Source organism: Granulicatella sp. 572.rep1_STHE (assembly GCF_001073445.1).
In the GTDB taxonomy this organism is placed as follows: Bacteria; Bacillota; Bacilli; order Lactobacillales; family Aerococcaceae; genus Granulicatella; species Granulicatella adiacens.
This window is the reverse complement of sequence record NZ_JVBO01000013.1, coordinates 57672-98906: the sequence shown is the minus strand read 5'-3', so window position 1 is coordinate 98906 and position 41235 is coordinate 57672. Positions and strand designations below refer to the sequence as shown.

Sequence of the window (41235 nt, the reverse complement as noted above, 5' to 3'; positions counted from 1 at the left end):
TGTAGGGGTTAACATGCCTGCCTGTCACGCAGGAGATCGCGGGTTCGATTCCCGTCGGGACCGCTCTTTATAAAAATGCGGGTGTAGTTTAGTGGTAAAACTACAGCCTTCCAAGCTGTTGTCGCGAGTTCGATTCTCGTCACCCGCTTTATTCTCTTATATTGGCCCGTTGGTCAAGCGGTTAAGACACCGCCCTTTCACGGCGGTAACACGGGTTCGAGTCCCGTACGGGTCATCGCTTAAGCCTACTGAAAAGTAGGCTTATTGTTTTGATAAATTACGAATTAGAATAGAAAAAATCGCCTTATTCACTTAAATAAGGCGATTTTTTTGTAAAATAATGGAGCCGAGGGGAGTCGAACCCCTGTCCAAGTATATCGACACAATCAAATCTACATTCATAGTTTATCTATTTAAGTTTCGCTACTGATTAGCTGATAAACAAGCATCATCTTAAGCTAGCCTGATAATCTCTTATTCACTTAGACAGGCGGAAAAGTGAATCGTATCCCACTGATTATAGGACCTGGACCCGAGCACATGGGCGATGCCGGACAGATCTTAGCTAGCAGTTATTAAGCTGCGAAAGCTAAAGTGTTTGTTTGTTGTTTGTCAGTTATATTTAACTGTAACGTTTTTACGTAGACGTAACCTACGGAATGCATTGAAAGCTCAACCTATACCTGTCGAATCCGTAACGACCCCGTATAAAAGTAAAAACCTAGGGAATTCCCTAGGTTCCTATTGTAACAAAGTTTTAAATGACATGCAATCCTTTAATAATCACGCATTTTTATTGGAATGAAACTAAATTCATCGTCTTTTGCTTCTTTACGGAGAGCAAAGTGATTCGTTTGGTTTAATGCCTTTAAGTTAAATTTCCCTTCAGAATATTCAACAATGTTCAATGAAGCATTTCCAATAAGTTCTGATAATTGAAAGTCTGGGATTAATTCATGAAGCATATTTCGAATAGTCATGCCGTGGCTGACAATCAGTACATTATGATTCGTATCTCTGTGTTGATTCACTACTTTTAGAAGTCCTTTTTCAACACGTAACCAAAACTCCATAAAGTTTTCCCCAAGGTGATCAGGATCCAGCTCTTTTAGACCATTAAGTTCTTCTTGGATATTTCTTCCACCTAAGTCGTCAAAGTTTCTTTGAAGTTTTTTATACAACTCGCTCCATAAGTCGTTCGCCGATTTTCCTTCTAAGCTTCCAAAGAAAACTTCGCGAAATTCTGGCATCATTTCAATAGTGAGGTTATCACGGTTGGGATGGTTTTTAAGAAATAGTTGGGCAGTTTCAACGGTTCTACGCAAGTCACTAGTATAGACGGCGTCAAAATGAACATCTCGCATTCCTAAACCAGAACGAATAGCATCAAGGCGACCTTCTTTTGTTAGAGGAGTATCAGACCATCCTTGCATTAAATTGTAGCGGTTAAAGACGGTTTCTCCATGTCGCATAAAATATAAAGTTACCCCTTTTTTCGTCATAAAAAGACCTCCGTTCTTGTTCTTTATTCTATTGTAAACTGATTTTTAGAAAATTGCTAATTTAAAATGAAGAATTACCAAGAAAAAATCCGATTCCCACACAACAGAGACCTCCAATTAGACTTACAATCATATAAAGAATCGCAAGGGGAGTATTACCATTTTGGATTAACTGAAGGGATTCTAAACTGAATGTTGAAAAAGTAGTAAATCCACCACAGACTCCAGTAATTAAAAGCCACTGATCTCCTTCGAACCAATGTCCCTGTTGGAATTTAGCACTTAAATATCCGATGGCAAGCGAACCTAATAAATTAATTAGTAGTGTTTTTAATGGAAATTCATGTTGGAAAGGAAGTTGAGATAGTAAATAACGTAGAATTGCCCCAATCGCTCCACCAATTCCGACAAAAAGTAATGACATAGTATCCTTCTTTCTAATTTGAATATATTCATTATACCTGTTTTTTGCAAAAAATAAAAAGCTGGAGTAAATCCAGCTTTTACTTTATTTAAAGAATAGACTTCCAAGAACAATAATTCCGAGTGCAATTCGGTACCAACCAAACGCTTGGAAATCGTGTTGTTTGATGTATTTTAATAAGAATTTAATTACGAATAGTGAAACAACAAATGAAACAACTGATCCAACTACTAAAATAATAAATTCAGCAAATGAATAGTGGAATCCAAATTTTAATAGTTTTAATCCACTAGCACCAAACATAATTGGAATCCCCATGAAGAATGAAAATTCAGTAGCGATTGAACGACTTGTTCCAACAAGTAAACCACCAAGGATGGTTGATCCAGAACGGCTAGTACCTGGTACAAGAGCTAAACATTGGAAAAGTCCAATTTTAATAGCCGTCAAAATGTCTAACTCTTTAAAGCTTTTAATTTTCGGCTCGATATTTTTGTGTTGTCTTTCGATGTAAATGAAAGCAACCCCGTATACAATTAAAGCAAGTGCGATAATGATTGGTTTATTAAAATATTCATCCATAAAGTCATTTAAAATGAATCCTAGAATAACGGCTGGGATACATCCGATAATCACTTTCTTCCAAAGATCAATGGTTTCAATGAATTCTTTACGTTTCTTATTTTTTGCAAATGGATTTAATTTATTGAAATAAACAAGGACAACCGCCAATATGGCACCAAGTTGAATGACAACATTAAACATCTCTAGGAATTTAGCAGAAACGTCTAATTGAATAATCTCGTTCACTAAAATTAAATGACCTGTACTACTAATTGGTAGCCATTCAGTAACGCCTTCGATAATTCCTAAAATAATAGTTTTAATAATCTCTATAAGATTAAGCATTTTTCCACTCCTTTATAAAGTCTGCTAACAACGATTATACTGCTTTCTGGCAAGGATTACCACAATAAAGAAGAAAGTCTCTTCAAAAAAAGAAGAGACTTAAAAGTGGGTTTTATTGAGGTACGACACAAACCACTTCTGGGGCGTAGAAATCTTTTTGAAGAAGTGTGAGTTCACCAGTTTCTAAGTCGCGTTTAAATAGCGTTAAGTTGTCTGATTCTTGGTGTCCAACAACGACATAAGCTTCATCATTACTTAAGTGGAAATCACGAGGAACTGACCCACAACTATTAATAGTTTGTACGAGTGTGAGTAATCCGCTTGATGCATCTACTGAGAAAGTGTATAACGCGTCAAAGCCTCGGTTTGAGGCATAAACAAAACGTCCGTCGCGGGTGATATGAATAGCGCCTCCCCAAGCTTGTTGGTCTTCAGTCGTTAATGCTATCTTGTCTAAGTTTCTAAAAGTTCCATTTTCGTTACTGTAAGAGAGTACTTCTACAGTTGCGTCTAGTTCGCAAATCAGATAAGCAATAGGCAGCGTTGGATGAAATGCAAGGTGACGAGGACCGCTACCAGCTTTTGTCTTATACTGTGCGACTTCTTCTAAGCCTTCTGCTGTACGTTTATATGTAAATACAGTATCGATTCCTAAGTCACATACCACAATCCATTTTTCATCTGGAGTGTAATCTGTATAGTGAACATGTGGAGCTGTTTGATTTTCATGAATGCTAGATCCTGAATGCACTTTTTTATCGACAAAAGAAATCGAATGATTTTTATTATCATAATGGTATAGTTCTACAAAACCTCCGTGATAGTTTGCAGTTAGTAAATCATGCGAACGCTCATTATATCGAATATAGCAAGGAACGGCTTGTTGATCGTAGAATGATGATAAACGTTTGACTGGAGAGGTGAGGGTAAGGTTTGCAGTGACTCCTGCTTCCTTGTCCTCTTTACCAACTGCAAAGAGTAGATGGTTCTCTTTTGAATAAGATAAGTAGGTCGGGTTTTCAAGTGTTGCTTCTATAGTCAGATTTTCTAATTGTTCAGTCTCTTTATTCAAAATTACAGAGTAAACACCTTTACTTTCTCTTTTGGTATAAGTTCCTAAATAAAATTTTTCTTTCATGAGATTTCCTCCATGTCACAAGATAAAATAATTATACAATTTTTTCTAAAATCTAATCAAATGTTAATCATAGACGGAGAAAATATGATACACTAGAGGAAAATGTGATAAGGAGGAATCTTATGGATAATAAACCAGAAAACCAAGGAAAGACATGGTTTTGGAGATGGTTTTTAGATAATCAGCTAGTGAGCGGTCTTTTAATCTTATCCTTACTTCTCATTAACTTAATTTTATTTTCTCAAACGTCTTATTTATTTAATCCATTAAAAGACTTTATTTCGGCAATTGGAGTTCCTGTTGCTTGTGGAGCAGTAATTTATTATTTAGTAAAGCCGATTTATGATTATTTGCTGAATAAAAAGGTTCCAAAAGGAATCGCTATATTATTAGTAATGGTTGGAGTAATTGTTATTTTTATTATGATTATTACAAGCCTTGTTCCAATTATTCAAAAGCAATTATTAGATTTAGTATCACAACTGCCATACTATTATCAAATTATTAGTGAGCAAGTTGAGAACTTCATGCAGACAGGCTTGTTTGAAACGATACAAGAACAATTCAATAAAATTAATACTGATTTTATTCAATCAATTACAGAACGATTGAATGGAATTTTGAATTTTACTTTTAGTGGTATAGGTAGTGTTGTAGGAATTATTGGGGATATCGTAATTACCGTAATGACAATGCCGGTTATTCTTTATTACCTTCTCAAAGATGGAAATAAAGTGATTCCATTTGTGACTAGAATGTTTCCAACACGATCTCAACACAAGATTAGTGTGATGTTAAATGAAATGAATCAACAAGTGAGTTCTTATATCCGTGGACAAATTACAGTTGCTATCTGTGTTGGATTTACTTATATCATTGGATATACGCTTATTGGATTACCTTACGGAGTTACTATAGGGATGATAGCAGGTCTTCTAACAATTATTCCTTATTTAGGATCTTTAATTGGGTTGACGCCAGCTTTAATTATTGGTTTTGTTACCAATCCTACTCTAGCACTCCACGTATTTTTGGTTTTTGTTATTGAACAATTAATTGAAAGTCGTGTCTTACAACCTTTAATTTTAGGATCATCATTGAAAATGCATCCTGTAACAATTTTGATTATTTTACTGGCTGCTGGAAAGATGTTTGGACTTGTTGGGTTATTAATAGCTGTCCCAGTCTATGCAGTGGTTAAAGTATTCATTACGCATTTCTTTGCGTGGTATAAGGAATACTCTGGTCTGTACTACAATGATAAAGTTGAAGAAGTACAGATTGAAGAATAAACTTCCGAATCTCTCTTACAAAACGTATTGTTAAGTAAGGGAGGTTTTTTTATGCTTTATATTTTCATTGCACTAATAGGTGCTTCTATTGGAAGTTTTATCAATGTTGTTAGTGTTCGACTAAACAATGGAGAAAATTTTATATCTACAAGATCTCATTGTCCAAGTTGTGGACATATTCTTCACTTTTGGGATTTAATTCCGATTTTCTCTTATCTTTATCTTAGAGGATGTTGTCACTACTGCCATCATAAATTTGGGGGACGATATTATTTTATTGAAGTATTCGTCTCTTTATTATTTATTTTGGTAGCTCTATTAAAAGGTCCGCTAGATATCTTAGGATTCTTTTTTTGTTCTTTTTTAGTATTAATCGCATTGATGGATATTGATTCCTATGAAGTTGATTTAAGAGTACTTTTATTGCTATTACTTTTTGAAATAATACTTAGTTCTCAGACATGGGAAGAACGATTGTTTTCAATGATAATTGGATTTTTGTTTTATGGGATTATTAAGAGTTTAGGGCACTTCATTTGGAAAGAAGAAGCTTTTGGAATGGGAGATGTTTATTTTTTAACAACATTAGGAATCATTTTTTCTCCAACCCAGATTATTTTTGTAGGATTGCTTTCTTTTGTATGTGGAGGAGTATTTTGTTGTTTTTTGCATTTTTTCTTTAGACTAAAAGAGCGCAGTAATAAAATTCCATTTACACCTTTTATAAGTATGAGTGCCATTATAACTTATTTATTTTCAATTCAATGGATTGGCTAGTTAAACGTTATTCTCTTTTGAGTTTTAGTTTGATTTTAAGTATAAAAACTATACTAAGACTATTCTATCTGACAAATATAAAAACAAAAGAGTGTATCCGAATTGTGAACAAATGTTTTTGATATGTGGATATCTTTTGACAGAAAGCTATAAACTTGTGTAAGATAGACGCCATATAAGAAAGAGAATAGAGGAAATATATGGACAACATTGTAGAGAGACTGAGTAAGCTCAGTTTAATTAATCGAATCGTAATTGGAATGGGAATTGGCATTTTTTTAGGAATTTTTGTTCCTTCTTTAACAGTCGTTGGAATGTTAGGAACTGTCTTTGTAAATGCATTAAAAGCAATTGCGCCTTTGCTAGTATTTTTTATCGTAATGAGTGCTTTAGCTCAACATAAAGAAGGTCATGAAACAAAAATGAAGTCAATCGTTCTTCTCTATTTATTTGGAACTTTTGGAGCTGCTTTAGTTGGAGTAATTGCAAGCTTTGCATTTCCTATAACAATGACTCTTGCAGAAAGTACGACAGAAGTCACTGCACCGCAAGGAATCGCTGCAGTATTGGAAACTTTAGTTCTTAAATTAGTAGATAACCCGGTAAATGCATTAGTTTCTGCAAATTATATTGGAATATTATCTTGGGCAGTTCTATTTGGGATGGCATTTAGAAGAGCGGACGAACCTATGAAGAATCTTTTAAAGCAAGTATCAGATGCAACTAGTCATGTAGTGAAGTTAGTAATTAGTTTTGCACCTATTGGAATAATGGGGTTAGTATATACAACTGTCTCAGAAAATGGAGTAGGGGTATTTGCGAATTATGGTAGTTTAATATTAGTACTGATTGGAAGCATGTTTTTTGTAGCTTTTGTTATGAATCCAATCATCGTATTCTTTATGATCAAAGAAAATCCATTTCCGCTTGTTTTACGCTGTTTAAAAGAAAGCGGAGTAACTGCTTTCTTTGTTCGTAGCTCTGCAGCAAATATTCCAGTAAATATGCAACTCTGTAAAGATTTAGGATTGGACGAAGATAGTTATTCTGTATCAATCCCACTAGGAGCAACGATTAATATGGCGGGGGCTGCAATTACAATCACAGTATTAACTTTAGCAGCAGTAAATACTTTAGGAATTCAAGTTGATTTTCTAACAGCATTAGTACTTAGTGTGTTATCAACAATTGCTGCTTGTGGGGCATCTGGTGTCACAGGTGGATCATTATTATTAATCCCTGTAGCATGTAGTTTATTTGGAATTTCTAATGATATCGCAATGCAAGTTGTAGGTGTCGGTTTTATTATCGGAGTTCTACAAGATTCTTGCGAGACTGCATTGAATTCTTCTACAGATGTATTATTTACAGCTGCAGCAGAATTTAGACAATGGAAAAAAGAAGGACGCAACATTCAACTGAATCCTCAGTTAGCAGAATTAGAGTAGTATATTGAAAAACCTCTATTCAACAAATTTGTTGAATAGAGGTTTTTGTTATGCATTTTTTGCATGTCTTCTTTGAGCAGCCGTTTGAATAATTCGATCTGCAAGGTGTTGATTTCTAACGAGAATTGGTCCGTGGAAATAAGAGCAAAACACGTTTTTGTAGTGACAACCTTCCGCATGATCTTCTTCATTATTTCCAAAACCTTTTACTACTTTTCCAAGAGGTTTCATATTTTTACCTAAGTAAGTTCTACCAATATGATTCTCGTATCCTAAATACGTTTCTCCAAATTCTTCGTTAAAGATTTCAACATCACCAATTAAACGATTTGGAAATTGACCGTTAGTGCAAACGTCGATAGCACTAATCCCATTGAGACGTTCGCCACTAGCATTTACGTAATAACGGCCTAATAATTGGAAACCACCGCAAATAGCTACGACAACTCCATCATCTTCAATATACTCGATTAAAGTATCTTTTTTGTTTTGAAGATCTTTTGCAACAACAGTTTGTTCATAATCTTGACCACCGCCAAACATTACGATATCAAATTCTTCTGGATTGAAGTCTTCTTCTAAGCTAATAAGAGTAGTTTCGACTTCGTATCCTAATTTTTTTGCACGGTGTTGTAACATGAGTAAGTTTCCATTATCACCGTATGTGTTCATTAGGTTTCCGTATAAATGACAGATTCTTAATTTCATCCGTTCATCCCTTCCTTAAGGTATCCTTCTTTAGCAAAGTCTTTACGTAAGTCGAGTAGAGCAGTATAAGTTGCTAGTACATTGACTTTCTTCGTTGGCGCTTTGCGAATCCAATCGATTAATTCTGCATTTGTTTTAAAGACTTTGATATTTTCAAAACCGGCAACTTCCATACGTACACCGAGGTCTTCCACACGGATACCACTAATGGCTGTATCGACTGCATTCAAAGCATGTAAGCCTTCGAAATCGCCATCCCAAATCCAACTGACATCTTGACCATCTGCAGGGTTATCATTTAAGAGAACACCTAAACTGAATGGTTCTTTTTCATAACTTAATAACTGAACGATTTGGTTAAATCCAACTGGGTTTTTAATTAAGTTCAACATCACTTCTTTATCTTCAACGGCAAAGGTTTCTTGACGACCGAATACGCGCTGCGCTTTAGAGAAGCCTTCTTGGATTTCTTCCGTAGAAAGGCCAAAGAATTTTGCAGCAGAGTATGCAGCTAAGGCATTATAAATATTATATAGTCCAGCAATTGGAATTGAGAAAGTTGTACCGTCAATATCAAATGAAGAACCTGTTAAAGACAATTCATTTAAAGCAGTGACTGCATAATTCAATTCAGGACGTTTGAAGTCGCATTTTGGACAATAGTATTTACCAAGGTTGCTATAAGTAATACTCTTATAATGCAAGATAGATTGGCAGTGAGGACAAAGAACACCATCTGTATTGTAGTGAGCCATCATTTCACTATCTTCAGTATGATTAAATCCAAAATATAGACGTGGATTAGGTAATTCGTCACTATTAAATATTGGCGCATCTCCATTTGCAAGAATGGTTGCAGATGGAGCAAAAGCCGCTCCGTCTAACATAAATTGATAAGTTGTATATATCTCACCAAATCGATCCATTTGGTCGCGAAAAATATTCGTAAACACAAATAGTTTAGGTTCGATATAAGGAGTGATATGCTTAATCGTAGCTTCATCCACCTCTAGAACAGCAATGTTCTTTTCACCCTTTTTAGGAGAATGATTTAAAAAAGTAGATACAATCCCTTGAGTTAGATTTGCTCCAGTTGGGTTTGTTAAAATATTAGGATATTTTTGTTTTAAAAGTTGAACGATAAGGGAAGTTGTTAATGTCTTTCCGTTTGTTCCGCTGACGATAATCACATCGTAGTTCTCCGCTAGAGATTTTAAAATTGTAGGATCAATAGCGTGAGCCACTTTTCCTGGCATGCTACTGCCACCTTTTGTAAAAGTTTTAAGAGCCCATCTAGTGAATTTTCCTGCTCCTAAAGCAACTTGTGTTCTTATATTCAATTTTGACGATCCTTTCCTATAGATTCTTCACTATTGTAGCATACTTTAATCAAAAGTGGTTTAAAAAAACTTTTTAAATACCATGCAAATTTATTAAGGGTAATGTGCTTATAAGAAACGGTTTTTCTTTGCACAAACGTAGCAGTTTATCGTAAGATATTAAAGGTATAGTTTATCAATTGGAGGAATAGAAAGTGGCACAATTATTTTTTAAATATGGTGCAATGAATAGTGGTAAATCCATTGAAATTTTAAAGGTTGCTCATAATTATGAGGAACAGAATAAGCCTGTTTTATTATTTACGAGTGCAATAGATGATCGTGATCAAGTTGGCTATGTATCTAGCCGTATCGGTGTTCGTCGTGAAGCAATTCCAATTTTTGAAGAGACACCTATTTACGAAATTGTCGAAGGGCAAGCTGTAAAACCTTATTGTATTTTGATTGATGAATCTCAATTCTTATCAAAACATCACATTCTTGAACTCGCTCGAATTGTTGACGAATTAAATATTCCAGTAATGGCATTTGGACTTAAGAATGATTTTCAAAACGAATTATTTGAAGGTTCTAAATACTTATTACTTTATGCTGATAAAATCGAAGAAATAAAAACGATTTGTTGGTATTGTCATAAAAAAGCAAGTATGAATATGCGTGTAGTGGATGGTGTACCAGTGTATACGGGAGAACAAATCCAAATTGGGGGTAATGATGCTTATTATCCAGTTTGTCGTTATCACTATAACCATCCTGGTGAAGAACGCTTATAAGAGAAGAAAAAGGAGAAAAGTATGTTCGATCAATTAGATAGTTTTATTATTCGGTACGATGAACTTTCAGAACTATTAAGTGACCCGGAAGTTATCGGCGATACAAAACGCTTCATGGAACTAACAAAAGAAGAAGCGAATTTACGCCCAAAAGTAGAAACCTTTAAACGTTATCAACAAGTGGTTGAAGAAATTAGCGACACAGAGGAAATGCTTGGTGAAAGCTTAGATGCCGAAATGGCAGAAATGGCGAAAGAAGAATTAAGCTCCCTCAAAAAGGAAAAAGTAGAATTAGAAGATAAAATCAAATTCTTACTATTACCAGAGGACCCAAATGATGGTAAAAACATCATCATGGAAATCCGCGGAGCTGCTGGTGGAGACGAAGCTGCGTTATTCGCTGGTGACTTACTAACGATGTATCAAAAATATGCAGAGTCACAAGGCTGGCGTGTAGAAGTGATGGATGCCAACGTTACAGGTATCGGTGGATATAAAGAAGTTATTTTAATGATTACAGGGGATAATGTATTCTCTAAATTAAAATATGAATCTGGTGCGCACCGTGTACAACGTGTTCCATCAACTGAATCTCAAGGACGTGTGCATACTTCAACAGCTACTGTCGTTGTAATGCCTGAAGCAGAAGAAGTAGAAATTGAATTAGAAGATAAAGATATTCGTGTGGATATTTACCATGCATCAGGTGCCGGCGGACAGCACGTTAACAAAACAGCATCTGCCGTACGTTTAACTCACTTGCCAACAGGAATTGTTGTTGCAATGCAAGATGAACGTTCGCAACTGAAGAACCGTGAGAAAGCAATGAAAGTATTACGTGCGCGTGTATACGACAAGATTTCTCAAGAAGCCCAATCTGAATATGATGCAAACCGTAAGTCTGCAGTTGGTACTGGGGACCGTTCAGAACGTATTCGTACGTACAACTTCCCACAAAACCGTGTTACAGACCACCGTATTGGTTTAACACTTCAAAAGTTAGACCAAGTTTTAGCTGGAAAAATTGATGAAATTGTCGATGCTTTAATTCTTTATGATCACACAGAAAAATTGGAGCAATTAAATAATGGAAACAACTAATCCAACGAACCAAGAAGTCCTCATAAGGGCTTCTTGTTTTTTAGAAGAGAAACAACCGAATATAGGGCTTAAAGAATGCCAGAACCTAGTTAGAGAATTAATGCTATTCAAGAATCATTGGACCCTGTCGCAATTTTTATTGAATTTACGACAAGTTGCCAGTGTGACTTTCGAGGACTTGGAACCTGAGTTGTTGCGCTTAAGCAAGTTTGAACCCTTGCAGCAAATTACAGGAGTTGCTGAGTTTCTAGGGAAAGAATTCATGGTCACAAAGGACACTTTAATTCCTCGTCCGGAAACAGAAGAACTTGTCTTAAAAGTTCAATCATTTTTAGAACAGTGCCCTGTTGGGAAAGTTCTAGAAATCGGTGTCGGAACAGGATGCATTATTTTGAGTCTGGAAAGACTGGTTGGAAGACATCGTTATATGGGGTGCGATATTTCTGAAGAAGCACTCATCGTTGCTCAAAAGAATCGAGAAAAGTTCAATCTTCAAACCGAATTGATTTACAGCGACGTGTATAGCAATGTACCTCAGGAGAAGTTTGAGTGTATTATTAGTAATCCACCGTATATCGCTTATTCAGAAGAAGCATTAATGGATGAATCAGTGCGACGGTATGAACCGTCTCAAGCGTTATTTGCAGAGAATGAGGGGCTTGCGATTTACGAAAAGATTGCTAACCGATTAGAAGAATTTTTAACAGATAGTGGGCAAGCCTTTTTTGAAATTGGATTTAACCAAGGAGCAAGCGTACGACGAATTTTTAGTGAAGCTTGTCCAAATCGAAAAGTAACGATTCATAAAGATATTGCAGGTATGGACCGAATGATTATTGTGAGTGGAAAGGAGGCGCAGTAATGGAAACACAAATTTTTACAAAAGAAAACTTAGATATTGCAGCTAAAGCTTTACAACAGGGAGAAATTGTTTCTTTTCCAACGGAAACGGTATATGGATTAGGAGCAATCGCAACAAGTCAAGAAGCTGTTTTAAAGGTGTTTAAAGCCAAAGGACGTCCAAGTGATAATCCGCTGATTGTTCATATTAGTGATATCCAGCAGATGACTTCTACTGTAGAAGAAATCCCTGAAATTGCGCTAACCTTAGCGAAGGCTTTTTGGCCTGGACCACTGACGATGATTCTAAAGGCAAAACCAGGAATTTATGCACCGGCTTTATCCGCTGGACTGCCAACGGTGTCATTTCGTATGCCAAATCATCCATTAACACTAGAATTAATCACAAAAGTGGGTATTCCTCTCGTGGGACCAAGTGCGAACCTATCGACGAAGCCAAGTCCAACAAAAGTAGAACATGTATTTGAAGATATGAATGGTCGTATTCGTGGAATTTTGGATGGAGGCTCATCTACTGTAGGTGTAGAGTCAACGGTGATTGATTTGACGAATGAAGAGGGGCCAGTAATTTTAAGACCGGGTGTGATAACAAAAGAGCAGATTGAATCGGTTATTGGGCCTATTCAGTCTTCTGTCACCACAAAAACTGGAGAGCGTGAAGTACCGAAATCTCCAGGGATGAAATATCGTCATTACGCCCCCAAAACACCAGTGTTGGTTGTAGAAGGGACAGTAGAGTCCTTCACAAAAGCTATCCAAGAAGCTCAAAATAATAGGAAGACAGTCGGTATCATGGCTCAAAACGCAATTGTAGATGCGTTTGAAAGGAGAGTGAAAGGTATTTACAAGATGGGTACGAACGTGGATGCTATGAATCGCTCGTTATTTGATGCGCTTCGAACATTAGATCATTTGGAGTTAGATATAATTTTAGCTCAGAGCGCGCCAGAAGAGGGCGTTGGAATCGCGTATATGAACCGTTTGAAAAAAGCGGCATCCACCGTCCTTTAGGAAAACTCATAGCTTTTCTACAAAAAGTGATAATGTGATAGAATAGGAATGTAAGAATAGAAAGGGGTAGTTGAATGAGTCAATTTACAGAAGATAAAATCATCTTTGAGACGATTGAAAAAGAACTTCATCGTCAGCAACAGGGGATTGAATTGATTGCATCAGAAAACTTCGTATCAGAAGGAGTTTTACGTGCACAAGGAAGTATTCTAACGAATAAGTATGCAGAAGGATATCCAGGACGTCGTTACTATGGCGGATGTGAGTACGTCGATGTCATCGAACAACTAGCGATTGATCGCGTAAAAGAATTGTTTGGAGCTGAATATGCCAATGTTCAACCTCATTCAGGTTCTCAAGCAAATATGGCTGCGTATCGTGCTTTAGTAAAGAAAGGCGATAAGATTTTAGGGATGGACTTAAACCATGGTGGTCACTTGACTCACGGAATGGGAGTAAACTTCTCTGGACAAGATTATCATTTCGTTTCTTATGGAGTAAATCCAGAAACAGAAACAATCGATTACGATGAATTAGAACGTATTGCTAAAGAAGAAAAACCAAAATTAATCGTGGCTGGAGCTTCAGCGTACCCACGAGAAATTGACTTCAAACGCATTGGCGAAATTGCTAAGGAAGTTGGAGCTTATTTTATGGTGGATATGGCACATATTGCTGGTTTAGTCGCTAAAGGAGCCCATCAAAGTCCAGTACCTTATGCTGACGTAGTAACATCAACAACACATAAAACATTGCGTGGACCACGTGGTGGCTTAATTTTAGCAAAAGAAGAATTTGGCAAGAAACTAAATAGCGCCATCTTCCCTGGAATCCAAGGTGGACCGTTAGAACACGTGATTGCTGGTAAAGCAGTTGCTTTCCATGAAGCTCTTCAACCAGCATTTGGTGAGTATATCGAGCAAGTCGTGAATAATGCTAAAGCAATGGCCCAAGTGTTTGAAGGAACAGTGATTCGTGCGATTTCAGGTGGTACTGATAACCATCTATTACTCCTCGATATTAAAGAAACTGGATTAAACGGTAAAGAAGCGCAAGAATTACTTGACACTGTTGGAATTACAGTGAATAAAAACGCCATTCCATTTGATACATTACCACCTGTTAAAACAAGTGGGATTCGTGTCGGAACGGCAGCTATTACTACTCGTGGCTTTGATGAAGTTGCTGCGAAGAAAGTAGCAGAGTTAATCCTTACAACATTAACAAATCCTGAAAATAAAGAAGTGTTAAATAGTGTCCGTCAAGAAGTGAAACAATTGACTGAAACTTTCAAACTATATGCATAAACAACTTGATGTAAAAGTTTGTTACTATTTATGAAAATAATTAAAAGTTTTCAAACTGATACTAGAAATTTACTAGTTTTTTAGGTAAAATAACAGAAGTGACACTAATGTATTGGAAGGAGAATGACAAATGGGAAAATTTCACGTACTTGATCATCCGTTAATTCAACATAAATTAACAATGATTCGTCAAAAAGATTGTGGAACAAAAGTATTCCGCGAAGTTGTAAACGAAATTTCAATGCTAATGGCTTATGAGGTTTCTAGAGATTTACCTCTTGAAGATGTAGAAATCGAAACTCCTCTTGTTAAAACAACATTAAAAACATTAGCTGGTAAAAAAGTAGCAATTATTCCAATCCTTCGTGCTGGTTTAGGGATGGTAGATGGAATTTTAGAATTGATTCCAGCTGCTAAAATTGGTCACGTTGGTATGTACCGCGATCATGATACATTGCAACCTGTAGAATATTTCGTGAAATTGCCTTCAGATATTTCTGAAAGACAGTTGTTTGTCGTAGATCCAATGCTAGCTACAGGGGGAAGTGCTGTTGCAGCAATTGATGCATTACTTAAACGTGGTGCACAGCCTAACTCTATTAAGTTTTGTTGCTTAGTAGCTGCCCCAGAAGGAGTAGAAACCTTACGTAGCGCACATCCTGAAATCGACATTTATGCAGCAGCATTAGATGAACGATTAAATGAGCATGGATACATTCTTCCAGGATTAGGGGATGCTGGAGATCGTTTATTCGGAACCAAATAATTAATTAATGTAGTCAACGCTTTTGCGATAGACTATTGCCAACGAATCTGACAATAATCACCGTACTGAGCGAATGCCTCAATGTAAGGAGATGTTGTCAGATTTTTTATTTGGTGAAAAGGAGGGAAAATAAGATTCATGGAAGCAACACCAAAAGTGATTGAGATTTTTGGAGTGTCGTTTTCAGTTCCGATTTTGATTTCGTGTGGGGTTAGTGTTTTACTCATTGCGCTATTTACAATATTATCGGCCAGGAAAGTGTCCATGAAGCCAGGAAAGCTACAAAATGCTTTAGAGGCTTTAATGGAATTTACAAAAGGCATTGTTAATAACGCAGTAGATGAGAAAACGGGACAAACATATTATTTATATATTTTTTCACTGTTTTCTTTTGTGTTAGTCGCCAATATGGTGGGCCTCATTTTCTATATCCATTATGAGGATCATAGTTATTTTGCAAGCCCTACTGCCAGCCCAATCGTATGTTTGGCATTGGCGTTGATGACTACATTAATCGCACATTATTCTGGCGTACAGAAGATGGGACTCAAAGGATATATTCAACATTCTTATTTAAGTCCAATGTCGTTTATGCTCCCAATTAAGTTAATTGAAGAGTTTACGAATACAATTACACTGGCTTTTCGTCTTTACGGAAATATATATGCTGGTGAAGTGTTATTAGGCTTAATCGTGATGTTCTCATCAGCAGCCGGATTAATAACGTATATTCTTGCCATTCCGTTAGGTGTAATTTGGCAAGGTTTTTCAGTTGTGATTGGAGCTATTCAAGCGTACGTATTCTGTACGTTAACGATGGTATATATCTCACATAAAGTAATGAAACATTAATTTTTAAGAAATGAGGAATTTAAAATGACAGAATTAGCAGCAGCAATTGCAGTAGTAGGAGCAGCTTTAGCAGCAGCCTACGGGAACCAAGCAGTAATCGTAAAAACAATCGAATCAATGACTCGTCAACCAGAATTAAGCAACGAATTACGTTCAACAATGTTTATCGGGGTTGCCTTAATCGAAGCGATGCCAATCTTCGCAGTATTAATCGCTCTTATCCTTGTTTTCGTCAAATAGATTCAAATGAAGGGATTATTGTCGAAAAGGAGGGGTGAGCGATGTTTGAAGTAATGTTGTCAGGTAATACCAGTACCGTTTTAGGTGATACTTTGGTCGTGCTAGTTTCTATGACATTATTACTTTTCCTAGTAAAATATTTTGCTTGGGATAAAGTAAATGCAATGTTAGAGTCTCGTAGAGATAAAATCTCTAAAGATTTAGATGAAGCTGCAGAAAAGAAAAAAGCAGCGGAAGAAATTCAAGCGAATGCGAATGAAATTATTCATAAAGCAGAACTGAAGGGGAGCGATATTTTAAATAACGCTCGTGAAGCAGCATCAAAAACGCAAGATGAAATGATTAAAGAAGGTAAAGAGGTAGTCTCTCGTATGAAAGCAGAAGGGCAACGAGAAGTAGATTCGATGAAGCAACGTGCCATTGCTCAAGTACAAGATGAGATTGTGGACTTGTCTATTCAACTTGCAAGTCAAATTCTTGAAAAAGAAGTGACAAAAGAAAGACATCAAGAAGTGATTGAGTCCTTTATTAAGGGGTTGGAAGGATAATGGTAAAATATCATAAAGATATCGTTAAAGAAGCCAGCCATTTTTATGCAAAGGCAAAATATGAAGGTCACTTAGATCAAGTAACAAATGAAATTCAAGCAATTTTAGATGGAATTCAAAATACATCTACTTTTAGACAGCTGATGCATTTGGAACATGTTTCGTATGATAAAAAATTGGCAGTTCTAGAATCAACATTTGGTCACTTATCTAGCGAAACGCAGGAGTACTTAGCGACTTTTCCGTCAGAAGATGGTTCTATGAATATCGTAGAAGCACTAGAAGCGTTTCTTGAACTTTATAACGCAAATAAATTAGAAATTGTTTCTGCAATTCCTTTAACGGATGAGCAAATTGAACGTATTGCTATTGCTTTTCAAAATAAAACAGAAAAAGAATACGATTCTTGGGTAAATACAGTTGATCCTTCTGTTATAGGCGGTGTTCAATTAAAAACCAAAGAATTTCTTTTAGATGGAACAATTTCGAATAAATTAAAACAATTCAAAGAAAAAGTTAGCCAAACTGGATTGAAGAGGTGAGATGGCATAAATGGAAATGAGTAATATTACAGCGAGAATTCGTGACCAAATCTCTTCTTTTGAAACGAAAGAACAAATCGAAGAAATCGGAGAGGTTTCTTTCATTGGTGACGGAATTGCTCGTGTCATCGGCCTTACAAACGTAATGGCTGGAGAATTAGTAGAATTTGAAAATGGCGCTTATGGTATGGCACAAAACTTGGAAAAACAAGATGTGGGTGTCATCATTTTTGGTTCTTATGAGAACATTCATGAAGGAGAGCCTGTAAAACGTACAGGCCGTATTTTGGATGTTCCTGTTGGAGATGCGCTTATTGGGCGTGTTGTGGATGCGTTAGGTCGTCCAATTGACGGACTTGGTGCTATCGAAACAACAAAAAAACGTCCAGTAGAAAATGAAGCACCTGGCGTTATGCAACGTCAAAGTGTAAAACAATCATTACCTACAGGGTTAAAAGTAGTCGATGCCTTAGTGCCAATCGGTAAAGGGCAACGTGAGTTAATCATTGGTGACCGTAAAACTGGTAAAACGAGTATTGCAGTGGATACGATTTTGAACCAAAAAGGTAAAAATACATTATGTATTTATGTTGCAATTGGACAAAAAGAATCTACTGTTAAAGCCCTCGTCGAAACATTAAAACGTTATGGAGCCATGGAATATACAACCGTTGTATCTGCCAGCGCTTCTCAACCAGCGCCAATGCTTTATATTGCACCATATGCAGGTACTGCAATGGGTGAAGAGTGGATGTATCAAGGTCGCGACGTGTTAATTGTGTATGATGATTTATCTAAACAAGCGGCCGCTTACCGTGAAATTTCCCTATTACTTCGTCGTCCACCAGGTCGTGAAGCTTATCCAGGGGATGTATTCTACTTACACTCACGTTTATTAGAGCGTGCAGCGAAATTAAGTGATGAATTAGGAGCAGGGTCATTAACAGCCTTACCAATCATCGAAACACAAGCCGGAGATATTTCTGCATATATCCCAACAAACGTAATCTCTATTACAGATGGACAAATCTTCTTAGAAAGTGACTTGTTCTACTCTGGGGTACGTCCTGGTTTATCTGCCGGATTATCTGTATCGCGTGTTGGGGGTTCTGCCCAAATTAAAGCGATGAAGAAAGTTTCTGGTACATTACGTATTGACTTAGCAAGTTACCGTGAGTTAGAAGCCTTTACGCAATTTGGTTCTGACTTAGACGCGGCAACTCAACAAAAATTAAATCGTGGTAAACGTACAGTTGAAGTCTTGAAACAAGATGTACACCAACCATTACCAATCGAATATCAAGTTTCGATTTTATTTGCTTTAACACATGGTTTATTAGATGCGATTCCAATCGATCGTATTAAATCATTTGAAAAAGCGTTATATCAACATTTAGAAAGCGAACATAGAGATTTATTGAATGAAATCCGCGATCAATATGTGATTTCGGATGAAGAGAAATTCTACAAAGTGATTGAGAGTTTCAAACAAATTCATTTATTTGAACGTGTTCAATAAGCGTAGAAAGGAGAGGTGACCTGAATGACGGCTTCCTTAAATGATTTAAAGAAGAGAATTGTTTCAACAAAGAAAACAAGTCAAATCACTAGCGCCATGCAGATGGTCTCTGCAGCAAAATTAGCCAAATCAGAGCAAGCAGTGCGTCACTATCAAGACTACGCTCAAAAAATCCGTGAAGTTGTAACTCACTTACTATACGCAAATCACAATAGAGAAGAGATTGTCGATGAAACGTCAGAGGATGGAGAAGTAGTTACTTCTTTTATCGACTATCACGATTTATTAATTGAACGTCCAGTTAAAAAGACTGGATATTTAGTGATTTCATCTGATCAAGGACTTGCTGGGAGTTACAACTCTTCCATTTTCCAATCAACAAGAGAAATGTTAGAGTTAGACCACCAATCAAAGGATGAATATGTCATCTTAACCATTGGGGATGCTGCAAGTCGCTTCTTCAAAAAAATGGGAGTGGATGTACGTCTTGAAATTAATGATGTATCAGATATTCCAACCTTTGAAGAAGTAAGAAAGATTGTGTCAAGTGCGGTCCAAATGTTCCGTGACGGTGAATTTGATGAATTTTACGTTTGCTATAATCACCATGTAAATGCACTTTTATCAAACTATCGTGTTGAAAAAATGTTACCAATTATCGACTTGGATGAAGATGAAGCAAAAGAGTACGAATTGGATTATATTTTCGAACCAAATAAGGAAATAATTATGGACATCTTGCTTCCACAATATGCGGAATCGCTTATTTACGGAGCCATTATCGATGCTAAATCTGCAGAGCATGCCTCTCGTATGACTGCGATGAGAAGTGCTACCGATAATGCCAAAGATTTAATCAGTAACTTAACGCAAGATTTGAACCAGAGACGACAAGCGCAAATTACACAAGAAATTACAGAAATTGTCGGTGGAGCAGCCGCTCTGGAAGAACATTAGGATTTTAGAAGGAGGAAAATGGATTGAGAACTGGAAAGATTTTACAAGTAGTAGGGCCAGTTGTAGACGTGGTATTTCCTTTAGAAGAAGGCGTTCCAGATATTCATAATGCATTACAAGTTGTGAAAACAACAAGTGACGGAAGTGAAAAGACTGTTACATTGGAAACTGCTGTAGAATTAGGGGATGGTGCAGTTCGTACGATTGCCATGGAATCTACAGATGGTTTGCAACGTGGCATGAAAGTAGTGGACTTAGGACGCACAATTAGCGTTCCTGTGGGACCTGAAACATTAGGTCGTGTATTCAACGTTTTAGGAGATACAATCGACTTGAAAGAACCATTCCCAGAAGACTTTACAAGACATGAAATCCATAAACCAGCACCAAAATTTGAAGAATTAAACAGTCAATATGAAATTCTACAAACAGGGATTAAAGTTATTGACCTTTTAGCACCTTATCTTAAAGGTGGTAAAATCGGTTTATTCGGTGGTGCCGGTGTAGGGAAAACCGTATTAATTCAAGAATTAATTCATAACATCGCTGAAGAACTTGGTGGTATTTCAGTATTTACAGGGGTAGGGGAACGTACTCGTGAAGGGAATGACCTTTACCATGAAATGCAAGAATCAGGCGTATCTGCTAAAACAGCGATGGTGTTTGGACAAATGAACGAACCACCAGGAGCTCGTATGCGTGTAGCACTAACAGGGTTAACGATTGCGGAATACTTCCGTGATATGGAAAAACAAGATGTGCTTTTATTCATCGATAACATTTATCGTTTCACACAAGCAGGTTCAGAAGTGTCAGCGTTACTTGGTCGTATGCCTTCTGCCGTAGGGTATCAACCAACATTAGCGACAGAAATGGGTCAATTACAAGAACGTATCAGTTCAACTAAAGACGGATCTATTACATCTATTCAAGCGATTTATGTGCCAGCTGATGACTATACAGACCCGGCTCCAGCAACAACATTCGCTCACTTAGATGCAACAACAAACTTGGAACGTCGTTTAACTGAACAAGGGATTTACCCAGCGGTGGATCCACTTGCTTCAACTTCAAGTGCCCTAACTCCAGAAATTGTTGGGGAAGAACACTATGAAGTAGCGATGAAAGTACAACAAATGCTACAACGTTATCGTGAATTACAAGACATCATTGCCATCTTAGGGATTGATGAATTATCAGATAGCGAAAAAGTTATTGTAAACCGTGCAAGAAGAATTCAATTCTTCTTATCACAAAACTTCCACGTTGCTGAAGCCTTCACTGGACAACCTGGTTCATACGTTCCAATTAAAGATACGGTTCGCGGATTTAAAGGAATTATCGATGGTTTATATGATGATATTCCAGAAGATATGTTCCGTAACGTAGGACCAATCGAAGACGTGATTAAAAAAGCTAAAGCAGCAGGATTTGTTGGAGGAAATTAAAGATGGCTGAACATGAATTACTGGTCGTTGTCACAACACCAGAAGGAAAAGTGTATAACCATCGTTCCTATTCTGTGAGTGCCGATGCAGTCGATGGCGGAATCACCATACTACCGCATCATGCTCCAATCATGCTTCCTTTAAAAATCGGGGCACTTCGAGTGAAACGATTCTTAGAGGATTCGCCAACTGATTATATTGCAATCGGTGGTGGAGTTATGGAAGTGCGGGATAATGTCGTAACGATTATTGCCAACGTGGCTGAACGTGCAAGAGACATTGATGTGACACGTGCCGAACATGCAAAAGATAAAGCTGAAAAAGTTTTAAGCGATACAAGTCGTTCAAAAAGCGATATGGATCGTGCAAAAATTGCTTTAAGTAAAGCAATCAATCGTATTGGTGTTTATAAGCATAGAAGAAAGTAAAAGAGAGGATGCGTGCATCCTCTCTTTTATTGTTCAGACAAAAAAACTAGCAGATATTTCTGCTAGTTTTTAATTTTATAAAATTTCTTTGATGTAGGATTCGATTTCTTCTTGGGGAAGAACACCGGCTGACTTCTTAACGATCTTTCCATTTTTATCCGTGAAGATTAGGGTCGGAATTTCTGTAATTTCGTGATATTTTTGGAAGCTTGAATCAACATCTGAGTAATAATTGAGCGAAAGAGAATGTTCTTTCAAGTATTTTTTCCCATTCTCAATCGGTTCTTTTTGACTAATCATCGCAACGCCAACGAATTCTACTTTATCTCCATATTTCTCTTTTAAAGTATTTAAGATAGGAAGTTCTTGTTGACAGTCTGGACACCAACTTGCCCAAGCATAATAGACTGTTGGTTTTCCAGTGAAGTCTTTTTCTGTTAATTTCTTTCCGCTTTCGTCTTGAAATACGACGTTTGCGTTAGCAGTATTACTGTTATCTGGTAAAAAATAGAAGATAGCTAGTCCTGCAACCATTAATGCTGCAAGTGCTAATAAAAGTTTTTTCATAAAATCCTCTTTCTAATCCTTATTCGTGTATGTCAAACACGTATTTATGTCCTTGAGTAAGGCTATGGTAGAATCCTTTCCCTTCGTATAAGTGGAATACTTGTACGCCAGCAATGTCTTCTTCGTTAGGGTAAACATCTTTAACGAATGGATTATCTTTTAGTACTTCTTCAAGACGTTCACGCCCGATTTCTTTCACAACACCTTCAATACGAATTACTTGGATTAAGTAGTCTTCGCTCTTCATAGCAGTAATAGCAACTTTCGGATTTTGTTTTAATTGTTTGTAGAAGTTTGTTTTTGGACTTGTCATAAAGAACACACCTTTTTCGTTTGCAACACCGATATGAATATGGCGTGCATGAGGTTGGTTGTTCTCGTCTGCAGTCGCAACAACAGCTACATTCATTTCTTCTAAAATACGTAAAATTTCATTAACTTCCATAGTGCTTTCTCCTTACCGTTTTCTTTTTATTCTATCATATATTTGATTATGAAAGAAGACTTGCGATTTCGTCTCGAATTTGTTCAGGCGTTGTAGTAGGAGCAAATCGTTTTAAAATCGTTCCATCTTTAGCTACGAGGAATTTTGTAAAGTTCCATTTGACCTTTTCGCCTAAAAGTCCAGCTGTCTCTTTTTTCAATAAAGCAAAGAGAGGATGAGTATGGGGGCCATTTACTTTTACCTTGCCAAACATCGGGAATGTAGTATTGTACGTTAATTGGCAATGGGTGGCAGCTTGTTCGGCAGTTAAAGGTTCTTGCCCTGCAAATTGATTACAAGGGAACCCAAGAACAGAGAAGCCTTTCTCTTTAAAGTCCAAATAAAGCTTTTCTAGTCCTTCAAATTGAGGAGCAAGTCCACATCCACTAGCGGTATTGACAATTAGCAATAATTGACCTTTAAATTCTTCAAGAGTAGTTGATGCACCGTCAATAGTTGGAACTTCGATTTCATAAATTGACATTCGTCTTCCTTCTTTCTTATATAAGTCCGTAGTGTTTTAAACCATTTACAATCCCATTATTGGTATTATCTGTTGTAATAAATTCAGCAATTTCTTTTAAAATAGGGAGGGCATTGCCCATGGCTACAGGATGAGATACTGCTTGGAGCATCTCGATATCGTTTGGCCCATCTCCGAATGCATAAGTTTTGGCGTCTTCTTGGTTTAAGTGTTCTAAAAAGCGTTTGATGCCTTCTGCTTTAGAATTTCCTTTTGAAATCACGTCGACTGAGTACGGTGTATTTCGAAGGAAATCAAGATTTGGGAAAGCTACTTTATATTTTTCTTCGGCTGGTGGAAGAGAAATAAAGAGCATCATGTTAATTGGATTTTCTTTATAGAAATCTGGATTTAGTGCAGGCGGGTTAGAGTGGATAAATCCATAAGCATCTTTAGCACCTGGAGAGGATGCTACTAAATAGAACTGTTTATCATTGTATGCAGTAAGGCCATATCCATCTTCTTTTACCATTTGATGAAATTTTTCAACTGTTTCAGTTGGAATCTCTGAAGAATAAACACGCTCTCCTTGATAAATAACGACTTGACCATTCATAAATATTCCTGAGTGGATGTTTGCACTCTCCATAATATCGCGAGTTTCAGCAGGAGAGCGTCCTGTTGCGATAAAGGGTTCATACCCATTTTCTTTCAATGCTTGAATAGCTTTTTTCGTTGATTCGTCTACTTTTGACTCCCCATTTAGTAGCGTCCCATCCAAATCAAAAAATACAAAACCTTTCATTCCGTCACTCCATTCATTTTTGTCTTTTTCTATTATACCATGTTTTCAAAGTTTTGAATTGTAGTTCGAATTGTAGGCTTTTTGCGTGAAAGAGTAGAAATATCGTGATTTTTGTGTTAAAATTGAAAAGAATTTTAGTTAAGGAGGGAATCCTTTGTACAATTTGATTTTATCACTGATGGTAGTGGTATGCGTATTATTAATTATTGTTGTAGCTATGCAACCTTCTAAGACAAATGCGGCAAGTTCTTTAACAGGTGGAGCAGAGCAATTATTTGGAAAACAAAAAGCACGTGGCTTTGAGGCGTTCTTAATTCGTGTTACTGTTGTTTTAGGAACAATCTTCATGTTATTGGCATTTGCTTTAGCATACATTTCATCAAAATAATGATTTTTAAGTACAATTGTTCGGACATCCAACCAATTGTACTTTTTTTATTTTATAGATTCAGAGGAGTTTAATATGGAAGCATTATGGTTAAGAAAAGAAGGTAATACAAGAGCGGTGATTTTATTTCATGCTTATACTGGGACACCGGCAGATGTGAGAATGCTTGCACAGTTTCTACATCGTCATGATTATGCAGTCTATGTTCCCGTATTTTCTGGCCATGGGACTCCTGATGTCGATGATATTCTTAATAATTCACCTAAGAAATGGTATGAAGATGCTAAAAAAGCAATCGAGTTTGTTAAAAATTCAGGATTCAAGACGATTGCGGCTTTTGGTCTATCTATGGGAGGAATTATGGCTACAAAGGCCGCAACGGAGCAACTGGTAGATTATGCTGGGACTTTTTGCTCGCCGATTTCTGTAAGAAATCCGCAACTTCCTGGGCTGTTAAAAAGTTTTATGATGTATGCTCAAGCTTCTTATTTAAAACTAAATCGTCCTTTTGATAGTATCGAGATGAAGTTGAAAGCCCAAAAGCAATTAGATGAACTACAAATTTTTTCAAGTGAAGTAGCATCTAATTTAGATAAAGTAACTGGAAGTTTTTATATTGCACAAGGGGAACAAGATACACTTGTAAATCCTGAAGCCTCTTTAGAATTAAAAGAAGCTTTGGTGAATGCTCAAGTGGAATTGCATTGGTATGAAGAAGCAGGGCACGTGATTACGGTTAGTCCTGTTAGAAAGGAATTCCAAGAGACTGTTCTCTCTTTTCTAAATCAACAAGAATGGAGGTAAAGAAATGAGACAATCATTAGAAGAAATCTTAATGGCTTTCTTTATGGAACATGAATCCGAAAGTTTTTTTGTTCAAGAAATTAGTGAGCATTTCGGATTTACTGCTTCAAAGGACTTTAAGATTTTAGTGAAACAATTAGCTGACCTCGAAGATTCTGGAAAAATTGTATTAACACGACAAGGTAAATTTGGATTCAATCAAAAAAATCGTACGTTAGAAGGAGTATTCCGATTAAACGATAAAGGATTTGGTTTTGTCACAGTTGAAGAAGGCAAACCAGATATTTTTATTCCAAGAACGGATGTCCATGGCGCTATGGACGGAGATACGGTTGCGATTCGTATCGTTCAAGAAGAAAATCCTTATAACGACAAAGCAGCAAGCGGAACAATCGTGAAAATCATAGAACGCGCTGTGAAGCAAGTGGTGGGGATTTATACACGTTATCCATCGAAGATTATGATGCAAACAGGCTATTGTGGCGAAATTGCATTAAAAGATTCTAAATTAAAGAAAACGAAATGTTATGTGACTAGAAAGGGATTAAACCCTGTTGACGGAACCGTCGTGATTGCCGAAGTTGACAGTTATGAAACAGAGCGTCACGAACTCGTCTTGAAGGCGCATATCGTCAAAGAAATCGGCTATAAAGACGCTGTCGGCATGGATATTTTAATGATTTTACATCAATTAAAAATTCCAACAGTATTCCCAGACTCTGTTATAGAGGAAGCCAACCGCGTGAGTGAAACGATCTCACCGGAAGAAATCGAAGGGCGTGTGGATTTACGCCAAGAATTAACCGTGACAATTGACGGAGCAGATGCCAAAGACTTAGATGATGCGGTAGCTCTAGTCAAACGCGAAGATGGAACCTTTGTCTTAACGGTATCCATCGCCGACGTTTCTTATTATGTAACGGAAAATTCTGAAATGGATAAGGAAGCATTCGAACGCGGAACAAGTGTGTATTTAACAGACCGTGTGGTTCCAATGTTACCGCAACGATTATCAAACGGAATCTGCTCGCTACATCCATATGAAGAGCGATTAACGTTAACAGCACGCATGGAAATTGACCGTAGCGGAACAATTTATCAGCACGAGATTTTCCCAAGTGTGATTCAATCGAACGAGCGACTAACTTATGATGAAGTGAATGTATTATTCAATACGAATGAAGCTTCCGAAAAAATCACTCCAGAGATTGAAGAAATGCTCTGGAATATGAAAGAATTACATACGATTCTTGAGCGTAGACGTATGGAACGTGGAGCGATTGACTTTGATACACAAGAAGCAAAAATTCTTGTGGACGAAAAAGGCGCCCCAACTGAAATTGTACTACGTGAACGTGGCGTAGCAGAGCGACTCATTGAGTCCTTTATGCTTGCGGCTAATGAAACCGTGGCTCGTCATTATGAACAATTGAAGGTGCCGTTCATCTATCGTATTCACGAAAATCCAGATAGCGAAAAACTCCAACGCTTCTTAGAGTTTATTACCGCATTTGGTATTACGATTAAAGGGAAGAACGATTCGATTACACCGAAGAAGTTGCAAAAAGCCTTGAATGAAGTACGCGGTGAGCCGTATGAAGCGGTGGTATCAACGATGATGCTCCGTTCAATGAAGCAAGCTAAATACGATATCACGCCAACGGGACACTATGGACTTGCGGCTGAGGATTATACGCACTTCACTTCGCCCATCCGTCGTTATCCAGACTTAATCGTTCATCGTATGATTCGTCATTACGGAAAACATCCAGGTCATTTATCGAAGAAAGAAGAAATGCTTCTAGAAGATAAGTTGCAACAAATTGCAGACCAATCGTCTCGTATGGAGCGACTTGCAGTACAGGCGGAACGTGATGTGAATGCATTGAAGAAAGCCGAATATATGCAAGATAAGGTTGGAGAGGAATTCGATGGTATCGTAAGCTCGGTGACAAAATTCGGAATGTTTGTGGAGTTAGCGAATACCGTAGAAGGATTAATTCATATTTCTCACTTGAAACAAGACTACTTTAACTTTATTGAAAGCCATATGATTTTACTTGGTGAACGTACGGGTGTAAGTTACCGTATTGGGGATCGTGTTCGCGTGAAATGTGTGAAAGTAGATGTGGAAGCTAGAGAAGTCGATTTCCTACTCGTAGAAGATGTAAAATTGGCTAAAACTGAACGACCAAGAAAAGGCGAACGCTTTGATGATAAGTCTTCTAAGAAAGGCAAAAAATCAAAAGGACGTCAACGTTTTAAAAAAGCCATTAAAACGAAAAAGAAAAGACGTTAGGAGGTTCGTGAATGCCTAAAGGAACGAACGATAAAGTGCTCGCACAAAATCGAAAAGCAAGTCATGACTATACAATTCTTGAAACGATTGAAGCTGGGATGGTCTTAACCGGAACAGAAATCAAATCGGTTCGTCAAGCGCGTATCAATTTAAAAGATGGATATGTGAGCTTGAAGCAAGGAGAAGCTTTTCTTGTAGGGGTTCATATTAGTCCGTTTGAACAAGGGACGCTTTTCAATCATGACCCATTAAGAACGAGAAAATTATTGCTTCATAAAAAGCAAATTAATTATTTGCTCGAACAAGTAAAGCAAGCCGGAAACACAGTAGTGCCACTGAAGGTTTACATTAAAAATGGCGTTGCGAAGTTATTAATCGGAGTTGCGAAAGGGAAGAAAAATTACGATAAACGTGATGCCTTAAAGCAAAAGGATATGAAACGCGAAATCGACCGTGCGATGAAAGAAAGATATTAAATGAGAAAAAGCTGGACAAACGTCCAGCTTTTTTAGTTTTAAGAAAATCTAAAATTAATAGATCTGTTTATTTTGTAGATTTATTTCATATTGGTTTCATATTGGGAATGCAAAATGAAATCACGGATAAGGAAAGGAAGTGAGCAAATGGATTGGAAGAAACGCGCTGGAGCATACTTAATCAGAAAGAAAATTCGGACAGGAATTTTGTTTTTCATTATGGTACTAATTTCTTCAGCAGTATTAGCAGTTCTTTCGATGCAAGAAAGTACTGGGAAGGTTGAAGAGAAACTCCTTAGTCTTTCAAATTCAGGCTTTCAAGTTGAATCAATCTTAAATGATGGGGGGATACAAAAGAAGCAATTAACTCAAATTGAGAAAACAGATGGAGTTAAAGAGGTTCAATATGAATATGATGCGGTAGGGCAATTGCAAGATGCTAAAGCTGTTCAAAGAGAACAATCTGTTCAACTAGATCAAGGAAATCTCGGTGAGCTAGTGGGTGTTCGAGGCGTTAGTGATAGCAATAATGAAATGAATTTTGCCAGTGGAGCATTAAATATTCAAAGTGGGAGAGCACTAACAAAAGAAGATCGAAATAAAGTTCTTATTCATGAAGAGTTAGCGAAAGAGAACAACTGGACGGTTGGCTCTAAAATCAAAATGAAACTGTTTAAGAATGGAGAAGAAGGTGGAGGCTCTTATGATGAAATCACTGTTGAAGTCGTTGGGATTTTTAACGGAAAATTATCAGAGCAATCTACAGGGCTCACAAGTGATTTAACTGAAAATCGTATGTATATGGATTATAAAACGAGTCAGTTATTAGCAGGCAATAAGGAGTCGAACGAAGTTGTTCATAGAGCTATCTATACTGTAAAGAATCCTTCTCAATTAGACTCTGTGATTAAAGAAGTAAAAAAACTTTCGCTAAATTGGGAAACTTTACAATTATCCAAAAATGAACAAGTCTTTGAACAAGTATCAGGTCCAATTTCAAATTTTAAATCATTAATGATGTTATTAACGGGATCTGTGTTCGCATTAGCAGTCATTATATTATTCTTAATTTTATTATTCACCTTACGTGAAAGAATCCATGAATTTGGAATATTATTATCTCTTGGTATTTCAAGAGGAAAAATTATTAGTCAAATTTTACTGGAGCTGTTTACGATTGCTTCAGGAAGCTATTTAATCGCATTATTCTTTGGTGAGTTTGTGGCAAATCAATTTTACTCAGGATTGATTTCATCGGATGATATACCTGCTCAGGTCAAGTCATTATTTGAATCCAGTTTACCGCAACTTACGCTAATGGAAGGTGTTAAAACATTAGTCATCGTCATTGTCATTATTGTATTAGCAGTACTATTTAGTACAGCTGTAATCTTAATGAAGAAACCAAAGAAAATATTAAGTCAAATGAATTAAAGGAGTGGTCTTATGTCAGTGTTATCATTAGAAAATATTTACTATCGTTATGAGAATGCACAAAAATATGTATTAAAAGATTTAAATGCACAGTTTGAGGAAGGGAAATTTATTGCTGTTGTAGGTAAATCGGGTGCTGGGAAATCAACATTCTTATCTTTATTAGCAGGATTGGATAGTCCAACAAAGGGAAAAGTGCTATTTAAAGGAGAAGATATTGCAAAAGGTTCCTACAGCGATCATCGTAGAGATCATATTTGCTTAGTTTTCCAAAACTACAATTTGATTGATTACTTAACACCGCTTGAAAATGTCAAACTTGTGAACGAAAAAGCGGATAAAGAAATTCTTCTAAAATTAGGCTTAGGAGAAGAACTGATTCATAGAAATGTATTGAAACTATCAGGTGGGCAACAACAACGTGTAGCTATTGCTAGAGCTTTAGTATCCAAAGCACCAATCATTTTAGCAGATGAACCAACAGGGAACTTAGACGAAGGAACAGCTGCTGAAATTATTGATATTTTAAAAATGGCTGCTCACGAAAGCGGAAAGTGTGTAGTTGTAGTGACTCATAGTCCACAAGTAGCCGACGCTTGTGACGAAGTTCTTACGCTGGAAGAAGGACAATTAAAAAAATCAAAAGGAAAGAAGGGGTGAGATAAATGAGAATTATTCAAAATGCTTGGGCATACGTGACTAGAAAGAAATTTAAATCGTTCATAATTTTCTTTATCTTATTCAGTATGGCAACTGTTGCTTTAAGTAGTTTATCTGTAAAACATGCGACAGACACAGCTGCAAAAGAAACCTTTAAATCGATTAATTCGTCTTTCTCAATGCAAATTGATCGTCGTCACAATCAAGGGACTGCTCGTGGTGGGGGGAACTTGAAGGGAAAAGATATTAAAGCCATTGAAGGGATTGAAGGAGTTCAAAAAGCCATTAAACGAATGGAAGTTGTAGCGGACTTAGTTGATCAAGAATTAATCCCAGCTCAAGGTGTTAAATTGGATGCCAACCGTGTGAAACGTTTTGGAAAAGCTGCGATGGTAACGGGAATTAATGATTCAAGTATGGATGAACGTTTTGCGGCTCAAACATTCACATTAACATCTGGAAGACACATTACAGATTCAGATACGAATGTAGCAATGGTTCATGAAGACTTTGCTAAGAAAAACAATTTAAAAGTTGGAGACAAGATTAAATTAAAATCCAATATTTATGATGCGGATAATGAAAAGAAAGCAAACAACGAAACTGAAGTAACGATTGTCGGAACATTTAGTGGGAAAAATAAAGGAAGAGTAACTGCTCCTCAAGAATTATACGAAAATACAATCTTAACAGACTTAAAAACAAGTCGATTAATGTATGGGTTTGGTGAAGAAGATGGCACTTATTTAGATGCAACTTTCCTAGTTTCAGGAGAATATGACATCGATAAGGTAATGGAACAAGCTAAAAAATTAGGGATTAACTGGAAAGCTTATACATTAGTGAAAAGTAGCCAAAACTATCCAACTTTACAAAAATCAATTAACCTTGTGTATGGTCTAACGAATAAATTATTCATCGGAAGTCTAATTTTCTCTGCGATTATTTTAGTGTTAATCTTGTTCTTGTGGACAAACAGCCGTCGTAAGGAAATCGGAATTCGATTAGCATTAGGGATGACAAAGAAAACGATTATTACACAAATGCTATGTGAAGTAGGAATGGTAAGTATTGCAAGCTTTGGGGCTGCCTTTTTAGCAGGGGGACCTGTCAGTGAATGGGTTGGAAAATTAATTTTAGGACAAGTGAATAGTAGTTTAGGAACTCAACTTGCCAACGAGGCAAAATCAGCTAACTTAGGTGGAGGTGCTGCAGTAGATGGATTTAATAAGACGCTAACGGAATTATCAGTAACAGTTTCAAATATGGACAAAGGAATCGTTATTGGACTTGGATTAGTGGTAATCGTTATCGCTGTATTCCTTGCAAGTGCATTGATTTTACAAAAATCACCGAAGAGCTTGTTACAGGATACGGAATAAAGGTAGTTTACAATAGTAAAGATTGTTATAATAGAAAGAGAGGTGATGTTTTTGAATTTATTAATTGTTGAAGATGAAGAGGCTATTCGAGAAGGTGTTCGAGAGTTTTTAAGTGAACAAGGATTTACAGTCTTTGAAGCTTGTGATGGTGTCGAAGCTCTCGAAGTATTTAACCGAGAATCCGTTGATTTAATTTTATTAGATATTATGATGCCCCGAAAGAATGGGTTTGAAGTATTAGAAGAAGTTCGACAGAAAAGTAATGTCCCAATATTGATGTTAACAGCCTTACAAGATGAGGAGACTCAAGTAAAAAGCTTTGAATTACTTGTGGATGGATATATTCAAAAACCATTTTCTCTAATGGTCCTTTATAAGAGGATTGAGGCTTTGCTAAAAAGACATTATGGAGAAGTAGAAACCTGGAGTTATCAGGATACAAGTGTTAATTTTACGCGATTTGAAGCGTATGTAAATAATCAATTAGTAGAAGTGACCGCTAAAGAGCTGTCGATTCTAAAACTGCTTGTGAAGCATGAGGGACAAGCTTTGAGCCGTTCACAAATTTTAGATCATGTTTGGTCTAACCATGAAGACCCACCATTTGATCGAGTCGTGGATGTTTATATCAAACAGCTACGTAAAAAGCTAAAATTAGATTGTATTGTTACTATTAAAAATGTTGGATATAAATTGGAGTTAAAATGAGAAGATTAAAACTATTTCCAAAAATTTTCATTTATACTTTTAGTATATTAATATCACTCGTTGCGGTTGCTCATTTATTCTTATATTTTGCTTTCCCGCATTTTTACATGCAAGAACGGCAACAAGAACTGAGTAGAAAAGCGGATGTTCTTGTAGAGAGTCTTTCTCAAGTGGATGAAAAGGGAGCTGCTTCGGCACTACAAGTGTATGCCAATAATGAAGGAATTACGGCGTATTTGAAGCATGAAAGTACTGGAGAAAGTCTAACATTAGGAGCAAAATTACCAATAGATGAGAATAGCAATCAACATTCTGTCATTATCGAAGACCGTGAAGTCACGACTAAGGATGGGAAAAAATTATTTATTCAAGTGGTTTCAACGACTGAAATGGTCAAACAAGCCACGCGAGTCACTTTCCATTATTTACCATTGTCTTTAGCCATCTCGATATTTACGGCAGTAATTTTCTCTTATATTTACGCAAGAAAACTATCAAGACCTCTGATGAGAATGTCTCGAGTCACAGAGAAAATGATGAATTTAGAAAGAGATGCAGCCTTTTTAGAACCAAGTTCAGATGAGATTGGACAGATGGAAGTGCAAATTAATGATTTGTATCAACATTTATTGTCGGTAATTGATGAACTAGAAGAAAAGAATCAAAAAATGATTCGCTTAGAAAAAACAAAAGTGGATTTTCTTCGTAGTGCCTCGCATGAGTTGAAAACACCACTTGCTAGTTTAAGAATTATGCTAGAAAACATGAGCCTTAATGTAGGAAAATACAAAGATCGAGATAAATATCTAGTAGCATCCCTTGGCAAAGTGGACCAGTTATCTGTATTAGTTCAAGAAATATTGGAGCTTTCAAAATTACAAGAAAGCACAATGGAAAAGCAATCGATTCAACTAGAAAAAATGATTCCTATTTGGAACAAAGAATTTAAAATTTTAGCACAAGAAAGAAATTTAATTATTGAAACGGATTTAGAATCTTCAACAATAGAAATGAACCAAATGGCCTTCCAAAAGGTTTGGAATAATTTGATGATTAATGCGATTCGTTACTCGAATGAAGGAGGTGTTATCAAAGTTTCTGCTAAAAATCGCATCTTAAAAATTGAGAATCCTTGTCAACCTCTGACGGAGGAAGAAATAGAGATGGCATATTCATTACTACCATCGACAAGTAATAAGGGAAGTGGTAACGGGGTAGGATTATACATTGTCCATCAATTATTAAAACAAGAAGAAATTAAACACCGCTTTTATGCAACAAATACAGGTATGTGTTTTGAAATAGAAATAGAATAAAAGCTGTATGGAAGGAGTGTTGTTTATTGAATTGATGAAAAAGCTGGATTATCTCTTTTAGGGGATAATCCAGCTTTTTTGTAATGGAACAGTAATGTTAAAAATAAGTAAATTAGAAAATAATTTCACAAAAACGCTTACATTTAAAGCGTTTTCGTGTATAATAAAGATATCAATAAAAAGATAGGAAGGTTGATATTATGGCAACAATTGATCGTTTCGCTACAGACACTATACGCAAGAGCAATCCGCATCTTTCGCAATTGAAGGCAACTATTGAACCAGCTTTTTATTCGAACAATGCGACTGAAATTCCGACTCTGGCAGAGGCGTATGAATTAGCGTCACATGCACCCAATACAACTGTATTAGATGCATTCGTAGCAAATGCGAAGGATTTAGGATTACCCGAGGATGCGCATATTCTTACGGTAGTGGATGGGAGTGTCGTTGGACGTACGGCAAAAGCTCGTCGAATTTTAGGGAATAATCCGTCAGAAGATGCAAAGATTATTCCAATTATTCGCGACGAAATTTATAACAGCGCTTTCAAACCTTTTATTAAAGGAACGGCTATTGTAGGTCTTGATGAAGACTTTATGGTAAAAGCGCACATCACGATGCCTAAAGAACATATTAATAACTTATATTCTTGGTTATTGAACTTCCAAATTTTCAATGACCAATATAAGAGACGTTACGATGCATCGAAACAATATGATGAAAATGACATTTTTATTTTCTTTGATCCTACATGGAGACATCCTGATTACCCAGATGGATTAGCGTTCTTTGATACGAAACATAATTGTGCTGCAATTTTAGGAATGAGTTATTTTGGGGAAATCAAAAAGGGAACATTGACACTTGCTTGGGCAACTGCCGCCCGTAACAACTACGTTTCTTGTCACGGAGGATTGAAGATTTTCCGTAAAGAAGGCGAATCTTACGTTGCAAGCTTCTTTGGCTTATCTGGATCAGGGAAGTCTACATTAACACACGCAAAACATGATAATAAATATGATATTGAAGTATTACACGACGATGCATTTGTAATTTCGGTAGAAGATGGTTCATCTGTAGCTTTGGAACCTTCTTACTTCGACAAAACAAATGACTATCCAGCAGGTCACAGAGAACAAGATTACTTCGTAACGGTTCAAAACTGCGGTGTGACTCTGGATGAAAACGGCCGTAAAGTATTAGTAACAGAAGATATTCGGAATGGTAACGGGCGAACAATTAAATCTCGTTATTCAACCCCGAACCGCGTCGATAAGATTCAAGAACCAATTCAATCTATTTTCTGGATTATGAAAGATGATGCACTTCCACCATTAGTGAAAATCACAGACCCACGTTTAGCATCTATTTTAGGATGTACTTTAATGACAAAACGTTCTACAGCTGAAAATACAGGGGCTGGAGCAAACTTAGATGCGCTCGTTATCGAACCATACGCAAACCCATTCCGTGTCTATCCATTAGTAGAAGACTACGAAAAATTCAAAGCTTTATTTGATAAAGGAGTAGATTGCTACATTATCAATACAGGGGATTTCTTAGGTAAGAAAGTGACCAAAGAAGTGTCTCTTGGTGTGATTGAAACAGTAGTCGATGGCAAAGCAAAATTTGAATTGTTTGGCGGCCTTCCAGGAATGGAATACTTACCAGTGGAAGGTTATGAGGTTCCTGAATTGAATGGTGAGTATGCTGAATTAATTCGTGATCGTATGCAATTCCGATTGGATTACTTGAAAGCATTTAATGATGCAAATCCAGAACATCAAATTCCAACAGATGCTCTTGAAAGCATCAAGACAATCGAACGCTTTATCGACGTATTATAGTGGAAGGAGTGTTCGGTGATGACTCGAAAAATAGGAATTACAGATACAATCTTACGGGATGCTCATCAATCGTTGATGGCAACCCGTATGCGAATTGAAGATATGCTCCCTGTTTTAGATCAATTAGACGAAGCAGGATTTGCCTCTTTAGAATGTTGGGGTGGAGCAACGTTTGACGCCTGTATTCGTTTCTTAGACGAAGACCCATGGGACAGACTTCGCACCTTGAAAAAACATTTAAAGAAAACACCGCTTCAAATGCTGTTACGCGGACAAAATATTTTGGGATATCGTCACTATGCCGATGATGTTGTAGAAAAATTTGTCGAAAAATCAGCAGAAAATGGGATTGATATTTTCAGAATCTTCGATGCGTTAAATGACGTTCGTAACTTAGAAGCAGCGCTGAATGCAGTGAAAAAGACGGGTAAAGAAGCGCAAATGACAATCTGCTATACGATTAGTGATGCGCATACGATTGACTATTACAAAGAGCTAGCAGCAAAAATGCAAGAAATGGGTGCCGATTCTATCTGTGTAAAAGACATGGCTGGAATCTTGACCCCAGCTAGAGGAATTGAGCTAGTTCGTGCATTAAAAGAAGTGATAACTGTTCCTATCGTCGTCCACACTCACTGCACAAGCGGAATCGCACAACTCACTTATCAAGCAGTGATTGAAGCTGGTGCAGACCGCATTGATACAGCTCTTTCACCACTCAGTGAAGGAACTAGTCAACCGCCTACGGAATCGTTAGTGATTGCACTTCGCGAATTAGGTTATGATATTACTGTCGATTTGGAAAAATTAGAACCAATCGCTGACCACTTCAGAGTGATTAAAGACAAATATATTAAAGATGGAACACTTAATCCAAAAATGTTAACACCGGACCCACGTGCGCTGTTATATCAAGTGCCTGGCGGAATGTTATCAAATATGTATTCTCAATTAACTCAAGCAGGTGCAACGGATAAATATGAAGAGGTATTAAAAGAAGTGCCTAAAGTAAGAGCAGACCTTGGATATCCACCACTCGTAACTCCAATGAGCCAGATGGTGGGAACACAAGCAACGATGAATGTTCTTACAGGCCAACGCTACAAAGTGGTTTCAAACGAAGTAAAAGCCTACTTGCTTGGTTCTTATGGTCAATCACCAGTACCAATTCAAGGAAGCTTCAGAAGATCAATCATTGGTGATCAAGAAGTTATCACGGATCGACCAGCCAATCATTTGCCACCTGAATTCGAAACACTCAAAGCAGAACTTGGAGATTTAGCAAGAAGTGACGAAGACGTCTTAACTTACGCACTTTTCCCTAAAGTCGGCAAAGAATTCTTGCTTAAGAAAAATGGACAATGGCAAAAACCATCTGAAATCGTGAAGATTTTTGCGACTGTAAAGTGAGGAGAGAGTTATGCAACTAAGTTTATTAGAAATCTTATGGATCACAATCGTTTCAATGGGAATTGTGTTTGTGATGTTGACAATTCTAATGTTCCTCATGCAAGGAAGCTCTAAAGTTATCCAAATCCTGGAAGCAAAGAGTCATACAACAGTTGGAGTTGTGGGGAAACCAGTTGAGGTGAAACCTGAGGCTCCAACAAATGATGGAACACTATTTGAAACGAATAAACTTGCTCGCGTTGCCGCACTGGTCGCTTTAACACAAGCGAGTGCGGATGTACCAGACAAGCACTTTGAAATTGTATCGATTGAAAAGAAGGTGGACTAAATGAAAAAATATGAAGTAGAAGTAAATGGCGAAACATTTATCGTCTCACTAAAAGAAATTTCAAATGAAGAAGCAACGCAGAAATTAGCAGCAGCTCCAGCACCTAATGCGCCAGTGGAAGAAAAGAAACCTACACAGGCTCCTGCTCCAACAGGGGACGGTGAAGTGGTTCCAGCTCCAATGGCAGGGATTGTATTATCGGTCAATAAAAATATCGGTGATGCAGTGAAAAAAGGAGATGTACTCGTGATTTTAGAAGCCATGAAGATGGAAAATGAAATCCTTGCTCCTTGTGACGGTGTTGTGAAAGCAATTCATGTATCAAGTAATGAATCTGTCGAATCGAACCAACCACTCTTAACGATTTAGGAGGCGATGGTTTATGGAAGTCATTCAACAGTTGATTGAAACAAGTGGGCTCTATAATTTAACAATTCAAAATATCATTATGTTAATTATCGCCTGTGTGTTTCTATATCTAGGAATTAAACGAGGGTATGAACCGTACTTAATGGTTCCGATTGCGTTCGGGATGCTCCTTGTAAACTTACCGTTAGCAGGATTAATGGATGCTCCTACTGAAAATGGACCTGGTGGACTCTTGTATTACTTATATCAAGGAACGAACCTTGGGATTTATCCACCGTTGATTTTCCTTTGCTTAGGGGCCTCAACAGACTTTGGACCTCTACTAGCAAATCCGAAAACTATCTTGCTTGGTGGGGCAGCTCAATTCGGTATTTTCGTCGCATTCTTCCTTTCAGTAATGTGGGGAATGACACCGCAAGAAGCTGCTTCAGTAGGGATTATCGGGGGGGCGGATGGACCAACCGCCTTGTTCTTAACAACAAGACTTGCACCGCACTTATTACCAGCAATCGCCCTAGCAGCGTACTCATATATGGCGCTTGTGCCAATCATTCAACCGCCAATTATTCGTGCGCTCACAACAAAGAAAGAACGTCTAGTGAAGATGACAGAAAACCGTAAAGTCAGTGAAACGGAAAAAATTCTTTTCCCAATTATCGTTACAATTTTTGTTAGCTTATTAGTACCAAGTGCAACACCTTTAGTAGGATGCTTAATGCTCGGTAACTTAATTAAAGAAATTAAGGTAGTTCCAAACATTACAAAAGTTCTACAAAATGCGATGATGTACGGTGTTACTATTATTTTAGGATTAACCGTTGGAGCAAAAGCAACAGGGGAATTATTCTTATCCGTATCGACTCTTAAAATTACTTTATTAGGGTTAATCGCGTTTGCTGGAGGAACGGCAGCAGGGGTTCTAATGGGTAAATTGATGTACAAATTATCAGGCGGTAAGATTAATCCAATGATTGGTGCTGCAGGGGTATCTGCTGTACCAATGGCCGCCCGTGTTGTACAAAAAGAAGGGCAAAGAGAAGACCCAAGTAATTACTTATTAATGCACGCAATGGGACCAAACGTAGCCGGAGTTATCGGCAGTGCGATTGCGGCAGGGGTATTACTCGCATTCTTCTCATAATAGAAGCACTCCTTTCAAACAAAAAACAGAAGAAGAGAAATCTTCTTCTGTTTTTTTGCGTAGTTTGGAATGAGGTGGTGAAGATGGAAGAGACAGTTGGGCGAATCCAGGCAGTGTTTCAATCGATGCTAGAAGAGCGTAAAGTTTCTCCTAATCCAGTGCTAGATGTGGGGATTACTATCAAAAATAGGCAGAAGCAGTGCCAATTTTGTGGGAATACCGATTCGTTGGAATTTGCGAAAGGACCTTGCATCAATTGTACAAAAGGTGAATGTTGGTATTGCTTGAAGTGCATCGCAATGGGAAAGGTAAAGGAGTGTAGTGTCATAATTGCGACACCTGAAGAAGAGCAGCCTTTTCTAAAAAGAGAAGAAGCCTTAGCGCACTATAAACATACATTGAGCACAAAACAGGAACAGCTATCTTTGGAATGCTTGAATGTTGTAAAGCAAACTGGTTTTCGTGAGCACCTACTTTGGGCAGTGACAGGTTCAGGGAAAACGGAGATGATTTTTTCGAGCATCGAATGGATGTTACAACAAGGAAAGAGAGTCGCTATTGCCGCACCAAGAATTGATGTATGTGTGGAGTTGGCGCCTCGTTTGAAGGAAGCTTTCCCAGCAGTTGAACAAAACGTCTTGCACTCGCAGTCGGATGAAGGGTATAAGAGAGTGGCGCTTACGATTGCGACGACGCACCAGATGCTCAGGTTCTACCGCGCATTTGATTTAGTGGTGATTGATGAGACGGACTCATTCCCATACCGTGATAACGAATTATTGATTCGCGCGGTTCATCGTGCGGTCAAAGAGGATGGGTGCTTGCTGTATTTAACGGCAACACCTTCCCAGACGCTAGAAAAAAGAATCAAACGGAAAGAACTGTCGGTATCTTTGTTACCAGAGCGATATCACAAGAAACCACTAGTAGTACCAACGATGAGTTTTATCGGAGATTTAGACAAAAGAATGAAAAAGAAGAAAGTGCCAAAATCTGTTCAGCGGTTTATAGAGGAACATGTTAAAGCAGGTAAACGGTTTTTGTTATTTGTACCACGAATTACACTTCTTGATCCGATTGAAATAGTTCTCAGACGACAGTTTCCAAATGCAAAATTCGAGACGGTTAGTTCTAAAGAACCGTATCGGCAAGAGAGAATTGCGCAGATGAGAGCAGGAGAGCTCGATTTTCTTGTGACAACAACCATTTTAGAGCGAGGAGTGACTTTTTCAGGAGTCGATGTTTGTGTCGTCAATGCCCACGAAGAGGAATTCTCAAGAGAGGTATTGGTGCAGATCGCAGGACGCGTTGGACGGACCGCAGAATGCCCGACAGGAGAAGTTGTGTATTTTCATAATGGGAAAACAAAGGCGATGGTTCAGGCGGTCTGGGAAATCAAAGACTTAAATCAACAAGCGCTTCTTGGGAGGGAAGGTAAATGAAATGTTTATGGTGCGGAGAAGAAGTTGATCGGTATCAGCCAATACTCTCGTTTTTACTGGGTGCAAACAGGAAGTGTATTTGTGTCCATTGTGAACACCCTTTTATAGAATTAAGAAAACATCCGACTTGCCTAGAGTGCGGACGACTGATGACGAAAGTGGAAGTTTGTCCGGATTGTCAAAAATGGAATCAAGTAAAAGAAGCAGTTCTTTTAAAGAACACTGCCTTATATGCTTATGACGAGGCGGGGCGAAAGTTTATGGAGTTGTTCAAATTTGTAGGAGATACAAGAGTGACGGTGTTGGTTATAAAAGAGTTAAGGCAAGAGTTGCTTAAGTATCAAAAGAATGGTTTCGTTCTTTGTCCACTACCTTCGTCCAAAGCAAGTCTAATGAAGAGAGAGTTCGAGACGATTCCGTATTTACTGGAACAGTGTCATGTATCTACCGTTTCGCTTTTAGAACATATAGGCAGTGGAAAGAAGCAATCGGAGAAAACAAGGCAAGAACGCTTGCAGTTGAAGCAACCCTTCAAAATAAAAGAGAGTGTGGTGATTCCAAAGAAAGTTTTACTAGTGGATGATGTTTATACAACAGGTGCAACAATCCATCTTGCCGCAAGAACGTTGAGGGAAATGGGTGTTGAAGAAGTGGAATCTCTGACATTATTCAGATAAAAAAGGTATCATAAATGTTTTTGTATCATTAATGATACAAAAGCATTCATTAAACTAGCCCAAGCAGTAATCAGCTTGGGCTAGTTGATTTAGATAATTTTAGAATCTTGTAGTGACATATTGGTCAAGAGCGAGAAGAGCATTTGCTACATCTTCAGCGGTATAGTCAACAGCCATTTGGTGGATGGTTTCACCTTCTTGTGTTGCAAGAGATCCAATCTTGAGTAAGTCTTCATATGGCACAGAATCCAATTTCACTTCTTTTAGCGTTGTTGGTAAGCCGAGTGCTTTGTAGAAAGTGATGTATTTATCGAGTTCTTCTTTTGGACGATTTTCTAATA

At 37.4% G+C, this 41235-nt stretch carries 44 protein-coding genes, 2 tRNA genes and 1 other RNA gene (1 of these 47 cut by a window edge); 35 read left to right on the top strand and 12 right to left on the bottom strand.

All coding sequences use genetic code 11. The features are described 5' to 3' along the window. Positions 1 to 77 precede the first annotated feature (77 nt). Both ADH99_RS02755 and ADH99_RS02750 read left to right on the top strand, forming a co-directional pair. A tRNA-Gly gene (locus tag ADH99_RS02755) sits at positions 78 to 148 on the top strand. Positions 149 to 163: 15 nt separating this feature from the next. After that, positions 164 to 235 (top strand) — tRNA-Glu (locus ADH99_RS02750). Between the two features lie 103 nt (positions 236 to 338). Here ADH99_RS02750 and ssrA read toward each other — a convergent pair. The 5 genes from ssrA to ADH99_RS02730 all read right to left on the bottom strand — a co-directional run bounded on the left by ssrA (position 339) and on the right by ADH99_RS02730 (position 3973). Further along, positions 339 to 705, bottom strand: a transfer-messenger RNA (tmRNA) gene (gene ssrA, locus ADH99_RS10160). Positions 706 to 776: 71 nt separating this feature from the next. Next, positions 777 to 1502 carry a histidine phosphatase family protein gene (locus tag ADH99_RS02745; RefSeq protein ID WP_005604852.1) on the bottom strand — a complete coding sequence of 242 codons (726 nt, stop codon included), beginning with the start codon at positions 1500 to 1502 and terminating at the stop codon, positions 777 to 779. Positions 1503 to 1563: 61 nt separating this feature from the next. Beyond that, positions 1564 to 1926, bottom strand: a complete 363-nt coding sequence (gene crcB, locus ADH99_RS02740) for a fluoride efflux transporter CrcB (RefSeq protein WP_049555868.1) — start codon at positions 1924 to 1926, stop codon at positions 1564 to 1566. Between the two features lie 84 nt (positions 1927 to 2010). Continuing rightward, a complete protein-coding gene (locus ADH99_RS02735; RefSeq protein ID WP_005604856.1) occupies positions 2011 to 2835 on the bottom strand; it encodes an undecaprenyl-diphosphate phosphatase in 825 nt (274 codons plus the stop codon). Between the two features lie 112 nt (positions 2836 to 2947). Beyond that, entirely contained in the window at positions 2948 to 3973 is a 1026-nt protein-coding gene (locus tag ADH99_RS02730; RefSeq protein ID WP_049555867.1) for a lactonase family protein, read from the bottom strand. Between the two features lie 122 nt (positions 3974 to 4095). Between ADH99_RS02730 and ADH99_RS02725 the strand changes: the two genes are divergently transcribed. The 3 genes from ADH99_RS02725 (at position 4096) to sstT (ending at position 7490) form a co-directional block, all read left to right on the top strand. Continuing rightward, the gene (locus ADH99_RS02725) at positions 4096 to 5265 is read left to right on the top strand and encodes an AI-2E family transporter (protein WP_049555866.1); all 1170 of its coding nucleotides are present in this window, start codon (positions 4096 to 4098) and stop codon (positions 5263 to 5265) included. A gap of 51 nt (positions 5266 to 5316) precedes the next feature. Then, on the top strand, positions 5317 to 6042 hold the full coding sequence (locus tag ADH99_RS02720) for a prepilin peptidase (protein ID WP_049555865.1): 726 nt from the start codon (positions 5317 to 5319) through the stop codon (positions 6040 to 6042). 200 nt (positions 6043 to 6242) lie between these two features. Further along, the gene (gene sstT / locus ADH99_RS02715; RefSeq protein ID WP_049555864.1) at positions 6243 to 7490 is read left to right on the top strand and encodes a serine/threonine transporter SstT; all 1248 of its coding nucleotides are present in this window, start codon (positions 6243 to 6245) and stop codon (positions 7488 to 7490) included. A gap of 48 nt (positions 7491 to 7538) precedes the next feature. Here the strand turns inward: sstT and ADH99_RS02710 are convergent, their stop codons facing one another. Then, positions 7539 to 8198, bottom strand: a complete 660-nt coding sequence (locus ADH99_RS02710; RefSeq protein ID WP_005604865.1) for a type 1 glutamine amidotransferase — start codon at positions 8196 to 8198, stop codon at positions 7539 to 7541. Next, positions 8195 to 9538: a Mur ligase family protein gene (locus ADH99_RS02705; protein WP_005604867.1), complete on the bottom strand. Its 1344-nt coding sequence runs from the start codon at positions 9536 to 9538 to the stop codon at positions 8195 to 8197. The genes ADH99_RS02710 and ADH99_RS02705 overlap by 4 nt, the downstream gene beginning before the upstream one ends. Positions 9539 to 9732: 194 nt before the next feature. Between ADH99_RS02705 and ADH99_RS02700 the strand changes: the two genes are divergently transcribed. The 14 genes from ADH99_RS02700 to ADH99_RS02635 all read left to right on the top strand — a co-directional run bounded on the left by ADH99_RS02700 (position 9733) and on the right by ADH99_RS02635 (position 21891). After that, entirely contained in the window at positions 9733 to 10311 is a 579-nt protein-coding gene (locus ADH99_RS02700; protein ID WP_005604870.1) for a thymidine kinase, read from the top strand. 21 nt (positions 10312 to 10332) lie between these two features. Next, on the top strand, positions 10333 to 11412 hold the full coding sequence (gene prfA, locus ADH99_RS02695; RefSeq protein WP_005604871.1) for a peptide chain release factor 1: 1080 nt from the start codon (positions 10333 to 10335) through the stop codon (positions 11410 to 11412). Beyond that, positions 11399 to 12274, top strand: a complete 876-nt coding sequence (gene prmC, locus ADH99_RS02690; protein WP_049555863.1) for a peptide chain release factor N(5)-glutamine methyltransferase — start codon at positions 11399 to 11401, stop codon at positions 12272 to 12274. Before prfA ends, prmC begins: the two co-directional genes overlap by 14 nt. Further along, on the top strand, positions 12274 to 13284 hold the full coding sequence (locus ADH99_RS02685; RefSeq protein ID WP_049555862.1) for an L-threonylcarbamoyladenylate synthase: 1011 nt from the start codon (positions 12274 to 12276) through the stop codon (positions 13282 to 13284). The genes prmC and ADH99_RS02685 overlap by 1 nt, the downstream gene beginning before the upstream one ends. A gap of 74 nt (positions 13285 to 13358) precedes the next feature. After that, positions 13359 to 14591 carry a serine hydroxymethyltransferase gene (gene glyA / locus ADH99_RS02680; protein ID WP_049555861.1) on the top strand — a complete coding sequence of 411 codons (1233 nt, stop codon included), beginning with the start codon at positions 13359 to 13361 and terminating at the stop codon, positions 14589 to 14591. Positions 14592 to 14721: 130 nt separating this feature from the next. Then, complete coding sequence (gene upp / locus ADH99_RS02675) at positions 14722 to 15357, top strand: uracil phosphoribosyltransferase (RefSeq protein ID WP_049555860.1); 636 nt, start codon at positions 14722 to 14724, stop codon at positions 15355 to 15357. Positions 15358 to 15495: 138 nt separating this feature from the next. Beyond that, positions 15496 to 16209 (top strand): F0F1 ATP synthase subunit A, encoded by a 714-nt coding sequence (gene atpB / locus ADH99_RS02670; protein WP_049555859.1) that lies wholly within the window; start codon positions 15496 to 15498, stop codon positions 16207 to 16209. 24 nt (positions 16210 to 16233) lie between these two features. Beyond that, entirely contained in the window at positions 16234 to 16449 is a 216-nt protein-coding gene (atpE, locus tag ADH99_RS02665; protein WP_005604878.1) for a F0F1 ATP synthase subunit C, read from the top strand. Between the two features lie 41 nt (positions 16450 to 16490). After that, positions 16491 to 16997 carry a F0F1 ATP synthase subunit B gene (gene atpF, locus ADH99_RS02660; RefSeq protein ID WP_005604879.1) on the top strand — a complete coding sequence of 169 codons (507 nt, stop codon included), beginning with the start codon at positions 16491 to 16493 and terminating at the stop codon, positions 16995 to 16997. Continuing rightward, positions 16997 to 17539 (top strand): ATP synthase F1 subunit delta, encoded by a 543-nt coding sequence (gene atpH, locus ADH99_RS02655; RefSeq protein WP_005604880.1) that lies wholly within the window; start codon positions 16997 to 16999, stop codon positions 17537 to 17539. Before atpF ends, atpH begins: the two co-directional genes overlap by 1 nt. Positions 17540 to 17549: 10 nt before the next feature. Further along, entirely contained in the window at positions 17550 to 19058 is a 1509-nt protein-coding gene (gene atpA / locus ADH99_RS02650; RefSeq protein ID WP_049555858.1) for a F0F1 ATP synthase subunit alpha, read from the top strand. A 24-nt stretch (positions 19059 to 19082) separates the two neighbouring features. Then, complete coding sequence (locus ADH99_RS02645; RefSeq protein WP_005604882.1) at positions 19083 to 20015, top strand: F0F1 ATP synthase subunit gamma; 933 nt, start codon at positions 19083 to 19085, stop codon at positions 20013 to 20015. Between the two features lie 23 nt (positions 20016 to 20038). Next, positions 20039 to 21463, top strand: a complete 1425-nt coding sequence (gene atpD / locus ADH99_RS02640; RefSeq protein ID WP_005604883.1) for a F0F1 ATP synthase subunit beta — start codon at positions 20039 to 20041, stop codon at positions 21461 to 21463. 2 nt (positions 21464 to 21465) lie between these two features. Continuing rightward, positions 21466 to 21891: a F0F1 ATP synthase subunit epsilon gene (locus ADH99_RS02635; protein WP_005604885.1), complete on the top strand. Its 426-nt coding sequence runs from the start codon at positions 21466 to 21468 to the stop codon at positions 21889 to 21891. Between the two features lie 75 nt (positions 21892 to 21966). On the opposite strand, the gene ADH99_RS02630 is transcribed toward ADH99_RS02635, so the two are convergent. The 4 genes from ADH99_RS02630 to ADH99_RS02615 are packed head-to-tail and all read right to left on the bottom strand — an operon-like array spanning position 21967 to position 24210. After that, on the bottom strand, positions 21967 to 22458 hold the full coding sequence (locus tag ADH99_RS02630) for a TlpA family protein disulfide reductase (protein ID WP_005604886.1): 492 nt from the start codon (positions 22456 to 22458) through the stop codon (positions 21967 to 21969). Positions 22459 to 22477: 19 nt separating this feature from the next. Further along, on the bottom strand, positions 22478 to 22903 hold the full coding sequence (locus ADH99_RS02625) for a pyridoxamine 5'-phosphate oxidase family protein (protein WP_049555857.1): 426 nt from the start codon (positions 22901 to 22903) through the stop codon (positions 22478 to 22480). Between the two features lie 46 nt (positions 22904 to 22949). Continuing rightward, complete coding sequence (locus ADH99_RS02620; protein WP_049555856.1) at positions 22950 to 23426, bottom strand: glutathione peroxidase; 477 nt, start codon at positions 23424 to 23426, stop codon at positions 22950 to 22952. Positions 23427 to 23442: 16 nt separating this feature from the next. After that, positions 23443 to 24210: a Cof-type HAD-IIB family hydrolase gene (locus ADH99_RS02615; RefSeq protein WP_049555855.1), complete on the bottom strand. Its 768-nt coding sequence runs from the start codon at positions 24208 to 24210 to the stop codon at positions 23443 to 23445. A gap of 154 nt (positions 24211 to 24364) precedes the next feature. On the opposite strand from ADH99_RS02615, the gene secG reads away from it, so the two are divergent. From secG to ADH99_RS02535, 16 genes are all read left to right on the top strand, one after another. Continuing rightward, positions 24365 to 24598, top strand: a complete 234-nt coding sequence (gene secG, locus ADH99_RS02610; protein ID WP_039848716.1) for a preprotein translocase subunit SecG — start codon at positions 24365 to 24367, stop codon at positions 24596 to 24598. A 75-nt stretch (positions 24599 to 24673) separates the two neighbouring features. Then, on the top strand, positions 24674 to 25402 hold the full coding sequence (locus ADH99_RS02605) for an alpha/beta hydrolase (protein WP_049555854.1): 729 nt from the start codon (positions 24674 to 24676) through the stop codon (positions 25400 to 25402). A gap of 4 nt (positions 25403 to 25406) precedes the next feature. Beyond that, complete coding sequence (gene rnr, locus ADH99_RS02600; RefSeq protein ID WP_049555853.1) at positions 25407 to 27701, top strand: ribonuclease R; 2295 nt, start codon at positions 25407 to 25409, stop codon at positions 27699 to 27701. An 11-nt stretch (positions 27702 to 27712) separates the two neighbouring features. Next, positions 27713 to 28177 carry an SsrA-binding protein SmpB gene (smpB, locus tag ADH99_RS02595; RefSeq protein ID WP_005604901.1) on the top strand — a complete coding sequence of 155 codons (465 nt, stop codon included), beginning with the start codon at positions 27713 to 27715 and terminating at the stop codon, positions 28175 to 28177. 147 nt (positions 28178 to 28324) lie between these two features. Beyond that, the gene (locus ADH99_RS02590; RefSeq protein ID WP_049555852.1) at positions 28325 to 29611 is read left to right on the top strand and encodes an ABC transporter permease; all 1287 of its coding nucleotides are present in this window, start codon (positions 28325 to 28327) and stop codon (positions 29609 to 29611) included. Between the two features lie 12 nt (positions 29612 to 29623). Continuing rightward, positions 29624 to 30271, top strand: a complete 648-nt coding sequence (locus ADH99_RS02585; protein ID WP_005604905.1) for an ABC transporter ATP-binding protein — start codon at positions 29624 to 29626, stop codon at positions 30269 to 30271. A 5-nt stretch (positions 30272 to 30276) separates the two neighbouring features. Beyond that, positions 30277 to 31653, top strand: a complete 1377-nt coding sequence (locus ADH99_RS02580) for an ABC transporter permease (protein ID WP_049555851.1) — start codon at positions 30277 to 30279, stop codon at positions 31651 to 31653. Between the two features lie 51 nt (positions 31654 to 31704). Further along, positions 31705 to 32361, top strand: a complete 657-nt coding sequence (locus ADH99_RS02575; protein WP_039848833.1) for a response regulator transcription factor — start codon at positions 31705 to 31707, stop codon at positions 32359 to 32361. Then, on the top strand, positions 32358 to 33677 hold the full coding sequence (locus ADH99_RS02570) for a sensor histidine kinase (RefSeq protein ID WP_049555850.1): 1320 nt from the start codon (positions 32358 to 32360) through the stop codon (positions 33675 to 33677). The genes ADH99_RS02575 and ADH99_RS02570 overlap by 4 nt, the downstream gene beginning before the upstream one ends. A 200-nt stretch (positions 33678 to 33877) precedes the next feature. Continuing rightward, positions 33878 to 35527, top strand: a complete 1650-nt coding sequence (locus ADH99_RS02565) for a phosphoenolpyruvate carboxykinase (ATP) (RefSeq protein WP_049555849.1) — start codon at positions 33878 to 33880, stop codon at positions 35525 to 35527. 18 nt (positions 35528 to 35545) lie between these two features. Next, positions 35546 to 36937, top strand: a complete 1392-nt coding sequence (locus ADH99_RS02560; RefSeq protein WP_049555848.1) for an oxaloacetate decarboxylase subunit alpha — start codon at positions 35546 to 35548, stop codon at positions 36935 to 36937. A gap of 10 nt (positions 36938 to 36947) precedes the next feature. Then, positions 36948 to 37265, top strand: coding sequence for an OadG family protein (locus ADH99_RS02555; RefSeq protein WP_005604916.1), 318 nt, complete (start codon positions 36948 to 36950; stop codon positions 37263 to 37265). Next, positions 37266 to 37634 (top strand): biotin/lipoyl-containing protein, encoded by a 369-nt coding sequence (locus tag ADH99_RS02550; RefSeq protein WP_049555847.1) that lies wholly within the window; start codon positions 37266 to 37268, stop codon positions 37632 to 37634. It begins immediately after the preceding gene. Between the two features lie 13 nt (positions 37635 to 37647). Continuing rightward, positions 37648 to 38775 (top strand): sodium ion-translocating decarboxylase subunit beta, encoded by a 1128-nt coding sequence (locus tag ADH99_RS02545; RefSeq protein ID WP_005604919.1) that lies wholly within the window; start codon positions 37648 to 37650, stop codon positions 38773 to 38775. Between the two features lie 83 nt (positions 38776 to 38858). Beyond that, on the top strand, positions 38859 to 40217 hold the full coding sequence (locus tag ADH99_RS02540) for a DEAD/DEAH box helicase (protein ID WP_049555846.1): 1359 nt from the start codon (positions 38859 to 38861) through the stop codon (positions 40215 to 40217). A gap of 149 nt (positions 40218 to 40366) precedes the next feature. Further along, the gene (locus tag ADH99_RS02535; protein WP_160313160.1) at positions 40367 to 40894 is read left to right on the top strand and encodes a ComF family protein; all 528 of its coding nucleotides are present in this window, start codon (positions 40367 to 40369) and stop codon (positions 40892 to 40894) included. Between the two features lie 99 nt (positions 40895 to 40993). Here the strand turns inward: ADH99_RS02535 and ADH99_RS02530 are convergent, their stop codons facing one another. Further along, positions 40994 to 41235: the end of a glycerol dehydrogenase gene (locus ADH99_RS02530; protein WP_049555844.1), read on the bottom strand. The gene runs 853 nt beyond the window's last position; the window shows 242 of its 1095 coding nt (coding positions 854-1095); the start codon falls outside the window, past its right edge; its stop codon occupies positions 40994 to 40996.

Bases quoted from the DNA above. Each gene is read 5' to 3' on its own strand.
- ADH99_RS02590 (WP_049555852.1), top strand. From the start codon at position 28,325: ATGGATTGGAAGAAACGCGCTGGAGCATACTTAATCAGAAAGAAAATT.
- ADH99_RS02620 (WP_049555856.1), bottom strand. From the start codon at position 23,426: ATGTCAATTTATGAAATCGAAGTTCCAACTATTGACGGTGCATCAACT.
- ADH99_RS02710 (WP_005604865.1), bottom strand. From the start codon at position 8,198: ATGAAATTAAGAATCTGTCATTTATACGGAAACCTAATGAACACATAC.
- prfA (WP_005604871.1), top strand. From the start codon at position 10,333: ATGTTCGATCAATTAGATAGTTTTATTATTCGGTACGATGAACTTTCA.
- ADH99_RS02585 (WP_005604905.1), top strand. From the start codon at position 29,624: ATGTCAGTGTTATCATTAGAAAATATTTACTATCGTTATGAGAATGCA.
- ADH99_RS02550 (WP_049555847.1), top strand. From the start codon at position 37,266: ATGAAAAAATATGAAGTAGAAGTAAATGGCGAAACATTTATCGTCTCA.
- prmC (WP_049555863.1), top strand. From the start codon at position 11,399: ATGGAAACAACTAATCCAACGAACCAAGAAGTCCTCATAAGGGCTTCT.
- ADH99_RS02635 (WP_005604885.1), top strand. From the start codon at position 21,466: ATGGCTGAACATGAATTACTGGTCGTTGTCACAACACCAGAAGGAAAA.
- glyA (WP_049555861.1), top strand. From the start codon at position 13,359: ATGAGTCAATTTACAGAAGATAAAATCATCTTTGAGACGATTGAAAAA.
- ADH99_RS02545 (WP_005604919.1), top strand. From the start codon at position 37,648: ATGGAAGTCATTCAACAGTTGATTGAAACAAGTGGGCTCTATAATTTA.
- ADH99_RS02570 (WP_049555850.1), top strand. From the start codon at position 32,358: ATGAGAAGATTAAAACTATTTCCAAAAATTTTCATTTATACTTTTAGT.
- sstT (WP_049555864.1), top strand. From the start codon at position 6,243: ATGGACAACATTGTAGAGAGACTGAGTAAGCTCAGTTTAATTAATCGA.
- atpE (WP_005604878.1), top strand. From the start codon at position 16,234: ATGACAGAATTAGCAGCAGCAATTGCAGTAGTAGGAGCAGCTTTAGCA.
- smpB (WP_005604901.1), top strand. From the start codon at position 27,713: ATGCCTAAAGGAACGAACGATAAAGTGCTCGCACAAAATCGAAAAGCA.
- ADH99_RS02645 (WP_005604882.1), top strand. From the start codon at position 19,083: ATGACGGCTTCCTTAAATGATTTAAAGAAGAGAATTGTTTCAACAAAG.
- ADH99_RS02685 (WP_049555862.1), top strand. From the start codon at position 12,274: ATGGAAACACAAATTTTTACAAAAGAAAACTTAGATATTGCAGCTAAA.
- ADH99_RS02605 (WP_049555854.1), top strand. From the start codon at position 24,674: ATGGAAGCATTATGGTTAAGAAAAGAAGGTAATACAAGAGCGGTGATT.
- upp (WP_049555860.1), top strand. From the start codon at position 14,722: ATGGGAAAATTTCACGTACTTGATCATCCGTTAATTCAACATAAATTA.
- ADH99_RS02580 (WP_049555851.1), top strand. From the start codon at position 30,277: ATGAGAATTATTCAAAATGCTTGGGCATACGTGACTAGAAAGAAATTT.
- atpB (WP_049555859.1), top strand. From the start codon at position 15,496: ATGGAAGCAACACCAAAAGTGATTGAGATTTTTGGAGTGTCGTTTTCA.
- ADH99_RS02615 (WP_049555855.1), bottom strand. From the start codon at position 24,210: ATGAAAGGTTTTGTATTTTTTGATTTGGATGGGACGCTACTAAATGGG.
- ADH99_RS02745 (WP_005604852.1), bottom strand. From the start codon at position 1,502: ATGACGAAAAAAGGGGTAACTTTATATTTTATGCGACATGGAGAAACC.
- crcB (WP_049555868.1), bottom strand. From the start codon at position 1,926: ATGTCATTACTTTTTGTCGGAATTGGTGGAGCGATTGGGGCAATTCTA.
- ADH99_RS02730 (WP_049555867.1), bottom strand. From the start codon at position 3,973: ATGAAAGAAAAATTTTATTTAGGAACTTATACCAAAAGAGAAAGTAAA.
- ADH99_RS02725 (WP_049555866.1), top strand. From the start codon at position 4,096: ATGGATAATAAACCAGAAAACCAAGGAAAGACATGGTTTTGGAGATGG.
- atpA (WP_049555858.1), top strand. From the start codon at position 17,550: ATGGAAATGAGTAATATTACAGCGAGAATTCGTGACCAAATCTCTTCT.
- ADH99_RS02720 (WP_049555865.1), top strand. From the start codon at position 5,317: ATGCTTTATATTTTCATTGCACTAATAGGTGCTTCTATTGGAAGTTTT.
- ADH99_RS02560 (WP_049555848.1), top strand. From the start codon at position 35,546: ATGACTCGAAAAATAGGAATTACAGATACAATCTTACGGGATGCTCAT.
- ADH99_RS02565 (WP_049555849.1), top strand. From the start codon at position 33,878: ATGGCAACAATTGATCGTTTCGCTACAGACACTATACGCAAGAGCAAT.
- rnr (WP_049555853.1), top strand. From the start codon at position 25,407: ATGAGACAATCATTAGAAGAAATCTTAATGGCTTTCTTTATGGAACAT.
- ADH99_RS02625 (WP_049555857.1), bottom strand. From the start codon at position 22,903: ATGGAAGTTAATGAAATTTTACGTATTTTAGAAGAAATGAATGTAGCT.
- ADH99_RS02735 (WP_005604856.1), bottom strand. From the start codon at position 2,835: ATGCTTAATCTTATAGAGATTATTAAAACTATTATTTTAGGAATTATC.
- ADH99_RS02555 (WP_005604916.1), top strand. From the start codon at position 36,948: ATGCAACTAAGTTTATTAGAAATCTTATGGATCACAATCGTTTCAATG.
- ADH99_RS02535 (WP_160313160.1), top strand. From the start codon at position 40,367: ATGACGAAAGTGGAAGTTTGTCCGGATTGTCAAAAATGGAATCAAGTA.
- ADH99_RS02540 (WP_049555846.1), top strand. From the start codon at position 38,859: ATGGAAGAGACAGTTGGGCGAATCCAGGCAGTGTTTCAATCGATGCTA.
- atpH (WP_005604880.1), top strand. From the start codon at position 16,997: ATGGTAAAATATCATAAAGATATCGTTAAAGAAGCCAGCCATTTTTAT.
- atpF (WP_005604879.1), top strand. From the start codon at position 16,491: ATGTTTGAAGTAATGTTGTCAGGTAATACCAGTACCGTTTTAGGTGAT.
- ADH99_RS02630 (WP_005604886.1), bottom strand. From the start codon at position 22,458: ATGAAAAAACTTTTATTAGCACTTGCAGCATTAATGGTTGCAGGACTA.